The following is a 57,671-nucleotide window of genomic DNA, read 5'->3' as shown; positions in this document are numbered from 1 at the left end:
GCGAGGGACAGGAGACCGTCGGGGCGAAGTTCGCCGACTACTTCGACTTCGCCGAGCCGTACCCGAAGCTGCCCTCGCACCGGATCCTGGCCATGTTCCGGGGCGAGAAGGAGGGCGTACTCGACCTGACCATGGACCCGGAGGCCGACGGCGACGCCGACGCGGTCGTCACCGGCCCGACCCGGTACGAGGCCGCGATCGCCGGCCGGTTCGGGGTCACCGACCAGAGGCGGCCGGCCGACAAGTGGCTGACCGACACGGTGCGCTGGGCCTGGCGTACCCGCATCCTCATCCACCTCGGCGCGGACCTGCGGATGCGGCTGTGGCAGGCGGCCGAGGAGGAGGCCGTCCGGGTCTTCGCCACCAACCTGCGTGACCTGCTGCTCGCCGCCCCGGCCGGCGCCCGACCCACCATGGGGCTGGACCCGGGCCTGCGGACCGGGGTGAAGGTGGCAGTGGTGGACGCCACCGGCAAGGTGGTCGCCACCGACACCATCTACCCGCACGAGCCGCGTCGGCAGTGGGACGCCTCCCTGCACACCCTGGCGACCCTGGCCGCCGCGCACGGCGTCGAACTGATCGCCATCGGCAACGGCACCGCCAGCCGGGAGACCGACAAGCTGGCCGCCGACCTGATCAAGCGGCACCCCGAGCTGAAGCTGACCAAGCTGGTGGTCTCCGAGGCGGGCGCGTCGGTCTACTCCGCCTCCGCGTACGCCGCGCAGGAACTGCCCGGGCTGGACGTGTCGCTGCGCGGCGCGGTCTCCATCGCCCGCCGTCTCCAGGACCCCCTCGCCGAACTGGTCAAGATCGACCCGCGGTCCATCGGCGTCGGGCAGTACCAGCACGACCTGTCCGAGGTGAAGCTCTCCCGCTCGCTGGACGCCGTCGTGGAGGACTGCGTCAACGCCGTCGGGGTGGACGTCAACACCGCATCCGCGCCCCTGCTCACCCGGGTCTCCGGCATCGGCGCGGGCCTGGCCGAGAACATCGTGCTGCACCGGGACGCCAACGGCCCCTTCCGCACCCGCGCCGAGTTGAAGAAGGTGTCCCGCCTCGGCCCGAAGGCGTTCGAGCAGTGCGCCGGCTTCCTGCGCATCCCCGGCGGCGACGACCCGCTGGACTCCTCGAGCGTGCACCCGGAGGCGTACCCGGTGGTGCGCCGGATCCTCTCCTCCACCGGGCAGGACCTGCGCTCCATCATCGGCCGCAGCGCCATCCTGCGCGGGTTGCGCGCCACCGACTTCGTCGACGACACGTTCGGTCTGCCCACGGTCACCGACATCCTCGCCGAGTTGGAGAAGCCGGGCCGCGACCCACGCCCGGAGTTCAAGACGGCGACCTTCGCCGAGGGCGTGGAGAAGATCAGCGACCTGACCCCCGGCATGGTGCTGGAGGGTGTGGTCACCAACGTCGCCGCGTTCGGCGCGTTCGTCGACGTCGGGGTGCACCAGGACGGCCTGGTGCACGTGTCGGCGATGTCGCGCACCTTCGTCAAGGACCCGCACGAGGTGGTGAAGTCCGGCGACGTGGTCCGGGTCAAGGTGCTGGACGTGGACGTGCCGCGCAAGCGCATCTCGCTGACCCTGCGGCTGGACGAGGACTCCGCAGCCGGTCGGGGCGGCGCGGACGGCCGGCGGGAACGCGGCGACGACCGTGGCGGTCGGCGCGGCGACACCGGGCGCGGCGACCGGGGCAGCTCCGGTGTCCGGGGCGGCCAGGGCGGACGCGGCGGCCAGCCGCGGCAGGGTCGGGGCACGACCCCGGCTCCGGCCAACAGCGCGATCGCGGACGCGTTGCGCCGGGCCGGGCTCGCCTGAGAGCCCACCTACCCACCGGCGGCTGTCGCCGGGGGCTCGCGCGCGACAGGGTCCCGTCACCGTCGGTGACGGGACCCGAACGTCAGCCGGTCAGAGGCGCTCGACCGTCGGGCCGGGCCACGATTGCGGGCATCGATGACGTACGCGCGTGCCTCATCACCCCCCCACGACCTCGCAACGACGAGACGGTCCACCGCGACGCCGCAATGCCGGGGCGTACCGTCGGTGTCGTGCGTGCAGAGAACGGCCCGGACTGGCGTGAACAGCGACGGCGGGCGGTGGCGGCCCACGCGGCTGCCGACGAGCGCCGGCGGGCGAGCGAGCAAGTGGCGGCGGCGGAGCTGGTCGCGTGGTTCGTCACCGAGGCCCGCCGTCGCGGGATACCGCCCGAGCGCCTGACCGCGCGCTCGTATGACGGCCGAGGCCGCTACCGGACGCGGTTGCGCGGCTGGTACGTGGACCGGGCGCGCAGTCGGGCGATCGACGTCGACGGCCGATTCCACCTGCTGACCGTGCCGGGCAGCCTGCGCGCCCGACTGTTCGGAGCCGACCCGCAGCCCAGCCCGCCGCCGCTCGTTGTGGGCGCGGGTGGGCGGGACGGTGAATCGATGCCGCTGCGAACGATGCTCAGCCGGCGGCTCACCGACGACGGCCCAGATACCACCACAGTTGCTGCACCACCACCAGCGTGACGACCATCGCCCCACCATGCGGATCGGCTGGTCGAGCAGGACGCCGATGCCTGCGATCATGGCGCTGACCATGATCGGGACAAGGTAGGTCGCGGACAGCTCGACCTGTCCGCCGGTCCTTGGCGGACATCTCTTCCCAGACGATGGCGTACGCCCCGCCGCCCGGAGCCTCGTCGGCCGCCCGGTCTTCTGGGAGATGGCCGCCCCCGTGTCCTCATCACGAGTTCTGCGGTTGTTCCGGTGGGATCACTGCCGACTGTGTACCTTTGCACCTTATAAGCCTGTTTGGGCTTTATGTCGGTTAAACCGTTCTGTGCAACCTACTGTCGGAGGTAGAAGCCGTGCCGGTGGCAGGTGTGGTGACGTCTGAACAGGCTCCGCCGTCGGTCCGATCAGATGCGGGGAAGCGGGCGCTGGACGTCATGATCGCGGCCGCCCTGCTCGCGCTGCTCGCACCGGTGTTCGCTGCTGTCGCGCTGCTGGTCGCCGGTGGGCTCGGCCGCCCGGTCCTCTTTCGCCAGCGCCGCGTCGGCCGACACGGCGAGCTGTTCGAGGTGATCAAGTTCCGGAGCATGCTCCCACCCGACCCCCGACGTGGCTTGACCGGGGACGCCAACCGGCTCACACCGCTCGGTCGCTGGCTGCGATCCACCAGCCTGGATGAGCTGCCATCGCTATGGAACGTGCTGCGGGGGGACATGAGCCTCGTCGGTCCCCGCCCACTGCTGCCCGAATACCTGTCCCGATATTCACCCACCCAGGCCCGTCGGCACGAGGTGCGGCCAGGCATCACCGGGCTGGCCCAGGTTCGCGGACGCAACGGCCTGAGCTGGGAGGAGAAGTTCGACCTCGATGTGGAGTACGTCGACAGGCGCAGCCTCCTCATGGACCTGTCGATCCTTGGCGCGACCGTGCGTACCGTGCTGCGCCGGGACGGGATATCGGCGCCCGGCGTGGCCACCGCCCCGGAGTTCCTCGGCACACCGGCCGGTACGGCACCCACGGACGCGCCCGAGGTCACGCTGTCGACTAACCCTAGCGGGACCGTGACAGCCCAGCAGGGCAGACGGCAATGACGCACAGAGTGCACCTGTCGCCGCCCGACATCGGGCCGCTGGAGGAGTCGTACGTCATCGCCGCACTGCGGTCCGGTTGGGTCGCGCCCGCCGGCCCGGATCTGGACGCCTTCGAAAGCGAGGTCGCCGCCCGGGTCGGAACCCGCAGCGCCGTAGCGGTCAGTTCGGGGACTGCCGCGCTGCACCTTGCGCTGCTCGCTGTCGGCGTCTCTCCCGGCGACGCCGTCCTCGTACCCACACTGACCTTCGTGGCGACCGCCAACGCGGTCCGATACACCGGCGCCCGGCCGGTCTTCGTCGACTGTGATCCGCACACCGGAAACGTTGATGTCTCGCTGGTCGTCGAGTTGCTGAACCGGCTGCGGACACGTGGAGAGCGGGTCGGGGCGGTGGTGCCCGTCGACATGTTCGGTAGCTGCGTGGACTACGGCGAGCTACTGCCCGCCTGTGCCGCGTCAGGCGTACCGGTGGTGGAAGATGCCGCCGAGGCCCTTGGGGCAATGCACCGCGGCCGGGCAGCCGGCTCGTTCGGTCGAGTCGGTGCCCTGTCGTTCAATGGAAACAAGATCATGACTACCTCCGGTGGAGGCATGCTCGTCTCCGACGATCTGCCGCTGCTGGCCCGGGCCCGGCACCTGGCCAACCAGGCACGAGAGGCCACGGTGCACTACGAACACCGGGAGACCGGGTACAACTACCGGCTCAGTAACCTGCTGGCCGCCTTGGGTCGCGCCCAGCTGATACGGCTCGACGAGATGATCGGCCGCCGCCGCCAACTGCGGGACCGGTATGCAAAGCTCTTCGCCCCGGTACCCGGCGTCGAACTGCTCGGGGCGAACGACCCGGCGTCGAACTGCTGGCTCACCGTCATCCGGGTGCGGCCCGAGCTGTCCGGCTGGAAGGTCGCCGAGCTCGCGGCCCACCTCGCAGACCGAAACATCGAGACGCGCCCGGTTTGGAAGCCGATGCACCGACAGCCCGCGTACGCCGGCTCGGAATGCCTGCTCACCGGGGCATCGGACGACCTGTTCGCCGAGGGTCTCACATTGCCCAGCGGCAGCGCCCTCGCCGAGCGGCAGGTCGGCGCCGTGTTCGGCGCGATCGACGAGTTCCTGACCTCGCGGGCCGGAGCGTCGTCCGCCTGATACGGCGAGCAGGCTGTGGTGGCCACGCTCGGGCGGAGAACCTCATGCAGGTGTCCGAGTCGACCGGCACGTTCATCTCAACCAAGGCGGCGACGGTCGGCCACGACAATGCGCCCACCCGACCAGAAACGCCGCTGAATGCGGTGACAACACTAATAGGTGAAGCTTCTTACTTCCGGCCAACCCTATGAAACGCCACGAGCGAGGTTGGACCTCTGATAGAACAAATTCAGCTGTTACATTCAGACTCTAGTGCAGGGCAGGATCCGTGAATCCCGTCAGACAAGGCGACCCACATCGCCGCTTCACTTCCCCGGGTAGTGGTGCCCGGGCAAGCGGCAAGGTCCACCCGTCCGCGTCGGACATCGGGTCCGCGGCAGCCAGTCCGCTGTCGGGTGCTAAGCGTCCTCGGCTAACCTTTCTCGGTACCGGATACCTCGGCGCGACGTACGCAATCTGCTTCGCCGAGATGGGCTACCGGGTAATCGGATTCGACGTGGATGTCGACAAGATCGCAAGACTGGCGAATGGCACTCTACCATTTCATGAGCCCGGCCTGGAGAATCTACTCAGGCGCAACCTCGCCGCCGGTCGGCTTCAATTCTCGACCAACCTGGCGCAGATAGCCGAATTCGGGGACGTTCACTTTATCTGTGTCGGCACCCCTCAGCGGGCCGACGGGATGGGCGCGGACTTGTCGTACGTCGAAGCGGCGGTCACCGGACTATCTCAGAACCTGACCCGTAAGGCGCTGATCGTAGGCAAGTCGACGGTGCCGGTGGGCACCGTCGAGTGGGTCGAGCAACTGGTCTCCAAGAACGCGCCGGCCGATCTCGGCATCGAGGTGGCCTGGAGCCCCGAGTTCCTCCAGGAGGGCTTCGCGGTCGACGACGTGCTGCGACCCAACCGGATCGTGATCGGCGTCAAGACAGAGTGGGCGAAGGACATGCTCCACGCCACGCACAAGGGCGTGCTCGACCTCGCCGCCGCCGAGGGCCGTACGGTGCCGCTGATGGTCACCGACTTCGCCACCGCGGAGCTGGTCAAGGTCGCGGCGAACGCCTTTCTGGCCACCAAGATCTCCTTCATCAACGCGATGGCCGAGGTCTGCGAGGTCGCCGGCGGAGACGTGGTCCAGCTGGCTCAGGCCATCGGCTACGACCCCCGCATCGGTAATCGCTTCCTCCAGGCCGGGGTCGGCTTCGGCGGAGGATGTCTACCCAAGGACATTCGAGCCTTCCAGGCCCGGGCCCAGGAACTCGGTGTCGGTGATGCATTGCGCTTCCTCCATGAGGTCGATCTGATCAATCTGCGGTGCCGCCCCCGGGTTATGCGGCTCGCCGCTGAACTACTCGGCAGATCCGGGCCGGCTGGCCCGGATCTGTCCGGCACGCGGATCGCCGTACTCGGCGCGACCTTCAAACCCAACTCCGACGACGTACGCGACGCCCCGGCACTGGCGGTAGCGGCACTGCTGGCCAAGTCCGGGTCGGACGTACGGGTCTATGACCCGCAGGGCATGGAGAATGCCCGGGTAGTACAGCCGAAGCTGACCTACGCACCCACCTTGAACGACGCGGTCCGCAGCGCCGACCTCGTCTGCGTGCTCACCGAGTGGGCCGAATTCCGCGAGAGCGACCCCTACGTCCTCGGCACCCTCGTCGCAAGCCGACGTGTGGTCGACGGCCGCAACTGCCTCGACTCGGCCCGTTGGATGAAGGCAGGGTGGCAATACCGTGGCATGGGCCGCTCCTGACGCCGGCCCTCGACCCACCGGTCGTTCGCGCGGCTGATCGCCCGCAGACAAAACGTGAATCGTCGTGCGATGGCGGGCGGAAACGCTAATCCGGGGAAGAAGCGCTACCGCGCCGTATCCGACCCCGTTGCCAAATAGTTCATTCAACGGAACACCTACCGCCCGATTCGCCGAGCAAGTCGGTCGTAGAAGGAGTGCCAACGCGGTGACACAGCTGTCCAGGTTGGCCACCGCGGTGCGCCAGATACGCGACGACCGGGTCGTGCGCACTGCCGGCGGGCTGATCGGATCGCAGATCGTGATCGCGGTCGTCAGCTTCGCCATCAGTCTGCTGTCCGCCCGGGTGCTCGGCCCGACCGGCCGCGGCGAGCTGGCACTGTACGTCCTGCTGGCGCAGGTCGCCTGCGTGTTCTGCGTGCTCGGTGCCGAACAGGCGTATCCCGCGGCATTGACCGCCCGGCCCGGCGTACAGCAGGCCGGCAGGGAAGTGTGGCGGCTCGTTCGGTGGTCCACCCTGCTGGTGGTCACGGCGGTCGCCAGCGCCATCGTGATCAAGAACGGCGCGACCGGCAACGCCTGGCTCCTCTGCCTGGGATTCATGCTTTACGTGACGGGGCTGGTGCTGCTCCGGGTGCTGACCGCCGCCAGCGCTGCGGCGAGCAGCGCCCGCCGGCAACTCGCCGTGGTCGTGGTCTGGCAACTCGCGCTGCTTCCCGTCGGCGGGCTGTTGGCTCTGCTCGAAGTACAGTCACCCGGCCTCTGGCTATGCCTCTTCGGCGCTACCGGCGTGTTGCCGCTCGCCGTGGTCGTGTTCGGACGCCGAGCCGGACGGCCGCAGGAACAACCCGGCCCTGACCTGAGCCGGGCACGGGCCCTCGGGCTCCGACTGATTCCCGCGACGATCACCAACCTGCTCCTGCTGCGGGCCGAGCGATTCCTCATCCCCTGGCTGGCCTCGCTGGCAGAGTTGGGCATCTACGTCGTGGTCGCCACTCTGACCGAACTCATCGACCTACCGATGCGCTATCTGCTTCGAGCAATGGCCCCAGACCTGGCCGACCAGATTCGTACCGGCCGCCTGCGGCACCGCCGCATCCTGCTGATCGGACTCGCCTACGGCGTCGGCGGCGGATCGGCGGTCGGCGTCGTGGTCGGCATCGTGCTCGTACCGCTCTTCGGTGCCGAGTACGCGGGCGCCGTTAACCTGGCTCTCCCACTGGGCCTCGCCGCCGGCATCTACTCCTTCAGCCGGGTCGGCGCGACCATCTGCGTCGCCGCGCACATGCCGCATCTGAACACCATGATGGACCTCTTCGGCCTCGTGGCGAGCGTGGTCGGCTGTCTGCTCCTGATCCCCGGGCACGGCGCGACCGGTGCCACCATCGCCACGCTCGTCGCGTACTGCCTGGTGGCTGTTGTGAGTGTCTGGTGCGTGCGGGTGGTTGTTCGCCAGATCGAGGCGCGGGCCAACCACATCGACTCCCCCAAGGGCGGCCCTGATAGTGCCGCCGTTCGAGACAAAACATCGGTGAGCTCATGAAACGCGACACGCACAGGGTCACTCCGCGAGCCGTTCCGGCTGGGCCGCCGGTCATCACGGCCAGGCTGGCCGGAAACGGGCCGGCCGGGGGCCGGCCGCGGCCGAACTCGGCCCCGCGAGGAGCCAGTTGGGACCGATCGGGTTTCAACCCGCCGCCACAGGGCTCCTATGACAGTCCACCCACGAGGCAACACGCCATGCTCGCCCGACTCGCGTGGTCACTGCTGCTCGTCCTGCTCTTCGGCACCATGATCGCCGGCCGGCTCACCATGTCGCGTTGGGGGATTTCCGAGGCTGGCGACCTGGAGATCCGGCTCCCGTTGCTCGGGCTGCTACTCACCTGGTTCCTGCTCTGGCCCTGGGCAACCCGGCGAGAGCTCAGTGAAGGCTGGCCCACCGCGATGAAGCTGGTGGTGCTGCACCTCGGCGTCCTGATTCTCGCCGGAATGTGGGCCGACCCGCAGGCCCGGGTCTGGCGCTCGATCTTCGACCTGCTGGTCGTTCTCACGATGGTCGGTATAGCGATAGTGGCGACTCGGTGGGACCCCCGTCAGGCGGCGCTCCAGTTCGTCGTGATGCTCTACGCCACCGGCATCTTCTTCGCACTGGTCGGCTTGGCGACGGCCAGCTTCAGTGACCGCGGGCGGCTCGCCGCGCTCGGCGGTGGCCCGAACGTGTTCGTGCGCTTCATGGTGCTGGGCCTGCTGGCCGCCATCGTGCTGGCGGTGCACCGTAAGCGACTCTGGTATCTCGCTCCCGTGCCCCTGCTGGGCTACGCCGCACTCCTCTCCGGATCGCGTGGCGGGCTGATCTCGGCGCTGCTGATCGCGCTGGTCGCGTTGCTCTGGTACGCCCGGCGGATCAGGCCACGTTATGTCATCGGTGGGGCACTGCTGGCTCTGGTCGGACTACGCTTTCTCACCAACACGGATACCGATGGTCGGCTTGGCTGGATCTACCGGCGCTATTCCATCGAGAGCCTCACCGAGAACCAGTACGCGAGCCGGCCCGAGCTGTTGCGGCAGGCGCTGGACATCTTCAACCAGCATCCGATCGCCGGGGGCGGTATCGACTCGTTCGCCGCGACCTACGCGCCCGGCCAGTCCGGCGCGTACGCCCACAACTACTTCGCCTCGGTGGCGGCGGACACCGGCACCGTCGGTCTGTGCGTACTCGCGGCAGCCCTGCTAGCGATCCTGGTGTCCGCGGCGCGCAACCTCTCCCACGCCACCGCCCCGCAGGCCGGACTGGTGTTCGGCGCCCTGTTCATCCTGACGGCCAGCAACTTCAGCGGCGACTACTACGACAGCCGGATCGGCTGGGTTCTCCTCGCCGTCGCGTTGACCGGTCTCACGAGCAGGCATGCCCGTGACACCGCCGCTGCGGCGCACCGGGCCCGGCCTGCGCCATCGGCAACTGGCCATCGGGCCAGGCGGGACTTGCCCCCGTTGCGATGAAGGGAAGTGAGAGATGCACGTCGTACACGCCTTTGCCGACTCCCGGCTGGTCAGCGGGGTGAATCAGTCGGTCTGGCAACTTTCGGCAGCACAGGCCGCCATGTACCCCGACTCCCAGGTCACCGTTCTCACCTTCGATCCCCGCGCGACCGCACCGCCCGGCGTCCGAGTGGTGCTGGTCAGTCCGCACAGCGTGCCGGCCGTGCTCGCCCGGCTCCGGCCAGACGTACTACACCTGCACTCGGTGTTGCGGCCCACGCTGACGATCGCCACGCTGGCCGCGCGACGTCTCGGCGTGCCGGTCGTGGCATCGCCCCGTGGCGGATACGCGCCGCGTGCGATCGCCCGGCGCAACCTGCTCAAACGGTCGTATACCCGGTCCGTGGAACTACTTCGTATGCGGCACACCCAACTGTTCCTGGCCCTCACTGACAGGGAGGGCAGGGACATCCGGGCGCTCTACCCCGACGCGATCGTGCGGACGGTAGGCAACGGAATCGCGCCCCTCGTCGCAGCGCCGGTAGCCGGGCAGCATCCACCGCACCGACGACCATCCCTGATCTATCTCGGCCGACCCGACGTCGAGCACAAGGGTCTGGACAGACTGATGCGGCTCGCCGCAGAGCTTCCCGAGGCCGAGGTGCTGATGTACGGCGACGGACTGGAACGACTCCATCGGGACGGTCCTGTGCCGACGAACGTCCGCCTCATGGGCGTCGCCGCCGGTCCGGAGAAGGCCGCTGCGCTGATCGGGTCGTCCTGCTACGTGCACCTGAGCCGGTGGGAGGCTTACGGCCGGTCGATTGTCGAGGCGATGGGCCTGTCGGTGCCAGTGGCGATAAGCGCCGAGTGCGACCTGGCGGACGAGATCCGCCGGCTCGGACTCGGCCTGGTGCTGGCCGACGCCGACGATGCGGGCGGCTCAGCGCGAGCGCTGCGTCGTTACCTCGATAGTCCGCTCGCCGAGCAGTCAACGCGGCGTGCGCGCGAATGGGCTCTGACTGAGGCAACCCCGTCCGCAGTGGCACAGCGGATCGCTCAGGCGTACGCCGCAGTGATCCCCGACGCGGCGGAACCGTCGGACGTGGGTCCATCCGGCCGCAACTCGATCATCAACCACTAGCGCTCGGCAAGAACGATGAGTGACATTCGATTGGACAGCAAGATGAGCAGACTGCGCTCGGTGCTTCGGCATGCCTACTACCAGTCGGGCGTGCGGCGGGCACACATCGCGGCTCACCGGGCCGCCCTGCGCGCTCGATCTGGCGCGATACGCAACGGCGTCGGCGTGGTGCTGCACGCCGATCCGGCCGATGACCGCGGGACGTTGCTGGCGATGAAGCGCGGCATCCTTGACCGGAGGACAGTGGCCACGTGGCGCCGGCTGGTGGCCGAGGAGCGCCCGTCCGTGGCCATCGACGTCGGCGCCAACTACGGAGAGGTGGCCTTCAGCACTCGCTACCCAGGGTTGCGGGAGTTGCACCTGGTGGAGCCGAACCCCGCCGTGCTCCGCTGGCTGAAGGAGACGGTCCAGGGTGTCGACGGCGACTTCCCGGCTGTCGTCCTGCACACCGGGGCGGCCAGCGCGGCGGCCGGCCGGGCACGACTGAGCTTTGATGCTGCCTACTCCGGTACTGCATCACTGACTGATGCACGCCTGGGGATCGAGAGCAACCACCGGGCCGGCGGGCAGCGCAGCGACGCAGCGGGCGCGGGGTTCGAGGTGGAGTGCTTCCGCATCGACGAGCGGGTATCGCTCGCCGATGACGACACGCTGCTGTTCAAAGTCGACGTCGAGGGACACGAACTGGCGGTGCTGACCGGCATGTCCGGGCTGCTCGACGGCCGTCGTGCGGTCGGCATCTGCGAGGTGCAGCACGCCGACGAGGAACTCATCGGTTATCTCTGCGACACCTTCGACGTTCACCTGCTGCTGCGGGGAGAGGAGTCGCGGGTCGACGTCCGACAGTTGCGTACCGCGTTGGCCCGGGCCCGGGAAACGGGTTGGGGCGAGCTGGGCAAAGACGTCGTGCTCCGCTCGCGGTGAGCAGCGAAGCGGCCACTCGGTCACGTTGTTCCCATGGTTCTCATACCCAAGTCTGCGGCGACAGGGAAGCTCGAACATGAAGATCGTCTATCTGCATCAGTACTTCCGAACACCTACCATGGCCGGTGGAACCAGGTCGTACGAGTTCGCCCGGCGGATGGTGGAGCGCGGGCATCAGGTGCACGTGATCACCTCGGACACCGGCCTCAGCGACGCTGGACCGACCGGCAACCGCCCCGGGCCGACCTGGCGCACGTCGGTCGAGGGCGGCGCCGTCGTGCACTGGGCACGGGTGCCGTACGACAACTCGATGCGTTACCGCGACCGGTTGCGGGCGTTCGGCCGGTTCGCCTGGCTCGCCGCGCGGCGCGCCAGCGTGCTCGACCAGGACGTGGTGCTGGCGACCAGTACACCGCTGAGCATCGCGCTGCCGGCGGTCTATTCGGCCCGGCGGAAGCGGGTTCCGATGGTCCTGGAGATCCGAGACCTCTGGCCGGAGATACCGATCGCTCTCGGTGCCCTCCGGTCTCCGTTGACGCGGAGAGCCGCTTGGCTGTTGGAGAGCTGGGCGTACCGGAACGCACGGCACGTCATCGCGCTCTCCCCCGGCATGGCCGACAGCATCAGCACCCGACACCCTGACCGGCCCGTCACAGTGGTGCCGAACGGTTGCGACCGGGAGCTGTTCGCCGACGCGGAGCGCGCCGGACGAACCTTCCGCGCCAGCACCCCGTGGCTCGGCGACCGACCGCTGATCCTCTATGCCGGAACGCTGGGACTGGTCAACGATCTGGGCTATCTGGTTCGGATGGCCGCCGCGATGTCCGGCCGGCATCCGGAGATCCGGTTCGTGGTCGTCGGTCGAGGTGGCCAGCAGGAGCACGTACGGCGGCTCGCAGCCGAGTTGGGAGTGCTGGACCGCAACCTGTTCATGCTGGACCAGGTTCCAAAGTCCGAGGTGGTCGGATTGTTCGGTGCTGCCGACCTTGCCATCTCGACGGTCATCGACGATCCGACGCTGCACGCGAACTCGGCCAACAAGGTCTTCGATGCCTGGGCGGCAGGCTGTCCGGTCGCGCTCAATCAGGAGGGCTGGCTGGCCGATCGGGTACGTGCCAGTGGTGCGGGGGTGATCCTACCGCCCGGTGACCCGACCACGGGGGCGGCGCTGGCCGCGAGCTTCCTCGCGGAACCCGCCCGAACAGCGGCCGCGCGAGCTGCCGCCCTGCGTCTGGCTCGCGAGGAATTCGACCGAGACCTGCTCTTCCAGAGGCTGGAGGACGTCCTGTGTCAGGTGGTCGGTGCGGACCAGAGCTCACTTGTCGGGGCCTCCGGGGGCTTGCCCGCCTGATGCGCCACGGCAGCAACGCCGGCTCGCAGCCCCAGTAGCGGATCGAGCCGATCCTCCCCCGACCTGCGCGGGGGCGCCTTCGTCATCCGGCATGATCACCCCGACGCCACCCCAGCCGAGCCGCGACAGCTCACCGTCGGTCGCACCGTCGTGGCGCACCGGAGATGAAACGCATTGCTGAATTGCGCGGCCCCATCGAATCCCAGTACCGAATCAAACCGACAACCGGTCCCAGAAATGTGAAAACCGGACTAGCCGGGGCAAACTTCCGCTAAGCAGTTAGGGGACGTGCGTGGCCCCTGACCTGCCGTAGGTCACCGTCGGCCACGGACAGGACAGGACAGGGGAGTTTGTACATGCCGCCGGAAACCGAGCGTGTCCAGCCAACGTCATCCACGACCACCGGCCGAATCAGGGCGAACAGTCGTCGTACCGCCGTCTTTCTCGTCGCCGACGCGCTCGCCTGGGTCGGCGGATTCACGGTCGCCGGTTGGGCGAGGTACGAACAAAGCCTGACCATCGATCAGGCTGTCAACGCGGTGATACTCGGTAGTGCGGCCGCCATGCTGCATGTCGGTGTGAGTGCGATGCGCCGGGTCTACTCGGGCCGCCAGCCTCTCGGCAGCATCGAGGAGGTCCGTGGTCTCGCTGGCACCACCGCCGCCACGGCCACCGTCGTGCTGGTCGCCCTCCTGACCATCAGTGAACGCCCGGTGCCCGCCAGCACCCCGGTGGTCGGTGGTGCCCTGGCGCTCTTGCTGATGCTCAGCTTCCGTCTTTTGCATCGGCACCGACGGGACCGTGCCATGCGTCCGGACGCCCGTTCGGCGACCCCGGTTCTGCTCTTCGGCCTCGGCGAGGCCGGACAGGGACTCGTCCGCGCGATGCTCGGCGACCCGAAGGGCCGCTACCTGCCCGTCGGCGCCCTCGACGACGACCCGGACAAGCAGGACCTGCGCATCGCCGGCGTCCCGGTCCTGGGTGGCCGGGCCGAGATCGCCGAGGCCATCCGCCGTACCGGTGCGACCGCGCTGATCTTCTCCGTGGCGAACGCCGACGCCACGCTGATTCGTGGGGTCCGGGAGGCAACTCTGCGCACCGGCGCCGCGTTCAAGATCCTTCCGCCGGTACGCGAATTGGTGGATCACCGCATAACGGTCAGAGATGTGCGGGACGTCCAGATCAGTGACCTGCTCGGCCGGCGCCAGGTCACTGGCGAGCTGACCCTGGACGACAACGTGCTTACCGGCAGGCGTGTCCTGGTCACCGGTGCGGGTGGCTCGATCGGCTCCGAGTTGTGCCGACAGATCATGCGAGCCAACCCCGGTGAGCTGATGATGCTCGACCGTGACGAGTCGGCCTTACACAGCCTCCAGATGTCGCTCACCGGCCGGGCGCTGCTGGACGGCCCCGAGCTGATCCTCGCCGACCTGCGCGACGACGAGGGAATCCGACGCATCATGCAGGAGCGCCGCCCCGAGATCGTCTTTCACGCCGCGGCGCTGAAGCATCTGACGCTACTGGAGCGGCACCCGGGAGAGGCCGTCAAGACCAACGTCTGGGGCACCCTCACCGTGCTCGACGCATGCCGGGACGTGGCCCGGTTCGTGAACATCTCCACCGACAAGGCCGCCGACCCGATCAGCGTGCTCGGCTACTCGAAGCGCATCACCGAGATGCTGACCGCGCACGCCGCAGCGACCTACCCGGGCACCTTCCTCAGCGTCCGCTTCGGCAACGTACTCAGCAGCCGAGGCTCCGTGGTGACCGCCTTCCAGCGACAGATCGAGGCCGGGCAGCCGCTGACCGTCACCCACCCCGACGTCACCCGGTACCTGATGACGGTGCAGGAGGCGGTCCACCTCGTCCTCCAGGCAGCGAACATCGGCCGAGACGGTGAAGCCCTGGTCCTGGACATGGGCGAGCCGGTACGCATCGACGACATCGCGCGCCGGATGGTCGAACAGGCCGCCAGCACAGTCGAGATCGTCTACACCGGTCTGCGGCCGGGCGAGAAGCTGCACGAGGATCTGCTGGGTAGCGGCGAGTCCGACCACCGGCCGCTGCATCCGCTGATCTCGCACGTCAGAGTGCCTGTGCTGGATCCCCTGGAGGCCAGCGGACTGGATCCGTTCGACGAGCCGGACAAGGTCATCGACCAGCTCGCCCGGCTCTGCGGCGTCCTTCCCGGCGCGCTTCTCAACCAGAAGACCGGCATACCGCTCGCCCGCTGAGCCGAATCCGGATGCAGACGGCGGGGACCCTGTTGTTCAGGTCCCCGCCGCTCAGCCTGCCGCCTTCAGCACCTCGGTGACGAGGGCCTGGGCCTCCTGCTGGATCCGGGCCAGATGCTCCGGCCCCTGGAAGGACTCGGCGTATATCTTGTACACGTCCTCGGTGCCGGACGGGCGGGCCGCGAACCAGCCCGACTCGGTGGTCACCTTCAGACCACCGATCGGTGCCCCGTTGCCGGGTGCCGTGGTGAGCGTGGCGGTGATCGGCTCGCCGGCGAGCTCGGTGGCGTGTACCTGTTCAGGGGAGAGCTTGCCGAGCACGGCCTTCTGCTCCCGGGTGGCCGGGGCGTCGATCCGGGCGTACGCGGGCGCGCCGAAGCGTCCGGCCAACTCGGCCCAGTGCTCGCTCGGCGTACGGCCGGTCAACGCGATGATCTCGGAGGCGAGCAGGCAGAGCAGGATGCCGTCCTTGTCGGTGGTCCAGGTGCCGCCGTCGCGGCGCAGGAACGACGCCCCCGCGCTCTCCTCCCCACCGAAGCCGACCGTGCCGTCGAGCAGCCCGGGCACGAACCACTTGAAGCCGACCGGCACCTCCAGCAGCGGACGCCCGAGGTCGGCCGCCACCCGGTCGATCATCGAGGAGGAGACCAGGGTCTTGCCGACCGCCGCGGCCGGACCCCACTGCTCACGGGTGCCGAACAGGTGGGCGATCGCCACGGTCAGGTAATGGTTCGGGTTCATCAGCCCGGCGTCCGGCGTGACGATGCCGTGCCGGTCGGCGTCGGCGTCGTTGCCGGTGGCCACCTGGTAGTCCGCGCGCATGGCGATCAGCGACGCCATCGCGTTCGGTGAGGAGCAGTCCATCCGGATCTTGCCGTCGCCGTCGAGGGTCATGAACCGCCAGGTCGGATCGACGGTCGGGTTGACCACGCTCAGATCCAGGCGGTGCCGGTCGGCGATCTCACCCCAGTAGGCGACGCTGGCGCCGCCGAGCGGGTCGGCGCCGATGCGGACCCCGGCGGCACGGATCGCGTCCAGGTCGAGCACCGCCGGCAGGTCGTCGACGTACGCGCCGAGGAAGTCGTACGTGCCGGTGGTGTCGACGGCGCGGGCCCGCGCGTACGGAATGCGGCGCACCTCCTTGCCCCCGGCGGCCAGGATCGCGTTCGCCCGGTCCTGGATCCACTTCGTGGCGTCGGAGTCGGCCGGACCGCCATGGGTGGGGTTGTACTTGAACCCACCGTCGTCCGGCGGGTTGTGCGACGGGGTGATCACGATGCCGTCGGCGAGCCCGGCCGTGCGGCCCCGGTTGTGGGTTCCGATCGCGTGCGACACCGCCGGGGTGGGGGTGTAGCCGTCGCGGCTGTCCAGCAGCACCGTGACCTCGTTGGCGGCGAGCACCTCCAGCGCGTCGACGGCGGCCGGCGCGGACAACGCGTGGGTGTCCCGGCCGAGGAAGAGCGGCCCGTCGATGCCCTGGGCCTGGCGGTAGTCGCAGAGCGCCTGGGTGACGGCGAGGATGTGGTCGGAGTTGAAGGCGTTGCGCAGGCTCGACCCGCGGTGCCCCGACGTGCCGAAGGAGACCTGCTGGGCCGGGTCGGCGGGGTCCGGATGCTCGGCGTAGTAGGCAGTCACCAGCCGAGGCACATCGACCAGGTCGGCGGGCTGAGCCGGCTGCCCGGCACGAGGATGGGAACTCATGGCTCTACCTTCTGTCCCTTGCCGATGACGACGATGCCGTTGTCGGAGACGGTGTAGCGCTGCCTGTCGCGTTCCAGATCGACGCCGATCTCGGCACCCTCGGGAACGTGGACATTCTTGTCCAGGATGGCCCGACGCACCACCGCGTGCCGACCGATCTCGACACCTTCCATTAGCACCGAACCGTCCACGTGCGCCCAGGAGTGCACTTTCACCTTGGGCGAGACGATCGAGTTCTCCACAAGTGAGCCGGAGATCACCGCGCCGGGCGAGACCATCGAGGCGACCGCCCGGCCGACCCGCTCACCCCACTGGTGCACGAACTTGGCCGGCGGGTACGGCGGCTGCTCGGTATAGATCGGCCAGTCGAAGTTGTAGAGGTTGAACACCGGATGGACGTTGATCAGATCCATGTGCGCGTCGTAGAAGGAGTCCAGGGTTCCCACGTCACGCCAGTAGCCCCGGTCCCGGTCGGTGCTGCCGGGCACCTCGTTGTCGCGGAAGTCGTAGACGTTCGCCTCGCCCCGCTCGACAAGCATCGGGATGATGCTGCCGCCCATGTCGTGCTTGCTGGACCGGTCCTCGGCGTCCCGCTCGACCGCGTCGATGAGCGCCCGGGTGGTGAAGACGTAGTTGCCCATCGAGGCGTAGATCTCGTCGGGCGCGTCGGGCAGCCCCACCGCGTCGGTGGGCTTCTCCCGGAAGGCCCGGATCCGCCGGCCGTCCTCGGCCACCTCGATGACCCCGAACTGGTCGGCGGTGGACAGCGGCTGCCGGATGCCGGCCACGGTCACGGCTGCCCCGGAGGCGATGTGCTCCTCCACCATCTGCCGTGGGTCCATCCGGTAGATGTGGTCGGCACCGAAGACGATCACATAGTCGGGCTGCTCGTCGTAGATCAGGTTGAAGCTCTGGTAGATCGCGTCCGCCGAGCCGGAGAACCACCACGGGCCCCGGCGCTGCTGCGCGGGCACCGGCGTGACGTAGTTGCCGAGCAGGGTCGACATCCGCCAGGTCTTGGTGATGTGCCGGTCGAGGGAGTGGGATTTGTACTGGGTCAGCACGACGATCTTCAGGTACCCGGCGTTGGCCAGGTTGGAGAGGACGAAATCGACCATGCGGTACATCCCGCCGAACGGGACGGCCGGCTTGGCCCGATCCGTGGTGAGCGGCATCAGGCGCTTGCCCTCTCCGCCGGCCAGGACGATCGCGAGCACCTTCTCAGCCATGACCAGACGCTATCCATCCCGGTGCCGCTTCACCACTCGTACGGGCACACTTCTGCACTAGGGTGCCGGGCATGACCGACTCCACCGGACTGCGCGTCGACCTGCTCACCCGGGAGTACCCGCCGGAGGTCTACGGCGGCGCCGGGGTGCACGTCGAGTACCTGGCCCGGGAGCTGCGTCGGCTCGCCGAGGTCCGGGTGCACTGCTTCGGCGCGCCGCGCAGTGAGCCGGGCGTGCGGGCGTACCCGGACCCCCCCGGCCTGGCCGGCGCGAACCCGGCGCTGCGGACCATGGGGGTGGACCTGGAGATGGCCGCCGGGTGTGCCGGCGCGGACGTGGTGCACAGCCACACCTGGTACGCCAACCTGGCCGGGCACACCGCGAAGCTGCTGTACGGGGTGCCGCACGTGGTGACCGCGCACAGCCTGGAGCCGCTGCGACCGTGGAAGGCCGAGCAGCTCGGCGGCGGCTACGCCCTCTCCTCCTGGTGCGAACGCACCGCGTACGAGTCGGCCGACGCGATCGTGGCGGTCAGCGCGGGGATGCGCCGGGACGTGCTGACCGCGTACCCCTCGGTGGACCCGGACCGGGTGCACGTGATCTACAACGGCATCGACACCGCGCAGTACGCCCCCGACCCGGGCACGGACGTGCTGGCCCGACTCGGCATCGACCCGGCCCTGCCCAGCGTGGTCTACGTCGGGCGGATCACCCGGCAGAAGGGACTGCCGCACCTGCTGCGCGCCGCCCGCGCCCTGCCCCCGGAGGCCCAACTCGTGCTGCTGGCCGGGGCACCGGACACGCCGGAGATCGCCGCCGAGGTGGAGGGTCTGGTCGCCGAGCTGCGGGCGAGCCGGTCCGGGGTGATCTGGGTGGCCGAGATGCTGCCCAAGCCCGAGGTGATCCAGGTGCTCACCCACGCCACGATCTTCGTCTGCCCGTCGGTGTACGAGCCGATGGGCATCGTCAACCTGGAGGCGATGGCCTGCGAGACCGCGGTGGTCGCCACCGCCACCGGCGGCATCCCCGAGGTGGTCGCCGACGGCGAGACGGGACTGCTGGTCCCGATCGAGCAGGCCGGCCTGGACGGCACGCCCGCCGACCCGGCCCGCTTCGAGGCCGACCTGGCGGCACGGCTGAACGAGCTGCTGGCCTCCCCCGATCGCGCCGCCGCTCTCGGCCGGGCCGGACGTCGGCGCGCGGTCGAGCACTTCTCCTGGGACGCCATAGCCGCCCGCACCCTCGCGCTCTACGAGCAGGTGAGGAAGGGCCCCCTGCCAACGCCTACGGCATAGACGGGCCGCCCTCGGGCGCGATCAGCGTCAAGGTCGGGAAATACGTGCGGTAGCGGCTGCTGTCGCGGGTGAGTAGGCGGTAGCGGCAAACCGCCGCGTGTGCCCCGATGTAAAAGTCGGCAATCGGCGAACGCTTGGCGCCGCCCTGTCTGCGGTATCGCGCGTACGCCTTGCCGGCGAGGAAGCCTGCGGAGTACGGCAGCTCCTCGCGGAGGAAGTCCGAGGCGGGCAGGGCATCGTCGAGGTCCTCAACCCGCGCGAACCGCACGGACACCTCGGCGTACACGATGGGGTTGATCACCAGCACGCCGGCGTCGCGCGCGGCGGCCAGTGCCTCGGCCGACCAGTCGGCCCACTTCGGATCGTCGGTGAAGATGTCCAGCAGGACGTTGGTGTCGACCAGAGTCGCGATCGTGTCCGGTGCCCGGTTGGCCACGCCCCGGATCCGTTCAGTCGCCACGAAGCAGATCCATCAGGTCGTCTGTCGACATGCCCTCCACCTCCCGGGCACCGCCCCGGCCACGCATGTGCCGAACCAGGCGTCGCCCACGGGTCTCGGCATCCTCGACGCGCACGATGCGCAGGGCGCCACCTTCCTCGATCACGTCCACCTCGTCGCCCTCGTGCAAGTTGTACCGAACGCGCAGCTCGGCCGGGATGGTCACCTGCCCCTTGCTGTTCAACTTCATGACTGCCCCCCTGATACGTAATACACACGATACGTGTTACAGGCGGATGCCGACAGGTGACCCATCAGCATCAGCCCCGATTATTGACGCTTCCTGCCAAAAATGATTCACTGGTCGCATGGCCTCGGAACCCTCGCCCACCCCGCGCCGACGTGGTCGACCCACCGTGCTCGATCCCGAAGCGGTCGGCACCGCGGCCCTGAAGCTCTGGGCCGAGCGCGGCTACGGTGCCACCGGCTGGGACGACATCTCCGCGGCCACCGGGATCAGCGCCCGCACCCTGATGCGGCACTTCCCGTCCAAGGCCGCCCTCGCCTGGGTGGGGGTGCCCGCCGCCACCCGGCGGCTGACCGAGACGTTCCGCACGCTGCCCCTCGACATCCCGCTGTCGGACGCGCTGCGCGCCGCCGTGGTCGCCTCCGTCTCCGACGACGCGCTCGTGCTCAGCGCGGGCGGGTACTGGATGCGGGTCGTCGCCGAGGAACCCGAGCTGGCGGAAGCCTCCGCCCGCGCCTACGCGCCCTGGACCGAGGCCCTCGCCCGGGAGATCGCCCGGCGTCGACCGGGAGCGCCGAGCGCGATCTACCACGCCGTCGCCACCGCGTACCGCGAGGCGGCCCAGGCCGCGCTGTACGACTGGGCCCGCAGCCCCGACGGCTCGCCCGCCCTCGCCGTCGACGCCCTGCTGCGTCGGTTGGACATCCGCATCACCACACCCGAGGAAGCCCCGTGACCACCACCCGCCCGATTCCCGACCCGCTGGCCCCCGCCACCCTCGGCCCGGTACGCCTGCGCAACCGGGTCATCAAGTCCGCCACCTTCGAGGGGGCGACCCCGGACGCCCTGGTCACCGACCGCCTGATCGAGTACCACACCGCTGTGGGTCGCGGCGGCGTCGGCATGACGACTGTCGCCTACCTCGCCGTCGCGCCCGAGGGGCGCACCGAACGGGGCCAGGTCTACTGGCGGCCCGAGGCGTTGCCCGGGCTACGGCGGCTGACCGAGGCGGTGCACGCCACCGGCGCCAAGGTCAGCGCCCAGATCGGGCACGCCGGCCCGGTGGCCAACTCCCGCTCGAACGGGCTGCCCTCGCTCGCCGCATCGGCGCGGTTCAACCCCCTGTCGATGGGCTTCGACCGCGCCGCGACCCACGACGACATCCACCGCATCGTGGCCGCCCACGGCAGCGCCGCCGCGGCGGCGCGCGAGGTGGGCTTCGACGCCGTCGAGGTGCACCTGGGCCACACCTACCTCGCCGGATCGTTCCTGTCACCGAAGCTCAACCGACGCCGGGACGAGTTCGGCGGCGCGCTGGCCAACCGCGCCGAGTTCGCACGCCGGATCCTGGCCGCCGTCAAGGAGGCCGCCGGCGACGACGTGGCCGTCATCGCCAAGCTGAACATGAGCGACGGCGTGCCCGGCGGTTTCGACCTCGACGATTCGATCCCGTTCGCCCGGATGCTCCAGGCCGACGGGCACCTGGACGCCCTGGAGCTCACCGGCGGGTCCTCGCTGCTCAACCCGATGTTCCTGTTCCGGGGCGACATCCCGCTCGCGGCGATGGCCGCGCCCCAGCCGCCGCTGCTGCGGCTCGGGATGAAGATGTTCGGCCGGTTCCTGTTCCGCGACTACCCCTACCAGCCGCTCTACTTCCGCGACCTCGCGCTCCAGTTCCGCCGCGAGCTGTCCATGCCGCTGATTCTGCTCGGCGGCGTCACCGACCTCGACGGGATGCGCACGGCCATGAGCGACGGCTTCGAGTACGTCGCCATGGCCCGCGCCCTGCTCAGGGAGCCGGACCTGATCAACAAGATCCGCCGCGACGCCACCACCCGGTCGCGCTGCACCCACTGCAACCTCTGCGCCGCCAGCATCTTCACCGGCACCCACTGCCCCCTGGACACCGAGGGGACGACGGCGCTCGTCGCCGCCGGCACCCGGCCCGTCGTCGCCCCATAAGCAAGGAGTTCCCCGATGTCCGTACCCCGGCAGCCCCGGCCCACCTCGGTCGACCTCGTCGTGATCGGCTCCGGCACCGGCCTGGCCGCCGCGCTCAGCGCCCACGAGGCCGGCCTCTCCGTCGTGGTCGTGGAGAAGTCGCGCTGGGTCGGCGGCTCCACGGCACGCTCCGGCGGCGCCTTCTGGATCCCCGCCAATCCCGTGCTGACCGCCGAGGGCTCCGGGGACACGCCCGAGCGCGGTGCGGCGTACCTGGAGGCCGTCGTGGACGGCTCGGCGCCCGAACAGCGCTGGCGCAGCTTCCTCGAGCACGGCACCGCCACGATCGAGATGCTCACCCGGACCACCCCGATGCGCTTCCTCTGGGCCCGCGGCTACTCCGACTACCACCCGGAGTTGCCCGGCGGCACCGCCGACGGCCGGAGCTGCGAGTGCCGTCCGCTCGACCTGAAGGTCCTCGGTGCCGATCGGGCGCGGCTGCGTCCCGCCGTTCTCTCCGCGCCCGTGCCCATGCCGGTCACCGGCGCGGACTACAAGTGGCTCAACCTGATGGCGAAGACCCCGTTTCGCGCGCTGCCCCGCATCGTGACCCGCCTCGCCCAGGGCCTCGGCGGCCTCGCGCTCGGGCGCGAGTACGCCGCCGGCGGCCAGGCCATCGCCGCCGGCCTGTTCGCCGGCGTCCGCCGCGCCGGCATCCCGGTCTGGACCGAGACGGCGCTGGAGCGGCTCCTGGTCGAGGGGGACCGGGTCGTCGGGGCCGAGCTGCGCCACGGGGATACGACGTTCGCCGTACGGGCCGAGCGGGGTGTCGTGCTCGCCACCGGCGGCTTCGACCACGACCTGCCGCTGCGGCACACCCACCACCACCGCGACCTGGGCGACTGGAGCCTCGGCGCGGACAGCAACACCGGCGACGGGATCCGCGCCGCGCAGGAGGCGGGCGCCGGCACCGACCTGATGGAGCAGGCGTGGTGGTTCCCCGCCGTCGCGCCGGTCGGCGACGCCGCGCCGTCGGTGCTCCTCGCCGAGCGTTCCCTGCCCGGGTCGCTCATGGTGGACGGCACGGGCCGCCGGTTCGTCAACGAGTCCTGCGACTACATGACGTTCGGGCAGCGGGTGCTCGGCCTCGCCCGCGAAGGTGGGGCGTTGCCGGCCATGTGGCTGGTCTTCGACAAGCGGTACCGCAACAGCTACGTCTTCGCCGGCACGCAGTTCCCCCGCGCCCCGCTGCCGAAGTCCTGGTACGAGGCGGGCATCGCGCACCGCGCGGGCAACCCGGGTGACCTCGCCCGGTCGATGGGCGTGGACGCCGACGCGTTGAGCGCCACCCTGGCACGGTTCAACCAGCTCGCCGCCGCGGGCGTGGACGACGACTTCGCGCGGGGCGCCAGCGCGTACGACCGCTACTACGGCGATCCGACGGTGACGCCGAACCCGAACCTGCGGCCCCTGGCCGGCACCCTGTACGCCGTCCGGGTCGTCCTGTCCGACCTCGGGACCTGCGGTGGGATCCGGGCCGACGGCCTCGGCCGGGCGCTGTCCGACACGGGGACCCCGATCCCCGGGCTGTACGCCATCGGCAACGCCGCCGCCAACGCCTTCGGCCGCACCTACCCGGGGGCCGGGGCGACCATCGGGCAGGGCCTGGTCTACGGCTACATCGTCGGGCGGCACGCGGCGGGCAAGCTCCCCGCCGCCGACCGGGCCCCGAGCCGTCAGACGGCGGAATAGGCACGGTTTTGCCGCACCCGGGGCCGCCCGGCGTGCCAGCATCCGGCAGGACGCACGGGGCCGCCCCGGACCGACCGTCGGCGAAGCGGAGAGGAACCGAGATGGGTACGTACGCGGTGACCGGCGCGGCCTCGGGCATGGGCCGGGCGGCCGCCGAGCGGCTGCGGCGCGACGGGCACACCGTCGTCGGCGTGGACCTGCGGGACGTGGAGGTGATCGCCGACCTCTCCACGCCGACCGGGCGCGCGGCGGCGGCCACCGAGGTGCTGGAGCGCGCCGGAGGGCGGCTCGACGGGGCGGTCTGCGCCGCCGGGCTCGGCGGCATCCCCGGCCGGGACCGGCTCGTGCAGCAGGTCAACTTCTTCGGCGTGGTGGAGCTGCTCGAGGCGTGGCGACCGACGCTTGCCGCCGCCGGCAACAGCAAGGTCGTGGTGTTCGGCTCGAACTCCGTCACGCTCACCCCGATGGTGCCGGAGCGCGCCGTGCGGGCCCTGCTCGACCGCGACGCCGACCGGGCGCTGCGCGTGGTGGGACGCTTCGGCAAGCGCTCGGCGCCGTTCGCGTACGCGAGCTCGAAGCTGGCGGTGACGCGGTGGGCGCGCCACGCCGCGATCTCGCCGGAGTGGGCCGGCGCCGGCATCCGGGTGAACGTCCTGGCCCCCGGCATCATCGCCACCCCGCTGCTGGAGGAGCAGATGGCCCGGGGCGAGAGGGAGGCGGTCGAAGGGCTGCCGGTGCCGATCGGCGGGCGCGGCAAGCCGGCGGACGTCGGCGAGTGGGTGGCGTTCATGCTCTCGCCGGCCGCCGACTTCCTCTGCGGTTCGGTGATCTTCCTGGACGGCGGCTCGGACGCCTACTTCCGCACCGACGACTGGCCCGTCTCGACCGGCCCGGTCGGGGTGCTGCGCTACCTGCGGCGCGCCAAGGCGTGGCGGGCGCGGCGCTGACCGGCGTGGTGGAAGCAGCGCGCAATCGAGCGCGAAAGGATCTCGCGCAGTAGGTTGACGGGGTGACTGGACGGTTCCCGATCGAAGACGTCTCCCCCGTCGTCTCCTGCGGACGTTATCCGGCCCGCGCCGTCGTCGGGGAACTGGTGCCGGTGTCGGCGACCGCGTACCGCGAAGGGCACGACGCGCTCGGCTGCAACGTGGTCTGGCTCGGGCCGGACGGTCGGGCCCGTCCGTTCACCCGGATGCGGCCCGGGGAGCCCGGCCGGGACCGGTGGCACGCCACCATCACCCCCGACGCGGTCGGCGAGTGGATCTTCACGGTGGAGGCGTTCAGCGACCCGTACCTGACCTGGCATAACGCGGTGACCAAGAAGATCGCCGCCGGCCAGAGCGCGGAAGACCTGACCAACGACCTGGCCGAGGGCGTACGCGTGCTGACCGCCGCCGCCGACCTGGTGCCGGCGGCGCAGCGGGCCCGGATCGAGCAGGCTGTGGCCGCCCTGGCGGACTCGACGTTGCCCCTGCCGCAGCGCAGCGCCCCGGCGCTGACCCTGGCCGATCTGCTCTGGGCGCACCCGGTGCGGGAGTTGGTCACCACCGGCGAGGAGTACCGCATCTGGGTGGACCGGGAGCGGGCTCTGTACTCCGCCTGGTACGAGTTCTTCCCCCGCTCGGAGGGGGCGATCCTGGCCACGACCGAGACACCGGCCCGCTCCGGGACCTTCGCCACCGCCACCGAACGGCTACCCGGGGTGACGGCGATGGGCTTCGACGTGCTCTACCTGCCGCCGATCCACCCGATCGGCCGGGTCAACCGCAAGGGCCCGAACAACAGCCTGACCGCCGGGCCGGAGGACGTGGGTTCGCCGTGGGCGATCGGCGCGGCCGAGGGCGGCCACGACGCCATCCACCCCGACCTGGGTACGCCGCAGGACTTCCGCGACTTCGTGGCCGCCGCCGCCGAACACGGCCTGGAGGTGGCGATGGACCTGGCGTTGCAGTGCGCGCCGGATCACCCGTGGGTGACCGAGCACCCGGAATGGTTCACCACCCGCGCCGACGGCAGCATCGCGTACGCGGAGAACCCGCCGAAGAAGTACCAGGACATCTACCCGCTGAACTTCGACAACGACCCCGACGGCATCCGCACGGAGATCCTGCGGGTGGTACGGCACTGGGTCGGCGAGGGCGTGAAGATCTTCCGGGTGGACAACCCGCACACCAAGCCTGTCGACTTCTGGCACTGGCTGATCTGGGAGGTCAAGCGGACCGACCCGGACGTGCTCTTCCTCGCCGAGGCGTTCACCCGACCGGCGATGATGCACGGGCTGGCCAAGGTCGGCTTCACCCAGTCGTACACGTACTTCACCTGGCGGACCTCGCCCACCGAGATGCGCGAGTACTGCGCGGAGCTGGTGGCGGCGGCCGACTACATGCGACCGAACTTCTGGCCCAACACCCCTGACATCCTGCACGAGAGCCTGCAGCACGGCGGGCCGCCGATGTTCAAGATCCGGGCGGTGCTGGCCGCGCTGCTCTCCCCCTCCTGGGGCATGTACGCCGGCTTCGAGCTGTTCGAGCACGTCGCGCGTCCGGGCGCGGAGGAATACCTCGACAACGAGAAGTACGAGCTGCGGCCCCGGGACTGGGCGCAGGCCCAGGCGCAGGGGCGGTCGCTGGCGCCGTTCATCGCCACCCTGAACCGGGTGCGCCGGGAGAATCCGGCCCTGCACCGGCTGCGCAACCTGGTCTTCCACGACATCGACAACCCGGCGCTGCTGTGCTGGTCCAAACACGACCCGGTGACCGGCAACACGGTGCTGGTGGTCTGCTCGTTCGACTCGCACACGGTGCAGTGGGGCAACACCACGCTGGACATGCCGGCGCTGGGCCTGGACTGGCACGACCGGTTCACCGTGTACGACGAGTTGACCGGGGCCGGCTACGACTGGGGGCAGCGCAACGCGGTCCGGCTCGACCCGTACCTGCAACCCGCCCACGTGTTCACCCTGCGCCGCCCCGCCACCACCGTGCCCGCCACTGCCGCCGGTCCCCGTGGCGGCACCGCCTCCGCGACGAAGGACGACGCCCGATGGACCAGCTGATCTCCGGGGAGACCCACGACCCGCACGCCGTGCTCGGCGCCCACCCGGCGAACGGCCGTACGGTGATCCGCACCCTGCGGCGGGGCGCGACCGAACCGTGCCTGCTGGTGGGTGAGCAGCGGTACCCGATGACCCGGGTGCACGAGGTGGGCGTCTTCGAGGCGACCGTGCCCGGCGAGGTGCTCGACTACCGCATCGAGTGGAACGGGCAGCCGCACGACGACCCGTACCGGCATCCACCGACCCTGGGCGAGCTGGACCTGCACCTGATCAGCGAGGGCCGGCACGAGCGGCTCTGGGAGGCCCTCGGCGCCCGCGTCCTCGACGGCGGGGTGGCGTTCACCGTCTGGGCCCCCAACGCCCGGGGCGTGCGGGTGGTCGGCGACTTCACCGGCTGGGCGCCCGACGACGGCTGGCCGATGCGATCACTGGGCTCCACCGGCGTGTGGGAGATCTTCGTGCCCGGGGTGCAGGTGGGGGCCCGGTACAAGTACCGCATCCTCGGCGCCGACGGTCACTGGCGGGACAAGGCCGACCCCCTGGCGGGGTACGCGGAGGTGCCGCCGGCCACCGCCTCGGTGGTGCACCGCTCGACGTACGAGTGGGGCGACGCGGACTGGCTGGCGCGGCGGGCGAAGCAGCAGCCGCATCAGGAGCCGATGAGCGTGTACGAGGTGCACCTCGGCTCGTGGCGGCCCGGCCTGGGCTACCGGGAACTGGCCGAGCAGTTGGCCGCGTACGTGACGGAGCTGGGCTTCACCCACGTGGAGTTCCTGCCGGTGATGGAGCATCCGTTCGGCGGTTCCTGGGGCTACCAGGTCACCGGCTACTACGCCCCGACGTCCCGCTTCGGCGACCCGGACGACTTCCGTTACCTGGTGGACCGGCTGCACGCCGCCGGCATCGGGGTGATCCTGGACTGGGTGCCGGCGCACTTCCCCAAGGACGAGTGGGCCCTGGCCCGCTTCGACGGCACCCCGCTCTACGAGCACCCCGACCCGCGTCGCGGCGAGCACCCCGACTGGGGCACGTACGTCTTCGACTTCGGTCGCCGCGAGGTGCGCAACTTTCTGGTCGCCAACGCGCTCTACTGGCTGGAGGAGTTCCACGTCGACGGGCTGCGGGTCGACGCGGTCGCCTCGATGCTCTACCTGGACTACTCGCGCGCCGACGGGCAGTGGGTGCCCAACCAGTACGGCGGCCGGGAGAACCTGGAGGCCATCGCGTTCATGCAGGAAACCAACGCGACGGTCTACAAGCACCACCCCGGGGTGGTGATGATCGCCGAGGAGTCCACCGCCTGGCCGGGAGTGACCCGACCGACAAGCGACGGCGGGCTCGGGTTCGGCTTCAAGTGGAACATGGGCTGGATGCACGACACCCTGCTCTACACCTCGAAGGACCCGATCTACCGGCAGCACCACCACCATCAGCTCACCTTCTCCCTGGCGTACGCCTGGAGCGAGAACTACGTGCTGCCGATCAGCCACGACGAGGTGGTGCACGGCAAGGGCTCACTGCTGGGCAAGATGCCCGGCGACCAGTGGCAACGACTGGCCAACGTCCGCGTGCTGCTGGCGTACATGTGGGCGCACCCGGGCAAGCAACTGTTGTTCATGGGCTGCGAGCTGGCCGACGACCGGGAGTGGAGCGAGGAGCGCGGCCTCGACTGGTACCTGCTGCACGACCCGGCCCGGGCCGGCGTGCAACGCCTGGTCGGCGACCTCAATCGGGTCTACCGGGACACCCCCGCGCTGTGGGCGCAGGACACCTCCCCCGCCGGCTTCCGCTGGCTCGCCGGAGACGACGTCGCCAACAACACCATCTCGTTCGTCCGGATCGCCCCCGACGGGGCGACCCTGGTCTGCGTGGCCAACTTCTCCGCCCTGCCGCTGGAGGACTACCGCATCGGCCTACCAGCCGCCGGGGCGTGGGCCGAGCTGCTCAACACCGACGCCCACCACTACGGCGGTTCCGGCGTCGGCAACCTCGGCACTGTCCACGCCGAGCCCGTCCCCTGGCACGGCCAACCCGCCTCGGTGGCGCTGCGCGTCCCCCCACTCGGCGCCCTCTGGCTCCGCCCCGCGTAACCGGGCACGCAGGCGGACTCAGACCAGGCCGGCGCCGCGGAGCAGGGTCCACAGGCCGGCGCCGTCGGGGGCGGAGAGCCACTTCTGGCCTATCGGCCCCTCGGTCGGCTGGTCGTGCGGGACCGGCAGACTGCCGGCGAGCACCGACTGGGCAGGCGAGAGGCGGCGGATCGCCACGGCGGCCACGTTGTCCGGGTGGGCGGCGGCGAACTCCCGGTAGATCTCCGGGTCGTGCTGGCCGTCGTCGCCGACGAGCAGCCAGCGTACGTCGGGGAACTCCTTGGCCAGCCGGGCCAGGGTGGCCCGCTTGTGTTCCCGGCCGCTGCGGAACCAGCGGTCCTGGGTGGGACCCCAGTTGGTGAGCAGCAGCGGTCCCGCCGGGTAGAGATGCCGGGACAGGAAGCGGGTCAGGGTCGGGGCGACGTTCCACGCTCCGGTGGACAGGTAGAACACCGGTGCGCCGGGGTGGGCGGTGACCAGCCGCTCGTACAGCACGGCCATGCCGGGCACGGCGGCGCGGGCGTGCTCGTCGAGAACGAACGTGTTCCAGGCGGCGAGCAGCGGGCGCGGCAGCGCGGTCACCATCACCGTGTCGTCGATGTCGGAGAGGATGCCGAAGCGGACCTCCGGATCCAGGATGCGTACCGGTGCCTCGACCGGTTCGGCGTCGGGCATGCTGAGCCGCACCGAGCCCCAGCCGGGAGGCAGGTCCGCCTCGACGGTGGTGTCGATGAAGCCGCTGCGGTCGGCCTGCGCCTCGTGCACCACCCCACCGGTCTCGATGGTCACCGTGACGTGCTTGGCCGGCAGGGTGGTGAAGCTGCGCCAGCCTCGGACCTTCTCCAGCCGCCCCCGCTGCCGGGTGTCCGGCCGGCCCAGCAGCACCCGGCACATCACCCGCGCCCAACCGGGCGCGCCGTAGCCGGTGTAGGCGATGATGTTGGTCCGCCAGCCCGTCCGCCGGAGTCGGCGTTCGACCAGGTTGTGCACGGCGTCCTCGATCCGCGCGGCCCGATGCAGGTTCGGTATGGCCAACTGGCCTGCGGGTGTGGATGGCACGTCTGCAACCCTGCCACACCCCGCCGACCTCGGCCACGCGAGACCCGGGCTTCTTGATCGTCTCCGCTCGGGCCGGCCCGCGGGCACGGCGGCGGGAATGAAGACGATCAAGGGCAACCGCGCCCGGGGCGACTGCCGAGCGTGAAACACTCCGGTCGGGACGACGACGGGGGCGATAGTCGTGCCACAGGCAGAGTCGCGGGCAGAGCGACGGCGCGGGCGGTGGCAGCCACGGCTGGACCGACCCGCCCTCGTCGCGCTGATCCTCGGCGTGCTCGGGGTCGGCTACCGGTTGTATCTGGTGCTGCACACCGTGCCGGTGGCCAACAGTGACGAGGCGACCTTCGGGCTGGCCGCCCTGCACATCGCCCAGGGCCGGGAACATCCGGTCTTCCTGTACGGCCAGCGCTACATGGGCATGCTGCAGTCCTACCTGGCGGCGCCCCTGCTCGCGGTGACCGGGCCGAGTTGGCCGGCGCTGCGGCTGCCGGTGCTCGCGCTCTACGCGCTGTTCCTCTGGCTGATCCACCGACTGACCCGGCGGATCGGCTCACCATGGTTCGCCACCACGATCGTCGGTCTGCTGGCGCTCGGCTCCGAGCGGGTCATCCGCGACCAGGTGACGACGGTCGGCGGCCGGCCGGAGGTCAAGGTCGCCGTGCTGGTGATGCTGCTGATCGTGGTGGGGCTGGCCCGCGGCACGGTGCGGCACCGCCGGTGGGCCGTCGGCGGCTTCGGGTTGCTCGCCGGGCTCGCCCTGTGGTCGGACTGGCTGATCGCGCCGTACCTGGCGGTGGCCGGGGCGGCCCTGCTCTGGGTGCTGCGCCGGGAACTGCTCGGTGGGGCCGGTCTGCTGCTGCTCGTCGGGTTCGGCGTCGGGATCGCCCCGATGATCCGCGACAACCTGGTGGCCCCGGCCGGGCAGGATTCCCTGTCGGTGCTGGGCCGCATCAGCGGCGCGCAGGGGCCGTCCCCGACGTGGGGGCAACGGCTCGACGGCGGGCTGCTGGAGGGGGTGCCACTGGCCGCCGGGCTGTGCCCGATGACCGGCTGTGCCGGCTGGCAGGAGTGGTTCGGCCTGCTCTACCCGGTGCTGCTGGTCGTCGCCGCGGTGCTCGCCGGGCTCGCGTACCGCCGCCGGGTCGGACAGGGTGAGCGGGTGGTGGCAGTGGTGCATCTCGCCCTGCTCGTCGGCGCGGCGGCGACCCTGCTGGCGTACGTGCGCAGTTCGCTCGCCGCGACGGATCCGCTGGGCAACGCCCGCTACCTGTCGGTGCTGCAACTGTCGCTACCGGCGGTGCTGTGGCCGCTGTGGGTGGCGGCGGTGGCGTGCGCGCGCGGCACGGTCGGGGCTGCCGGTCGGCTCGTCGGCGCGCTGGCGACCGCGCTGCTGGCCGCGTTGGCGGCGACGTCGCTGGTGGTCACCGTGCTGTTCGCCACCGTCGGCGCGGCACCGGGCCGGGTGCAGGAACGGCAGTCCCGCCAACTCGCGGACACGGTCCGTGCGGCCGGGCTGCGTGAGGTGTACGGCGAGTACTGGACGTGCAACCGGCTGGTCTTCAACACCGGCGAGCAGGTGGTCTGTGGCGTGCTCGACGGTGACCTGCATCCCGGGCAGAACCGCTACCCGGCGTACTGGTGGCGGCTGGCCCGCGCGACACGGCCCGGCTACGTGCTGGAGGCCGGCGGGTCGGCGGACCGACGCCTGCGGGAGTTGCTCGGCGACGGGGCGGACGCCGCGTTGCTGGCCGAGGTCGGCGGCTTTCGCGTCTACCACCCGCCGACGCCGCTGCGGCCGTGGCGGTGAGCCGGGTCGTACGCTGGCCGGACCCCCGGCGCGGATGGTGCGGTCCGGGACGTCGAGGAGTCTGTCGATGCTCATCCTGCTGCCGCCCTCGGAGGGCAAGGCCGAGGCCGGCGCCGGTCGCCGCCTGGACCTGACCCGGCTCTCGCTGCCGGAGCTGAACCCCGTCCGCGAACAGGTGCTGGCCGCGTTGCTGACGCTCAGCGCGGGGCCGGCGGAGGCGGCGTTGACCGCGCTCGGGCTCGGCAGCGGCCAGCAGGGCGAGCTTCGTCGCAACGCCCGCCTGGAACGGGCGGCCACCGCACCGGCAGGCCGGATCTACACCGGGGTGCTCTACGAGGCGCTGGACCTGGCCACCCTCCCGGCGGCGGCACAGCGCGCGGCGGCCCGGCAGGTGTTGATCTCCTCCGGCCTGTGGGGGGCGGTCCGGTTGACCGACCGCATTCCGCCGTACCGCTGCCCGATCGGGGCCCGGCTGCCCGGCCTCGGCGCGCTGCCCGCGCTCTGGCGGCCGGTGTTGGGGCCGGCGTTGACCTCGGCGGCGGGTGCCGCACCGGTGCTCGACCTGCGCTCCGGTGCCTACGCCGCCGCCTGGACGCCCCGTGGCGAGCTGGCGGAACGCACCGTCACCGTCCGGGTGCTGCACGAACGGGAGGTCGACGGGACAGCGGTGCGTTCGGTGGTGAGCCACTTCAACAAGGCCACCAAGGGTCGGCTGGTGCGTGATCTGCTGCTGCACGGCGTCCGGGCGCGCAGCGCCGACGCGCTGGTGGGCGCGCTGCGCGATCTGAAATACACGGTGTGCGATCAGCCGTCGGCACCGGGACGGTCACGGCAGATCGACGTTGTCGTGTCGGCGCTGTAACCAGCCGCAAGATTTCCTCAAGGCTGGGCCTGATCGGTACCACGGCAGGGCGTCTCGGGTCACCGTTATGACACCCGACACCACGAGGAGGCCCTCCGGGTGGTTGCCGAACCGATTCTGCTCGACCGACCCCGCTCGCCGTCGACCCTGCCGCCGCTGGACTGGACGACCCTGGCCGACGCCTTCGAAGCAGCCTGCCTGCTGCGCTGCATGCCGCCGCCGGCCAGGCCCGGTCCACGCCACGCCGGGCAGCGTCCCAGCCTGCCCACCGCGATCGAGTTCAACCGGGAGGAGGCGGCCCGGCGTACGCGACAACTGCTGGACCGGCTCGGTATCCCGGTACAGCACGAGTTGGCCGTCGGTGGCCTGCGTCGCCGCTACGAGTTGCACCGGCTGCACGTGGCCCGTGACGCGCGATCCGACTACACGGCGCTGATGGAGAACGGCTGGCACCGGGGCCGACGGGAACTGCTCGGCGGCCCGGCGCCGGGCGCCTCGACGGCCCGCCGTCAGTGGCGCACCCGGTTGGCCTCCGCCGCCTGGCGGGCCGCGCTGCTGGCCGGTGGACGGCACGTGCGCCGGCACATCCTCGGGGTACGGATCACCGATCGGGAACTCGCCGCCGTGCTGGTCCGTGGCGCCGCCCTGCTCGACGTACCGGCGCTGCTGCGCGCCGGCACCGGCTGTTACCTGGTCAGCGTCGCCCACGGCCCGGACCGCGACCGGATTCTGCACCATGCCGGTGAGGAGGTGGCCCACCGCCCGGTCGCCTGAGTAAACGACCCGGTCAGGGGAAACTGCACCGCGGTTGGGACGAACTCCGCCAGCCTGGGGTTGCGCCACAGGGGTCCGGCGGCGCACAGTGCTGCCCGTGACCCGTACCCGGTTTGCTGCCCGAGACCGGCGGCCCGTCGCCAGCGCCGTCGTCCTGGTCGCCGTGCTGCTGGTCCTGCCCAGCAGCCTCAGCGCCTGCCGGGACGATCCTGACGACACGGTACGCATCCGCATCGCCACCGGCAGCCCGACCGCCGTCTACCACGCCTTCGGCACGTCGCTGGCCACCATCCTGAACCGGGAACTGCCAAACGTACACGCTGAAGTGTTGGTCACCGCCGCCTCGGTGGAGAACGTCCGGCTGCTCAAGGCCGGCGAGGTCGAGCTCGGGTTCACCCAGGCCGACGTGCTGCCGGCCTATCCGGGGCCGGACCCGCCGGTGGTGGCGGTCGCCCGCGTCTACGACGACCTGTTGCACCTGGTCACCACCGCCGCCAGCCCGATCCGCAAGCTGACCGACCTGGCGGGTCGGCGGGTGTCCATCGGCGCGGCCGGCTCCGGCACGGAGATCACGGTCAACCGGCTGCTCACCGTGGCCGGGCTGGACGACGCCGGGCTGCACCGGGTGCAGCTCGGTCTGGACGACTCGGTGAGCGCGCTGCGCCGTGGTGAGATCGACGCCTTCTTCTTCTCCGGCGGTCTGCCGGTGCGGGCCGTGGCCCAGTTCGTCGAGGACACTCCCGCCCGCATCGTCGACCTCGGCGAGTGGACGGTGCCGCTGCGCCGGGGCAACCGGGAGGTGTACGTGCCCCGGGACATCCCCCGGTCGGTGTACGGCATGGACCCGGTCACCGCCGTGGCCAACCCCAACTACCTGCTGGTCCGGGCCGACCTGCCGGAGGACCTGGTCCGTCAGGTGACCCGGCTGCTGATGGAACGCCGCGCCGAGCTGGCCGAGGCGCACCCGGCGGCCGGGCGGATCAGTGCCCGATCGGCGATCGCCACCCCGCCGCTGCCGCTGCATCCGGGTGCCGCCGAGTACTACCGCGACAGCAAACCCTGACCGGGCCGGTCAGCCGGATCGCACAGCCGACTCCAGTTCGGCGGGCGGGCCGTCGGCAGCGGGTGGCACGTCGAGGTCCGACGACTCGGCCGAGGTGGACGGCTCGTCGGGGGCGGGGAACCACAGCGCGGCGACCAGCCCACGGGGCGCGTTCGGGTGCATGGTGAGGCGACCGTCGGAGGCGTCGACAAGCACCGCGGCGATGGTCAACCCCAGCCCGGCCCCGTCGACGTTCTGCACCTCCGGGGCCCGCCAGAACCGCTCGGTCGCCTGGCCGAGCTGACTGGGGGTCATGCCGGGGCCGGTGTCGCGTACCTCCAGCGCGCAGCCTCCGTCGCGGGCCGTGACGGTCACCGTCACCTCGCCGCCCGCGCCACTGAACTTCACCGCGTTGTCGATCAGCGCGTCGAGTGCCTGGTCGATCGCGGTCGGCACGGTCTGGGCGTAGACCGGGGCCGAGCCGGTGGTCAGCCGCAGCGACACCGACCGGTACCGGGCCAGCGGCTCCCACGCCGCCACCCGGGACTCGGCCACCTCCACCGCGTCCACGGTCACCCGCTGGTTCTCCCGGCGCTCGGCCCGGGCCAGGGTGAGCAGCCCGTCCAGCAGCAGGGTGAGCCGGTCGGTCTCCTCCAACGCGAGCTGGTGTTCGGCGCGGCCATCCTCGTCGGTCAGGCTCGGCCCGAGTTCCTCCACCCGCAGCCGCAGCGCGGTCAGCGGGTTGCGCAGCTGATGGCTGGCATGGGCGACGAACGCCCGCTGCCGGTCCATCACGTCGGACACCACGTCGGCCATGTGGTTGAAGCTCGCCGCCAGCCGACGCAGCTCCGGCGGGCCGAGCCGGTGCTGTACACGGGCGCCCCGGTCCCCCTCGGCGATCTCGTGGGTCACCGCGTCGAGTTCGGTGATCGGACGCAGCACCCAGCCGGCCAGCCCGAACGCGGTAAGTACGCAGGCCAGCACGGCGACCAGGCCGCTGCCGGTCAGCAGCAGCCACCAGGTCGTCACCGTACGACGAACTCCGTCGGACGGACTGGCGGTGATCACCGCCCCGAGGACCTCGCCCCCGTCGTTGATCGGCACCGCCACCACGATCGGATCGTCCACCCACGGCCAGACCGAGTCGGGCCGGCTGGTCTGCTGCCCGGACAGCGCGACGTCCAGCGCCTCCCGGGTGCCCAGGGTCCACTGCCAGCCCGGCGACGGGATCACCGCCGCGCCGTCCCGATCGACCACCGCCGCGTTGATGCTGTACAGCCCCTCGTAGCTGGTCAGTTCGCTGGACAGCGGGCCGGTCGTGCCGTCGCGCAACGCCGGCCCGGCCAGCGAGGCGAACCGGGTGGCGTCGGCGATCCGGTCGGCCCGGATCCGGTCGGTCTCCCGGGTGGCCAGCGTCATCGCCAGCGGCGTCCCCAACGCCACCAGCACCAGCACCATCAGCAGCAGATAGCTGATCACCAGGCGGCGTCGCACACCCGGCCCCTCACTCGGCCCGTAGCCGGTAACCGACGCCGCGGACGGTCTCCACCAGGCGTGGGTCGCCCAGCTTGCCGCGCAGCGAGCCGACGTGCACCTCGACGGTGTGCCGGTCGGCGAAGGTGGTGCCCCAGGCGTCGAGCAGGATCCGGTCCCGGGGTACGGCGACGCCGGGTTGCCGGGCCAACGAGAGCAGGACGTCGAATTCCTTGCGGGTCAGCGACACCGGCTCGCCGGCCACGGCGACCGTACGCGCCGACACGTCGACGCGGATCCTGCCGACCTCGATCAGGCTGCGGTGCGGCGTGGCGTGCGAGGCCCGCCGCAGCACCGCCTCGATCCGGGCCTGCAACTCCACCATGGAGAAGGGTTTGACGACGTAGTCGTCGGCACCGATCCGCAGGCCGAGCACCCGGTCGCGTTCCTCACCCCGGGCGGTCACCGCGATGATGCCGAGTTGGCTGCTGCGCCGACGCAGTTCCCGGCACAGGTCGGTGCCGTCCCCGTCGGGCAAAGTCAGATCGAGCAACACGAGGTCGCACGGAGCGGCGGAGAGGGCGGCGGCGACGGTGGCGGCGTGCTCCACGTCGTACCCGCGCCGGTGCAGGGCCGACGACAGGGCACCGGCCACCCGGCGGTCGTCCTCGACCAACAGGATCCGCACCTGGCCTCCCATCAGGTCTGCTCCGCGCCGGAACGGTTCCGGTTGATGGTGGCAGAAGACCGGCCGGGGTGACAGGCCTGGGGGCGGTTGACCCGTGCTCAGAGACCGAAGACCTCGTCGGAGGTGGCGTCGCGTACCCCGTCGACGAAGCCCTTGAAGGCGGGGTCGTCGTGGCTGGCGGGCACCGTGGTGACGATCTCGCCGGTGGCCTGGGTGACCGCGTCGACCAGCGGCGGGAAGTCGATCTCGGCGTCGGCCAGGGTGTCGTCGTCGGCCTCGCCGAGATTGATCACGTGCTGCACGTCCTCGGCGGGCGTGGCCGGGTCGTCGGCCCAGTCGGTTCCGCAGCGGTAGCACTCGTCGTAGAGCGCGCGTTGACTGTCGGTCCAGTCCTCGTGGTAGCTCTCCATGCTTATCTCCTGTGTGCGGCGGCCTGCCCTGTGAGCATGCCCGCCCCGGCGACGGATCGGGCGGGTACGGCCCAAGCCGCCGCCGGCCACGCGAAATTCGGTCCGGCTCAGCCTGGCGACGGGCTCGGCCGGAGCTGGTCACTGCCGGACCATGCAGGTCACCGCGTTGGGGTGCACGGGCGGCTCGGCGGGCCGCTCGGCGATCATGGTGTAGCCGGCCCGCTCACCGGTACGCAGGGCGTAGCGGTTCTGGCTGTAGAAGCAGATCGTCCCCACGTCCAGCCGTTGCAGCGCGGCGATCACGTCGTCACGTTCCGGCCGCTCCACCCTCGGGCCCCCGTTGGCGAACGTGGTCAGCAGCAGCCGGTCCTGCGAGAACTGCGAGTTGATGTCGTACTCGACCAGGAAGAAGTCGCGGGGCAGCACCACCCGGGGTGCGCTGCTCATCACCGGAATGGTCCGCATGATGCTCGCCGGGGCGAGCACCAGGCCGTCCGGACGGTCGAGGTCGATGATGAACTGCGCGATGGCCTGCCGCTGCGGCCGAATCTTCCAGGTGGGCTCCTCGTGCACCAGCACGCCGCTGCGTTCGTCCCACATCGGCACGGCGTAGACGGCGAACGAGGTCACCATCGCGGCGGCCAGCACCACACCGACCACGGCCCGCACCACCCGCAGCCGGGTGGGCAGCCAGACGGTGCAGAGCAGGCCGATCAACGCCGGGACGGCCAGCAGCCAGGGAACCCGCCAGAGCACCACCGAGATGCCGGTGACCGCGCTGAGCCACTCCAGCACCCCGGGAACCAGCAGGACGCTCAGCGTCAGCGCACCGCCGGCCGCGAGCAACGCCGGGGTACGACGGCGGGCCAGCAACGGACCGCACCACAACGCGAGCCCGCCGATCACGCCCACGATGCCGATCTCGAAGGTCCGCCGGTAGGTGTGCGCGGCGTTGTAGAAGTTGACGTCCGCCGCCGCCTCGTTGGCGGACGTGCCGATCAGCAACTGGGTGACGACCACCGCCCCGACCGGGTAGGCCAACGCGGCGACCCCGGCGACCAGCGCCGAGGACCAGCGCCCCACCAGCAGCATCATCAGGGCCGCCCCACCGACCAGCATCGGCAGGATGATCGCCGCGGTGGTGGTGAGCCCGATCGCGGTGATCGACAGGGCGACGATGAGCACCAGGTTCCGCTTGGCGCGGTCGTCGAACCAGCGGGTCAGGTAGAGCCACATCAACGGCACGACCGCGGAGACGAACATGCCCTTGCCCTGGTAGAGGCGGGGCAGGTGGAAGGTGCCCAGCGCCGCGTCCGGGCCGCAGACCAGCGCCAGGAAGGTGATGGCCACGGTGAAGGCGAGCACCGGGCGGCGCGGCGCCCACCGCTGCACCAGCCGCCACAGCGCCAGTACCGCCAGGACGGCCAGGACGGGCAGCAGCAGGTACCAGGTGGCCGAGGCGGCCGGGATGCCGAAGAAGCGGGCGAGTGCTCCGGCGAAGACCTCGATGCTGGCGACCGGGGGCTGCGAGGCCATCGCCGGGAGCACGTTCTCGCTGAACAGGAAGTCGTTGAGGGGGACGATGTCGCGCTCGGCCACCCAGACCGAGCGGCCCACGTAGTAGATGTCGTCGGGGGTGCTGCGGGCCAGGTAGAGCGAGGCGACCGCAGCCACCCCGGCGATCAGCAGCGCGTACACCGACTGCCAGGCCTTCGGCGCGGGGGCGTCCGCCCGGGTCGGCGGGGTGGTCCGCCAGGTCTGCCAGGTCAGCAGCACCACACCGACTGCCGCGACGAGCCCGGCGGAGCCCGGAACCCACCAGGAGATGTCGGCACCGGCCGGGGTCCCGGCCAAGCCGGCCGTGATCGCCGCGACGGTGCCGACCAGCAGGGTCAGCACCGTCCCCCACCGCTGCGCCACGCTCATCCGTCCGGCCCGGTCGACGGCCGACGACGCCGGCACCGACGACTCGGCCGCGCGGGAGGCGGGTTCAGGATCGGAGGCGGCTTCGGCCGCGGCTTCCGGGTCGGAGTCGGAACCCGGGGCCGGGACGGAGTCGGCGTGCGCGGGCTCGGGCGTGGGTTGCGGCATCGGTGCCGGTTCCGCCGTCTCGGCCGGCCCCGGGGTCGCGCGTCGGCGTCGCCGGCGCAGGCCGAGCCGGAGCAGGACGGCGAGCACGGCCAGCACCGATCCGGCGACGAGCCAGATGCGCAGTGTCAGCGACGGGGCGAGGCCCAACGGGAGGGCCGCGTGGTAGAGCAGCGTCCAGAGCGCGAAGGCCAGCACGGCGCAGTCGGTCAGCAGCGCGGGTATCGCCGCGATGCCGTCACGGACCCCACCGAGCACGACCCGGATCCGGCTGCGGTGGACCGGAGCGGGTTCGGCCGGTTCGTCAGCCGTGCTGATTGCGGCGACAGCGACCGAGTGGTCGGTCATCGACACGAGCGTCCTTGTCGTCGTACGGGCAGGTGCGGCTCAGGCGGACGGCTGTCGCTGCGGCAGCCACCGCGCCGAGCGGATCCACCGAGGGTAGTAGCCGGCTCCCCGGGACCGGTGGTGGCGGTGGCGGTCCGTGCCCGGGTCGCGGTGCCGGCCCGAGCCAGCCATACCCCGGGCCCGCCCAGCTCAACCCGATGCCGGCGATGCACGCTGACGGGGCAGGGGGTCCACCCCGCCCAGCGCCCGCAGCACCGAGTCCACCAGGGTTTCCAGGTAGCTGTCGGTGACCGGGGTACGGGCGATGGCCAGCCGCCAGTACAGCGGCCCCACGATCAGGTCCACCGCCGCGTCCGGATCGGTCGTGGCCGGCAACTCGCCCCGGTCCACGGCACGGGTGATCAGCCGACCGGCGACCTCCTGCTGCCGGGCCCGCAGTACCTGCTGGAGCGTCTCGTCGATGGTCGGGTTGCGGGCGGCCTCGGCGAGCAGGTCCGGGATGATCTGCGCGGCCAGCGGGTGCCCGAGCGCGTGCGCCACCACCTGGAACAGCAGGGCAAGGTCGCCGCGCAGGCTGCCGGTGTCCAGGGCGGGCAGTCGCGCGCCGGCGGCGGCGGTGACCACCTCCAGGACCAGGTCGAGCTTCGAGTTCCAGCGGCGATAGATTGCCGTCTTGCTGACTCCGGCGCGGCGGGCCACCGCCTCGATGGAGAGTCGGCCGTAGCCGACCGCGGCGAGTTCCTGCATCAGGGCGCGGCGGATGGCCGTGGTGATTTCTCCACGAAGCACCGCCGCACCGGCCGGCGCCCGCCTCTTCCCGGTCGTCACCTGGGACTCTTCTCGGCTGTCACGCAGGACAATGTACCGCAACGACGGTACGGTTGCGTCCCGACGTATTTCGGACTAATGTCCACGCAGCGGCGAGGCGGCGCTCCGGGTACGAACACGCTAGATTCCATCGTCGCGAACGCACCCGCCGGCTCGACAAGATCGGAGCGCCCATCCCTATGGCCAACAGCACGCTGGCCGATCCCGACTCCGGCCTTCCCCCTGCGCAGCTGGCCGCCCGGCACGGGCTGCGCATGGCCGGTCAACGCCCCTCCCTGGGCACCTACAGCCGTCAGCTCTGGCGCTACCGGCACTTCATCACCGCGTACGCCAATGCGAAGCTGGCGGCTTCGTTCAGCAACGCCCGCCTCGGGCAGCTCTGGCAGGTGCTCACCCCGCTGAGCAACGCGGCGGTCTACTACCTGATCTTCGGTCTGGTGCTCCAGCAGAGCCGGGGGATGGACAACTTCATCGCCTACCTGACCGCCGGGCTGTTCATCTTCAACTTCACCCAGACCAGCGTGCAGCAGGGCACCCAGGCGATCAGCGGCAACCTGGGGCTGATCCGCGCCCTGCACTTCCCCCGGGCCAGCCTGCCGCTGGCCATCACCATCACCCAGTTCCAGCAGCTGCTCGGCTCGATGGTGGTGCTGATCGCCATCGTGCTGGTCACCGGTGAGCCGATCACCCTGATGTGGCTGATGCTGGTGCCGGCGGTGCTGCTCCAGACGGTGTTCAACGCCGGGCTGACCATGACGGTGGCACGGCTGGGTGCCAAGGCCACCGACCTCAAGCAGGTGATGCCCTTCATCCTGCGGACCTGGATGTACGGCTCCGGCGTGCTCTACAGCGTCGAGCTGTTCGCCGAGAACCTGCCGGGTTGGGCCACCGCCATCGTGCAGTTCAACCCGATGCTCGTCTACATCGAGCTGGCCCGCGTGGCGCTGCTGGAGAACACTCCCCTGCTCAACGACTCCCTGCCGCTGACCTGGCTGGTCGCGATCGGCTGGTCGCTCGTGATGGGCCTCGGGGGCTACCTTTACTTCTGGCGCGGCGAACAGGAGTACGGCCGTGGTTGATCACCTCGCGATGTCCAACGACGTGACGGTGACCCTGCCCCGGATCCAGGATCGGATCCCGACGGTGGTGGTGGACGACGCGCACGTCGTCTACCGGGTGCACAAGGGTGCCGCCGGCAGCCACAGTCCGGTGGCCGCGCTGCGGCGGCTGGTGACCCGCACCTCGACACCGAACGTGCGGGAGGTGCACGCGGTGCGGGGTGTCACCTTCACCGCGTACCGGGGCGAGGCGATCGGGCTGATCGGCACCAACGGCTCCGGCAAGTCGACCCTGCTGCGGGCCATCGCCGGGTTGCTGCCGGTGGAGCGGGGCGCGGTCTACACCGAGGGCCAGCCGTCCCTGCTCGGGGTGAACGCCGCACTGCTCAACGACCTGTCCGGCGAGCGCAACGTCACACTCGGCTGCCTGGCCATGGGCATGTCCCCGGCCGAGGTGCAGCGCCAACTCCCGGAGATCATCGAGTTCTCCGGGATCAACCAGCGGGGTGACTTCGCCTCGCTGCCGATGCGCACCTACTCCTCCGGCATGTCGGCCCGGCTGCGGTTCTCCATCGCCGCCGCCAAGCAGCACGACGTGCTGCTGATCGACGAGGCCCTGGCCACCGGCGACAAGCGGTTCCGCAAGCGCAGCGAGGCCCGGGTGCGGCAGCTGCGGGAGAACGCCGGAACGGTGTTCCTGGTCAGCCACCAGCTCTCCTCGGTACGCGACACGTGTGAGCGGACAATCTGGCTGGAATCCGGAGTAATCAAGATGGATGGCCCGACCGATGAGGTATTGAAGGCATACGAGGCGTTCACCAGCGGGAAGTAGAGTTTCGGTGAATGTCCGGCATCGTTCGGGCGACAGCGCCGCGTCCGAACGATGCCCACCCGCGTTATCGTTCATCCCGTCGTCCCGTCGACAACACCTTCCGTTCACACAACCCCCCACCGCCATGTACCGAGAGTGAGGACCGGCAATGACGCAGGACCAGACCACCGATTCGGGCACCACGCCGCAGAACGCGGCGCCGTGGCGACCCTCACGGACGGTGGCCGTGGTGCTGGCCGGCGGCACCGGTACCCGGCTCGGCCTCGGCATCCCCAAGCAGCTGCTGAAGATCGCCGGTAAGCCGATCATCGAGCACACCCTGGCCGTCTTCGAGGCCGCACCGGAGATCGACGAGATCATCGTGCTGATGGCCAGCGGTCACGTCGCCGAGGCGCAGCAGATCGTGACCAAGGCCGGCTTCCGCAAGGTCACCAAGGTCATCGAGGGTGGCGACACCCGCAACGCCACCACCCGCATCGCCCTGGACGCGGTCGGCGAGCAGGACTGCAACATCCTCTTTCACGACGCGGTACGGCCCCTGCTCAGCGGCCGGATCGTGCGGGAGTGTGTGAACGCCCTCTGGACGTACTCGGCGGTCGACGTGGCCATTCCGTCGGCCGACACGATCATCCAGGTCGACGAGAACGAGTGCATCACCGACATCCCGGTGCGCTCCACGCTGCGCCGGGGGCAGACCCCGCAGGCGTTCCGGTCCAGCACGATCCGGGAGGCGTACCGGCGGGCCGCCGGTGACCCGAACTTCGCCGCCACCGACGACTGCGGTGTGGTGCTGCGCTACCTGCCCGAGGTGCCGATCAAGGTGATCGACGGCTCGGACGAGAACATCAAGGTCACCCACCCGGTCGACGTGCACCTGGCGGACAAGCTCTTCCAGTTGGCCGCCGCCAAGGTGCCCCGCCTGGCCGACCAGCGCACCTACAGTGACGAGGTCGCGGGCCGCACGATCGTCGTGTTCGGCGGCAGCTACGGCATCGGCCACGACCTGACCGAGCTGGCCCGCCGCTACGGCGCCCAGGTCTTCCCGTTCAGCCGCTCCAGCACCGGCACCCACGTCGAGCGCCCGGCCGACGTCGAGGCCGCGCTGAAGACGGCCTTCGAGGCCACCGGGCGGATCGACTACGTGGTGGTCACCGCCGGCATCCTGGAGAAGGGCGCGCTGGCCGAGATGGATCAGGAGACCATCGACCGGGTGCTCCAGGTCAACTTCGTCGGCCCGGTCACGGTCGCCCGGCAGTCGCTGCCCTACCTGCAGCACACCAAGGGTCAGCTGCTGCTGTACACCTCCAGCTCGTACACCCGGGGTCGGGCGGACTACGCGCTCTACTCGGCGACCAAGGCCGCCCTGGTCAACCTCACCCAGGCGCTCTCGGACGAGTGGGCCGAGCTGGGCGTACGCGTCAACGTCATCAACCCCGAGCGGACCGCCACCCCGATGCGGACCAAGGCGTTCGGCACCGAGCCCGAGCACACGCTGCTCGCCGCCGAGATCGTCGCCCAGGCCTCGTTGGACGTGCTCGTCTCGGAGCTCACCGGCCAGGTGATCGACGTGCGCCGCTCCCCGGGCGAGACGCCGACCCCTGTCGTGCCGGCCCAGGGCAGCCGGTCGACCAGCACCACCCCCGTCGGCTGACCGACGCACGACGACCGCGGAAGGCAGCACCGAGATGCGTGGTGACCTGGTCAGGAAGCTGGCCGCCCGGGGCCTGGCCACCGGTGCGGCAGTCCTGGCGTTCATCGTGGTCGCGCTCACCGGCGCGACCACCTGGGGGCTCGCGCTCTCGGTGCTCGCCCTCGCCGCCACGGTCTGGGAACGTCGCGTCCGCCCCGGAGCGGACAGCGGTGCGGAAACCACACTGATCGCGGCCGGGGTGCTTGTCGGTTACGCCCGGCAGCTCGACGCCGGCTTCGACCCGGCCCTGGCCGGTACCGCGCTGATCCTGCTGGGGCTGATGGTGCTCACCGGCCCGCTGCGCGACGCGGGGCACCTGGAACTGCGCGCCGCCAACCTGCCGGTACGCACCTGGGTGCCGCAGGTCACCGCCCGCCTCGGTGACCTGGTGGCCGCCCTGCTCGCGGTATTGGCGCTGGCCGCACTGGCGGCGCTGCCCGCCGTCGTCGCCCTGGCCGCGAGCCTGCTGGCCGGTGGGGCCGTCGGCGCGGTCGCCGTCAAACTGGTCCAGCGACGGATGCGTCCCGCCTCCGGTGGCTCCCCGGTGACCCGGGAGCTCCGCCGGCACCAGCCGGAGTTCCTGCTCTACTTCTCCGCCCCGCCCGGCTCCGAGTACCAGGTCACCATGTGGCTGCCGTACCTGGAGCGGATCGGACGGCCGTTCGTGGTGATGCTGCGGGAGCCGGACGCGCTGCCGGTCATCGCGGCGGCGACCACCGCTCCCGTGCTCTACTGCCCCACCCTGCGCAACATGGACGAGGTGCTGGTGCCGAGCCTGCGCGCGGCGTTCTACGTCAACCACGGCGCCAAGAACAGCCACTGCCTGCGCTTCACCCAGCTCACCCACATCCAGTTGCACCACGGCGACAGCGACAAGGCCTCCAGCGCCAACCCGGTGTCGGCGATCTTCGACCGGATCTTCGTCGCGGGCGAGGCGGCCATCGACCGGTACGCCCGGGCCGGGGTGGACATCCCGGCCGACAAGTTCGTGGTGGTCGGCCGCCCCCAGGTCGAGGCGATCGAGGTGGGTACCGGCCCGACCGGCCCCCGGCCGAACCCGACGGTCCTCTACACCCCGACCTGGACCGGGCACCACGCCGACGCCGACTACTGTTCGCTGGGCGTGGCCGAAGGACTGTTGTCGCGGCTGCTGGACCGGGGTGCCACGGTGATCCTGCGGCCGCACCCCTACACCACGCAGAATCCGACCTCGGCCCGCCAGTTGGCGCGGCTGCACGACCTGCTCGCCGCCGACCGGGCACGTACCGGCCGTCAGCACCTGTTCGGTGCCGCCGCGAGCGGGCTGACCCTGGCCGAGTCGGTGAACCGCGCGGACGCCCTGATCTCCGACGTCTCCGGGGTGGTGTCGGACTGGTTGTACTCGGGCAAGCCGTACGCGGTCACCGACACCGGCGCCGACGGTGACCGGTTCCTCGAACGGTTCCCGCTGGCCGCTTCCGGTTACGTGTTGCGCCGGGACATGGTCAACCTCGACGAGGTGCTGACGCAGCTGCTCCAGACCGATCCGCTCGCCGGGGTCCGGTGGGCCACCCGTCGCCGATACCTCGGCGACTTCCCGGCCGAGACGTACGCCGAGGCGTTCCTGGCGGCGGCCCGGCGCGAGCTCGACCCGTCCTGGTCCGCCCCGACTCCCCGCACCGCCAGCGACTCGCCGCTGTCCCCCGCCACCTGAGCACCGCCAGCGCCCTGACCGGACGCCTCCGTGACGGCAGCCCGGTCAGCGTACGGCGTCGAGCAGAGCCAGCACGGCCGCCGGGTCCTCCACGTGGGCGTTGTGGCCGAGCCCGGGCAGCGTCACCACCGGTACGCCGTACTCCTTGAGCTGCGCGTCGGTGACCATCGGGTCGTGCTCGCCACGGGCCAGCAGGACCGGCGCGTCGATCGTGGCCAGCAGCGCACCCAGGTTGGGCTCGCCGACAGCGAAGGCGCTCGGGTCCATTGCCAACCGCCACCGGCCGTTTTCCTGCCGTAATCCGGCCGCCACGGCGGGATCCTCCGGGCTGAGCAGGTCGGCCAGCCCGGCGACCCGCAGGTAGCGGCGTGCCGCCTCGTCGCGGCTGTCGAACCAGGTGACCGGGCGGGCGGCCAGATCCGTGGCACGGGACAACTCCGCCGGGGACCACACCGCCTTGATGCCGAGCCCGACCACCGCGTCGACGGTGACCGCCCGGCTCACCGCGGCGAGCGCCAGCCCGACCACCCCGCCGAGCGAGTGGCCCAGCACGATCACCCGGTCGCCGGGGTGCAGGCTCGCGGCGACCTGATCGGCGAGGGCGGCGAACGAGTACGCCGGCAGCGGGGGTGACGCGCCGTGACCGGCCAGATCGGGGGCCATCCACCGTCCCGGCCACCGCTGGTGCAGCAGCGGTGCGCAGGGCAGCCACCCGTCGCCGGTGGCACCCATCCCGTGCAGCAGCAACAACACCGGCGCGCTGCCCCGCTCACCCGACTCCGTGATCATGTCGGGCAGTCTGCCACCGCCCGGGCCGGTCGGCGAGAGCCGCGACCGGGATACGACACCGGGCGCCGACCCCGAAGGGTCGGCGCCCGGCACGAACAGCAGGAGTCAGGACGAATAGCCCCGGGTGGCAGCCCAGTTGGCCAGGTCGATGGTGCTCAACCAGTACGAGTAGTACGACGCGTCGGCCGAGTCGGCGATCTTCACCATCCGGCCCTCGTCCTCGTAGCCGACCACGGCGACGTAGTGGCCGCCGGGGAAGGAGTGCCAGCCACCGGCGGTGTCCACGACGCTGCCGGCGACGTTCACCACGACGCCACGCCCGTCGGAGATGGCCGCCACGACATCGGCCTGGAGCTGGTCCATCTGGGCCGGGGTCGCCGAGCCACCGGGGATCATCGTGGTCTTGTACGGCTCGCCCTTGACCGCGGCGTTGAGCGCCCGAGTGGTGTCGTACGCCGAGTTGGTGCCGGCGAAGGTGGTGCCGAGCTGGGCGGCGAGGGTCTCCTGGCCGCGCTCGATGCCGGCGGCGCTCAGCGCGTTGCGCACCGCGGCCGGGCCGCAGTAGTAACCGTTGATCTGGGCCTGGTAGTCGTACGACAGCACCTTTTCCGCCGGCGGCTTCGGGGCGGCCTTCTTACTGGCCACGTCCGGGTCCGCCGTGGCGGCCCGCGCCGACGGCGAGGCGGCGGCGCTGCTCGGCGCGGCACTGCTGGGGGCGGCGCTGCTCGGCGCGGCACTGCTGGGAGCGGCGCTGCTGGGGGCGGTGGCGACCCGCGCCAGGGAACGGGAGGCCGCACTGTCGTCGCGCAGCTCGGCCACGGCGGCCGCGGTGGGCGCGTCGACCAGGTTGTCGTCGGTCCGGGCGACCAGGGCACCGGCGCCGGTGGCCAGCACGAGGGCCGCCGCCGACGTGGCGAGAAGCTGATAGGGGCGTTCGGTGGCCAGCTTACGGAGCTGACGCTTGAGGGTGTGCTTCACGAGATCCTCCACGGGCTGAGGGGTGGACGGGTGGGCCTGGCTCAGGCTGCGGAGAGCGGACCGGCGAGCGCAGGCACCACGGTGCCGTGGAGGCGGGGGAATATCGGGGGGATCGAATTGTGCTGCACGAGGACAGGAACTCCTTCCGACACCGCCGACCGGGTTAGCTGACGGATTCGGGCGGGAAGATCGCCCTACCGCGAGCCGTGGCTCACGGATTCACCCCAAGTGGTGCAGTGGTTCCCCGGTTCGTGTGATCACGATTGAGCGGGTCGGCGCGGCGTCGCCACTTGCGATCATTTACCGCACCGGACAGGGCGACACTACTGGTCGGTATCGCTCCTGCCAAGCCTGCCCTGACCTGCTTAAACCTGGTCCGGTGCGATTATTTTCGGGTATCGCGGAACTGTCGTCGCTCAATGGGACAGCGCTCGCGGACATCCCTGTCGGGGCGGTAACCGGACCGGACGTTCACAATGTCCCCGCACATTGCGCCCCACCTTCGACGTCTGACCCACGTTGACCGATTCGGCAATTACTGTGACCGGGGTCACCGAATTTCGGCCCACCTGTTGTTGAACCGGCGTGGTCGCGACGGCTCATCCCACCCGGGCCGGCCGCCAGCGCAGGGTCGCTGCGGGCCGACCGACGACCACCCGGCGCGGCACCGGCAGCGGGTTCGGCCGTAGCCGCTGCGCTGCGGCGTACGCCTCGGTGGAGAGCGCGCGGGCGGCGTCGGCGGCGAGTTCCGCGGCCCGCCAGGCGTCGCGTTCCTGCTGCGCGGCCGCCTGGTAGGCCGCGAGGCGGCCGTCACGTACCACCCGGGCCAGGAAGATCTCCTGCTCGGCGGGGTGCCGTCGGGGATCCCAGCCGGCCCGGTGGGCCAGCGCGTCGGCGAGTTGCCGCCCGGTCAGGTCGCCGCGCCAGTATGCGGCCATCGCGGCGTGGTGCAGCCAGCGCTCCCGAGCCGCGTACTCGGCGGGGGTCCGGGGCGTACCGGGGCTGGGCCAGGCGGTGGCGGCGGCGAGCCGTCGGGCGGCGGCCTCCGCCTCGTCGTACGCGGCCCAGGCGCGGTCGAGTTCCGTCTGCGCGCGGTGCCATGCGGCCCGGCGGCGGCCGGCGTTCTGCGCGGCGCCCGCCGCGGCGACGGCGACCTCACCGGCGTAGCGACGCTGGTCCGCGACATCGTCGTGGTCCGGGAGGTCCGGGGTCCGGTCGGTCGGCGGGACCGGCTCGGGCCGGGCGACAAGCGCGGTGAGCACGCCCAGCGCGAGCACCAGCAACACCGACCAGATGGCGGCGGCCCGAGGCGCGTCGATCAGGAACTGGTAGAGAACGGTCTTCTCCATGTCGATACCTCACGGAAGCGGATGTGGCGGCCCGGGGTGCCGCCGGTGGCGGGTCGCCGGGTCGCGGCGGATCGTCAGGGTGGTGGAGCGCGGCAGGACACCCACGGTGGGGGCCCGATCGCAGAGGGCCGTCCGGGTCAACCGACGGTACGGGCGGGGATCAGGCGCCGGGCGGGGCGCGGCCGCACCGCAGACCCGAGGTGTCCACCGCAGGAGGCTGATCGTCGGCAGCCGCGCCAGCCAGGTCGACGCCCTGGTCGGTCCGCGCCGACGGCACTGGTGCCGTCGCGGCGCCAGCGCCGGGGCGGTCGTCGTCGCCACTCGCCAGTCCATCGGCTGTCGGCGGGATCGCGGCGCACCGGTCGGATGCCAACGCCTCGGTCGGCGGGGCGAAGCTGACCATGCTGGGCTGCCCGGCAGGGCCCGCCGCTGGGCCGAGATCACCGGGATGGGCGGCGGGTGCGGGCATCGTCCAGGCGCCGACGGCGAACGCGGCGGCGACAGCGAATCCGGTCAGCAGCCGTGCCACCCGACGCGCCAACCACCACAGAGAAGGACGAGTGGGGACGATCGGGAGCACGCTGCCACGCTACCGTCAGGTCCCGCGGGCCGCACTGCCGCCGGGCGTGTCGCAGCGAAGAACCTGATTCGGGTCACCCGGAGCGCCGCGCGTCAGCGGAGTGAGCTCACCGTCCAGGCTGGACAGCGGGAGGGGACCGGCGCGGGGCCAGGCGACGCATCATCGGTTGTTCGACGAAGCGGTGCACCAGTGCGGCGAGCCCCAGCGTGAGCGCCAGGAAGCCGATCACGGCGGCCGGGCCCCACCAGCCGGGCAGGCCGGTCCCCCAGTCCCCGGTGATCCGGAGAATCGTCATGATCACGAACACGTGCACCAGGTAGAAGGCGAACGAGACCTCGCCGAGCCAGACCATCGGGCGCGACCGCAGCGGGGAGCGCCGCCCCCGCACGTCGGCGTCCGCCGCCGCGGCGATGACCAGGACGTACGCCGCCGCCAGCAGCGCCGCCCAGAACTCGGCCCGGATCCACTCGGCGGCGGCCACCCAGGTGCCCACGAAGATCAGGCTCGCCAGGGGCAGGCCGGGACCCCGCCACCGCCCGCGCAGCATGAGTTCGGCGGCGGCCACGCCCATCCAGAACTCCAGCGAGCGGACCAGGGGGAACACCTGGGTGAACCACCATCGGCTCTGCTCCGGCACCAGGGTCTGGGCGGGCCACAACGCCAGAATCAGCAGCGGTACGGCGATCACCACGGCCCACAGCTGCCAGGGCCGGGCCCGGCGTACCAGTGGCAGGACCAGCGGCAGGCACAGGTAGAAGAACAGCTCGCAGGAGAGCGACCAGCTCACGTTGTTGACGCTGTAGAAGTACCCGGGACGGGGATCCCAGGCCTGGATCAGGAACAGGTTCTCCAGCGCCGCGACGGGGTTGATCGGATCGGCGAACCAGACGGCGGCCCCCATGGCCAACGCCCAGAGCAGGACGTGGTTCGGATAGATCTTGGCGAACCGGCGCCGCCAGAACCGCCGCCGGGAGTCGCCGGGTCGGGCCGACCAGACCAGCACGAAGCCGCTGAGAATGAAGAAGAACTGCACTCCGGACAGGCCCAGAGTGAAGACCTTGCCGACGACCGCCTGGTAATCCGGCTCGGCGATGATCCGCATGGTGCCGGCGTGAAAGCCGAAGACCAGCAGCGCGGCTATCCACCGCAGCCCGGTCAACGACGGTAGCCGGCTGGCCAGGGCTCGGTCGGTCGCGGAGCCCGGCGGTGCCGCCACCGGTGCGCTGGTCATGCGGGCACCTCCGGCGTCGGCGGCACGCGTCTCTCCTTCCCAGGGCCGGTTGGCCCGTTCCGATCGGCTGCCGGGGCCACCCGGCGTCGCCCGTCGGGCACCCTACCCGCTGACTGATCGATCCACTCGTCGGGTGATCGGTGACCGTACGCTGTCACGCTGTTCAATCGCTTCACCGCTGCCGGCCATGTCTGGTTCCCGTCCTGTCCATCCGGGCGGTCGAGGGTGTCGGCGTGGTCAATCAGCCGACGCAAGCGCCGCTGCTGAGCATCGTCGTGCCGGTCTACGGCGTCGAGGCGTACCTGCGTCAGTGCCTCGACTCGATTCGCGAGGACGTGCCCGCGAACGAGACGGCGGCGGTGGAGCTGATCGCGGTCGACGACGCCTCGCCGGACGGGTGTGGACAACTGCTGCGCGAGTACGCCGCCGAGCACCCCGGCTTGCGGGTGCTGCACCTGGAGAGGAACGTCGGTCTCGGGCCGGCGCGCAACGCGGGCCTGGACGTGGCCACCGGCGAGTACGTCTGGTTCGTCGACAGTGACGACTGGCTGCCGCCGGGCACCATCGCAGCCATGCTCGACCGGCTGCGTACGGACCGGCCCGACGTGATGATGATCGACCATCTCCGGGTGCACGAGTGCGGACGTCGCGACATCGACGCCAGCAGTCACCTGCTGCGCGGGACACCCGGCGTGGTGCGGCTGGTCGACCGGCCGCAACTGCTGCGGGTGCAACACACCGCCTGGAACAAGGTGGTACGCCGGGCGTTCATGGCTGAGCTGGGGCTGCGCTTCCACCCCGGCTGGTACGAGGACATTCCGTTCAGCCATCCACTGCTGATCGGCGCGGATCGGATCTCGGTGCTGGACCGGATCTGTTACCTGTACCGGCAGGGCCGCCAGGGCGCGATCACCTCGACCCGCAGCGGCCGACACTTCGACGCCTTCGACCAGTACGACCGGCTCTTCGCCTGGCTGCGGCAGCACCACCCCGACGGGCGTTGGCATGCGGAACTGTTCGACCTCATGGTCAACCACTTCCTGGTGGTGGTCGGCAACGACGACCGGCTGCACCCGCACCTGCGACGACGCTTCTTCCGCCGGGTCGCCGCGCACTACCGCCGGCACCTACCCGGCGGCGGCTACCCCCGGCCCGGCGGGGTGGCCGGGCTCAAGCACCGGCTGGTCGACCGGAACAACTACCTGGCCTACGTGGCACTGCGCCGCGCCCACCGGCTGGCCGACAGGCTACGCAGCCCGTCGGCCCCACCGCCCGCGACGACCAGCCCCGACGCCGACCACGACGCGGGGTCCGACCCCACCCGACCTCGCACACTGGTGCGGACACATGGAAACGGAACGCGATGACCACGCTCAAGATCGGGCCACATCTGGTCGGCACCGGCGAACGTCCCTTCGTGGTGGCGGAGATGTCCGGCAACCACAACGGTGACCTGGACCGGGCACTGGCCATCGTGGACGCCGTCGCCGCCAGCGGTGCGCACGCGTTGAAGCTCCAGACGTACCGGCCGGACACCATCACCATCGACGTCGACGCCCCGGCCTTCCGCATCTCCGGCGGCCACGAGTTGTGGGGCGGGCAGAACCTGTACCGGCTCTACGAGCGGGCCCACACCCCGTACGAGTGGCACGGTCCGATCTTCGAGCGGGGCCGCGAGCGGGGCCTGACGGTCTTCTCCTCCCCCTTCGACGCCACGGCTGTCGAGTTGCTGGAGAGGTTGGACGCGCCCGCGTACAAGATCGCCTCCTCGGAGTTGGTCGACCTGCCGTTGATCCGGCTCGTCGCCGCCACCGGCAAACCCGTGATCATCTCCACCGGAATGGCCACCCTGGCCGAGATCGACGCGGCGGTCCGTACGGCCCGGTCCGCCGGTGCGAGCGGGATCGTGCTGCTGGCCTGCACCGCCGCCTACCCGGCACCACCCGCCGACAGCAACCTGCGCCGCATCCCGGTGCTCGCCGAGGCGTTCGGCGTACCGGTCGGCCTCTCCGACCACACCCCCGGCATCGGCGTGCCCGTCGCGTCGGTGGCCCTCGGCGCCTGCTTCATCGAGAAGCACATCACGCTGGACCGGGCCGACGGTGGCGTGGACTCCGACTTCTCCCTGAACCCCGCGGAACTGTCGGCCCTGGTGGTCGAGGCGGAACGGGCCCACGCGGCACTCGGCGGCACCGCCATCGGCCCGACCCCGGCCGAACGGGAAGGGCTACGCTTCCGCCGCTCGCTCTACGTGGTCGCGGACGTCCGCGCCGGCGACGAGGTCACCCCCGCCAACGTCCGCTCGATCCGACCGGCCGGCGGACTGTCCCCAGTGGAGATCGACCGCGTCCTGGGCCGCCACTTCACCGCCGACGTCACACGCGGCACCCCGCTCAGCTGGGACCTGATCTGACGATCAGGCGAGCCACCGGGCCGCCGACCTCAAGCTGGCCAACGGGGTCCTGACCGTCACTGACACGACTCGGTGAACAGCCACCGAGACGACACGCAACCTCACCGCCACAACTTCCCTGCTCACGAGCTACTGCGTGGGTTGAAGCAGAGCAAAGGGCGGGTAGGGGACATGGGTGGGTGGTGGATCGTTGTCGCGGACGGTGACTGTGGTGGAAGAAATCGATTGTTACTTGCGGTAGTGGGCTGCGGCTGCTGGGTGGTCCGCGTCGCCACGCGGGCGTCGCGACCCGGGGTCGCCGTCAGGTAGGGGTACGTCCGCGGTGTCGCGGGGCCGGTCGGTGGCGACGAAGGCGACGGTGACGACCAGGTCGGCGAGGGTCAGCGTGCGCCACAGCCAGTCGATGCGGGGCGGCACCTCGAGTCCGTGCCGCTGCCACCAGATGGCCATCGGGACGTCGGTGAGCTTGGCCAGGCATTCGGCGCGGGTCCAGCGGGCCCAGAACTCGCCGGTGCCGAAGCGCCGCGCGAGCGCCGTCGGCACCGGTGCGCCGACTCGCTCGGCGTCGATCGCCACCCGCCATCGCGGCACCGGCGGGGCGTACCAGCCGAGGCAGCGACCGTCGTCCAGATAACTGCGGGTGGTCGCGTCGGCCGACTCGGCCGGGGTGGCGAGGCGCAGGTGTCGGTGGGCGACCGCGAGCAGCGATACCACCGACGGCACCGCAGAGACCGGAGACATCCCGGCCCGCGTGCCCACCGACGGCGTGACAGCCGCGGGCGCGGATGAGCCTGCGTCGGCGGTGGGCGGGGCGGAAGGCAGGAGACCGCCGGTGTGGCCGTGGCGGTGGGCGGGGTCAGATCGAGGCAGCACCGTCGACCACGAGGACCTGGCCGTTGATGTTGGTCTGCTCGCGCAGCAGCATCCGTACCACCGGGAGCACCTCGTCCGGCTCGGTCAGGTGGCCGGTCGGGGTGCGGCGGACGATCTGGTCCAGTTGGGTCCGGCCCAGCACCGCCGACATCTCCGAGGCGAAGAAGCCGGGTGCGACGGCGTTGACCAGGACCCGTCCGCCCAACTCCCGGGCCAGGGAGCGGGTGGCCGCGTCCATGCCGCCCTTGGTGGCCGAGTACGCGACCAGGCCGGGGAAGCCGCGCTGCCCGCAGATCGAGGTGATGTTGACGATCCGGCCGCGTCGGCCCTGCGCCAGCATTCGGCGTACGACCAGGCGGGTCAGTTGCAGCGGCGCGGTCAGGTTCGTCTCGACGATCCCCGCCAGGTCGGCGGTGGCGGTGTGTACGTGCAGCGAGTCCTGCCCGACGGCGGCATTGTTGACCAGGCCGTCGATCGGGCCGAGGTGTTGCTCGGCGGCCCGGACGAACGCCTGCACGGCGGCGAGGTCGGTGACGTCGACCGAGCCGACGTGCGTCCGACCCGGATGGGTGTCGGCGAGCTTCGCCAACTCCGGAGTGACGGTACGGGCGAAGGCGGCCACCCGCAGACCGGCATCGAGCAGGTCGGTGACGATGGCGAGGCCGAGCCCGCGCGAACCACCGGAGACGAGCACCACGGTGGACGGCGGGACCGCCGGGGCGGACATGGTGGGGTCAGACATCGCTTTTCAGGGTCTCCTTGACAGGGATCTCGGGCAGCAGACGGATCCGGCGGGGCACCGCGTACTCCGGTAGCCGGTCGGCGCACCAGCGCACCAGCGCCGCCTCGTCGGGCGGCCCGACAGTGGCGGTGGGTACCACCTCGGCGACGACGAGGTGGCCGAGCAGTGGCGCGCGCCGGGCACCGACCCGGGCCCAGGCCACCTGCGGATGGGCGGTCAGCACGTCCCGTACCGCGCCGGCGGAGACCTTGCTGCCGCCCACGTTGATCTCGTCGGAGTCGAGTCGACCGGTGATCAGGACCCGGCCGTCGACGACCTGCACCCGATCGCCGGTACGGATCGGGCCGGCCAGGCCGACGCCGTGATACGGCGAGGTGACCACCAGTTCCCCGTCGCGGACGCCGAGAGTGGGGCGTCCCGGCGCCGGCCGGTCCAGCCACTCGACCGGGAACCCGGCCCGACCGTCGTGCACCACGATCGCCGCGCCGACCTCGGAGGAGGCGTAGATCCAGGAGATCCGGGTGGTGGGGAAGACTTCGCGGAGCCGGTCCAGGATCGCCTGGTCGACCGGTTCACCACCGAGGGTGAGCTGGCGCAGCGGCACCCGGGCGAGGGCGGCGGGGTCGCGGTGCAGGGCCCGACGCCAGAAGGTCGGGGTGCCGGAGGCCGCGTCCACCCCGTGCGTCGCGGCCAGCGCCGGCCAGTCGTCGAGCTGCTCCGGCTCCACCACCACCAGGTGCTGCCCCGGCTGGGTCAGTGACAGCGTCACCACCTGCCACCAGGCGTAGCTGCCCGGCGCGTACGGGCACAGCCAGGTGCGGTCGGGTTGGCGGCCACGGACGGTGGTCAGTGACTCCAGGGTGTGCCCGACCCGCTTGGGGCGGCCGGTGGTGCCGGAGGTCAGCAGCCACAGTCGGCCGGCTTCGCCGGCACGCGGGCGCGACGGCGTGAGGTCCGCGCCGCCGGTGTCGGTGACGGTGAACCCGGCCTCGGACAGTTCGGTGCGCAGCACGCTGTCGGCCCGGCTGGCCGTGGTGATCAGCAGTTCGGTGCCGTGCACCGCGTGGTGGCGGGCGGCGGCGAGGGCGTACCGGGCACGGTGCGCGAGCAGCGCCACCGGGGCGGGCAGGCGCAGCTCCGGCAGGCCCCGCCAGGACAACGCGGTGCCGTCGACCACGACCCGGTTGTCCAGACCGGCCGGGAGCGGTGCGGCCGGGCGCGCGGTGTCGACGCTCACGGCCGCGCCAGGTCGGCGAGGAAGTCCAGGACGTCGCCGACGGTGGCGATCCGGCGCAGTCCCGCCGCGTCGAAGTTCAACTCCTCGTCGGTCTCGTCCTCCACCCGCAAGGCCAACTCGGAGAAGTCCAACGACCGGAAGCCGATCTCCCGCAGATCCGCGCCGTCGTCATCGGGCAGCACCTTGCCCTGATTGGCCAGCACCTGTCCCATGAGGTCGCGAATTCGCGCACGACTCAATTCCGTCATGCGGCGGAGTGTACAGCCAGATCGTTGGCGACTAGGGTTCCCGGGGGCCCGGAAATGGATCAGAAAGCGAGCGGGACATGCTGCGTGACGCCACCGAGGAAGACGTTAACCTGATGTTGTCCTGGCGTAATCAGGAAATCAACCGACTGGCCAGCAAGACGCACCATGTCATCAGCGCCGACGAGCACGCCCGCTGGTGGGCCGCCGCCCGGACCGACCCCACCCGACGGGTGCTGATCTACCTGCGCGACGGGCTTCCCTGCGGGGTGGTGAACTTCTTCGACCTGCGGTTCGACCCCCCGCGTACCGGCTCCTGGGGCTTCTACCTGGATGCTGACGCGCTGGCCGAGCGGGGTGAGACGCTGCCCGCCTGGATCGACGTCATGCGCGCGGCGGTGGACCACGCCTTCGATGTGCTGAATCTGGACCGGCTCGACGGCGAGGTGCTCGCGCACAACACCGCCGTACGACAGATGAACCGACGGTTTCGATTCGTCGAAGGCACCGGACGGATCGAGATTCACGACGGTCGGGAAATCACCGTCATTCCCATTTCTCTCGATCGCGCCGCTCGCCGCAGGCGCTGATTTACCGTACCGTCCATCAACTGTTCACGAACCGTTTTCCCTCGGGGGGCCATTCACCGGTTGAGTGGGTCCGGTTAACCGCAGGACGCACCCGCGTTAACCGAACACCCCTAGCGTCCCACCCGGCCGACGGGGCCCGCCGCCCCACGGATCACCGACGAACACGGGAGCACCACATTGAGCGAGCTGAGTGGATCGTCCATCCTCGTCACCGGGGGTACGGGTTCCTTCGGCAGGACCTTCCTACGGCATCTCCTCACCGAGGCCGACCCGGCGCGGGTGGTGGTCTTCTCCCGCGACGAGCTCAAGCAGTACGAGCTGCGCCAGCAGCTCGGTGACGACCCCCGACTGCGCTGGTTCATCGGCGACATCCGGGACCGGCACCGGCTGACCCGGGCGATGCACGGCGTCGACCATGTGGTGCACGCCGCCGCCCTCAAGCAGGTCGACACGGCCGAGTACAACCCGTCGGAGTTCATCGCCACAAACATCACCGGTTCCCAGCACGTCGTGGACGCGGCGATCGAGGCCGGGGTACGCAAGGTCATCGCGCTCTCCACCGACAAGGCGTCCAGCCCGATCAACCTGTACGGCGCGACCAAGCTGGTCGGCGACAAGCTGTTCATCTCCGCCAACCACTACGCCGCGCACCACCCGACCCGGTTCGCCGTGGTGCGTTACGGCAACGTGGTGGGCAGCCGGGGTTCGGTGGTGCCGCTGTTCCGCCGGCTCGCCGCCGAGGGCAGGAGCCTGCCGATCACGGACAAGCGGATGACCCGCTTCTGGATCACGCTGGACCAGGCCGTGCAGTTCGTCATGGACTCGTTCGACCAGATGCAGGGCGGCGAGCTGTTCGTGCCGCGCATCCCTAGCATGCGCATCCTCGACCTGGTCGAGGCGGTCGCCCCGGACGCCACCACCCACGAGATCGGCATCCGGCCCGGCGAGAAGCTGCACGAGGAGATGATCGCGCCGGACGACAGCCGCCGGACGCTGATCGCCAAGGACCGGTTCATCGTCCAGCCGACCATCGCCACCTGGGGCTACCAGCCGCCGGTCGAGTGTGAGCCGGTGCCGGACGGTTTCGCGTACCAGTCGGACACCAACGACGAGTGGCTCAGCGTG

The 57,671-nt window shown here is 70.9% G+C and carries 48 protein-coding genes, 1 pseudogene and 1 riboswitch (2 of these 50 cut by a window edge); of the genes and pseudogenes, 30 read left to right on the top strand and 19 right to left on the bottom strand.

The genetic code is table 11. From position 1 onward, the window contains the following. From VAB18032_RS09460 to VAB18032_RS09410, 11 genes and pseudogenes are all read left to right on the top strand, one after another. Window positions 1-1,820, top strand: a pseudogene (locus tag VAB18032_RS09460) (Tex family protein); it begins 644 nt to the left of the window's first position. Between the two features lie 206 nt (window positions 1,821-2,026). After that, window positions 2,027-2,512, top strand: coding sequence for a hypothetical protein (locus tag VAB18032_RS09455; protein ID WP_013732579.1), 486 nt, complete (start codon window positions 2,027-2,029; stop codon window positions 2,510-2,512). Between the two features lie 359 nt (window positions 2,513-2,871). Then, window positions 2,872-3,588, top strand: coding sequence for a sugar transferase (locus tag VAB18032_RS09450; RefSeq protein WP_269764245.1), 717 nt, complete (start codon window positions 2,872-2,874; stop codon window positions 3,586-3,588). Then, window positions 3,585-4,733: a DegT/DnrJ/EryC1/StrS family aminotransferase gene (locus tag VAB18032_RS09445; RefSeq protein ID WP_043720208.1), complete on the top strand. Its 1,149-nt coding sequence runs from the start codon at window positions 3,585-3,587 to the stop codon at window positions 4,731-4,733. Before VAB18032_RS09450 ends, VAB18032_RS09445 begins: the two co-directional genes overlap by 4 nt. Window positions 4,734-5,097: 364 nt before the next feature. After that, the gene (locus VAB18032_RS09440) at window positions 5,098-6,489 is read left to right on the top strand and encodes a UDP-glucose dehydrogenase family protein (protein WP_043723607.1); all 1,392 of its coding nucleotides are present in this window, start codon (window positions 5,098-5,100) and stop codon (window positions 6,487-6,489) included. Window positions 6,490-6,694: 205 nt separating this feature from the next. After that, the gene (locus VAB18032_RS09435) at window positions 6,695-8,029 is read left to right on the top strand and encodes a lipopolysaccharide biosynthesis protein (protein WP_013732575.1); all 1,335 of its coding nucleotides are present in this window, start codon (window positions 6,695-6,697) and stop codon (window positions 8,027-8,029) included. Between the two features lie 197 nt (window positions 8,030-8,226). After that, window positions 8,227-9,486 (top strand): O-antigen ligase family protein, encoded by a 1,260-nt coding sequence (locus VAB18032_RS09430; protein WP_013732574.1) that lies wholly within the window; start codon window positions 8,227-8,229, stop codon window positions 9,484-9,486. Window positions 9,487-9,499: 13 nt separating this feature from the next. Then, entirely contained in the window at window positions 9,500-10,609 is a 1,110-nt protein-coding gene (locus VAB18032_RS09425) for a glycosyltransferase family 4 protein (RefSeq protein ID WP_013732573.1), read from the top strand. Window positions 10,610-10,774: 165 nt separating this feature from the next. Then, window positions 10,775-11,533, top strand: coding sequence for an FkbM family methyltransferase (locus VAB18032_RS09420; protein WP_158309491.1), 759 nt, complete (start codon window positions 10,775-10,777; stop codon window positions 11,531-11,533). 76 nt (window positions 11,534-11,609) lie between these two features. Then, window positions 11,610-12,884, top strand: a complete 1,275-nt coding sequence (locus tag VAB18032_RS09415) for a glycosyltransferase family 4 protein (protein WP_013732571.1) — start codon at window positions 11,610-11,612, stop codon at window positions 12,882-12,884. Window positions 12,885-13,240: 356 nt separating this feature from the next. Next, window positions 13,241-15,118, top strand: a complete 1,878-nt coding sequence (locus tag VAB18032_RS09410; RefSeq protein WP_013732570.1) for a nucleoside-diphosphate sugar epimerase/dehydratase — start codon at window positions 13,241-13,243, stop codon at window positions 15,116-15,118. A 51-nt stretch (window positions 15,119-15,169) separates the two neighbouring features. Here VAB18032_RS09410 and pgm read toward each other — a convergent pair whose 3' ends face one another. Both pgm and glgC read right to left on the bottom strand, forming a co-directional pair. Then, on the bottom strand, window positions 15,170-16,819 hold the full coding sequence (gene pgm, locus VAB18032_RS09405) for a phosphoglucomutase (alpha-D-glucose-1,6-bisphosphate-dependent) (RefSeq protein ID WP_013732569.1): 1,650 nt from the start codon (window positions 16,817-16,819) through the stop codon (window positions 15,170-15,172). Beyond that, on the bottom strand, window positions 16,816-18,048 hold the full coding sequence (gene glgC, locus VAB18032_RS09400) for a glucose-1-phosphate adenylyltransferase (RefSeq protein WP_013732568.1): 1,233 nt from the start codon (window positions 18,046-18,048) through the stop codon (window positions 16,816-16,818). Before glgC ends, pgm begins: the two co-directional genes overlap by 4 nt. A 71-nt stretch (window positions 18,049-18,119) precedes the next feature. Here glgC and glgA point away from each other — a divergent pair, with 71 nt between their 5' ends. Next, entirely contained in the window at window positions 18,120-19,343 is a 1,224-nt protein-coding gene (glgA, locus tag VAB18032_RS09395; RefSeq protein WP_013732567.1) for a glycogen synthase, read from the top strand. On the opposite strand, the gene VAB18032_RS09390 is transcribed toward glgA, so the two are convergent. After that, window positions 19,333-19,779: a type II toxin-antitoxin system VapC family toxin gene (locus tag VAB18032_RS09390; protein WP_043723602.1), complete on the bottom strand. Its 447-nt coding sequence runs from the start codon at window positions 19,777-19,779 to the stop codon at window positions 19,333-19,335. The genes glgA and VAB18032_RS09390 overlap by 11 nt on opposite strands. A 13-nt stretch (window positions 19,780-19,792) precedes the next feature. Next, complete coding sequence (locus tag VAB18032_RS09385) at window positions 19,793-20,032, bottom strand: AbrB/MazE/SpoVT family DNA-binding domain-containing protein (RefSeq protein WP_013732565.1); 240 nt, start codon at window positions 20,030-20,032, stop codon at window positions 19,793-19,795. Between the two features lie 118 nt (window positions 20,033-20,150). On the opposite strand from VAB18032_RS09385, the gene VAB18032_RS09380 reads away from it, so the two are divergent. From VAB18032_RS09380 to glgB, 6 genes are all read left to right on the top strand, one after another. Further along, the gene (locus tag VAB18032_RS09380) at window positions 20,151-20,765 is read left to right on the top strand and encodes a TetR/AcrR family transcriptional regulator (protein WP_013732564.1); all 615 of its coding nucleotides are present in this window, start codon (window positions 20,151-20,153) and stop codon (window positions 20,763-20,765) included. Then, window positions 20,762-21,991, top strand: coding sequence for an NADH:flavin oxidoreductase (locus tag VAB18032_RS09375; RefSeq protein WP_013732563.1), 1,230 nt, complete (start codon window positions 20,762-20,764; stop codon window positions 21,989-21,991). The genes VAB18032_RS09380 and VAB18032_RS09375 overlap by 4 nt, the downstream gene beginning before the upstream one ends. Window positions 21,992-22,006: 15 nt before the next feature. Further along, the gene (locus VAB18032_RS09370; protein WP_013732562.1) at window positions 22,007-23,722 is read left to right on the top strand and encodes a 3-ketosteroid-delta-1-dehydrogenase; all 1,716 of its coding nucleotides are present in this window, start codon (window positions 22,007-22,009) and stop codon (window positions 23,720-23,722) included. Between the two features lie 101 nt (window positions 23,723-23,823). Beyond that, window positions 23,824-24,669: an SDR family oxidoreductase gene (locus tag VAB18032_RS09365; protein WP_013732561.1), complete on the top strand. Its 846-nt coding sequence runs from the start codon at window positions 23,824-23,826 to the stop codon at window positions 24,667-24,669. A gap of 62 nt (window positions 24,670-24,731) precedes the next feature. Then, complete coding sequence (locus VAB18032_RS09360) at window positions 24,732-26,777, top strand: alpha-1,4-glucan--maltose-1-phosphate maltosyltransferase (protein WP_013732560.1); 2,046 nt, start codon at window positions 24,732-24,734, stop codon at window positions 26,775-26,777. Next, window positions 26,765-28,867 (top strand): 1,4-alpha-glucan branching protein GlgB, encoded by a 2,103-nt coding sequence (glgB, locus tag VAB18032_RS09355; RefSeq protein WP_013732559.1) that lies wholly within the window; start codon window positions 26,765-26,767, stop codon window positions 28,865-28,867. The genes VAB18032_RS09360 and glgB overlap by 13 nt, the downstream gene beginning before the upstream one ends. Before the next feature lie 18 nt (window positions 28,868-28,885). Here the strand turns inward: glgB and VAB18032_RS09350 are convergent, their stop codons facing one another. Further along, window positions 28,886-29,926, bottom strand: a complete 1,041-nt coding sequence (locus VAB18032_RS09350; RefSeq protein WP_043720199.1) for an App1 family protein phosphatidate phosphatase — start codon at window positions 29,924-29,926, stop codon at window positions 28,886-28,888. Between the two features lie 181 nt (window positions 29,927-30,107). Between VAB18032_RS09350 and VAB18032_RS09345 the strand changes: the two genes are divergently transcribed. The 4 genes from VAB18032_RS09345 to VAB18032_RS09330 all read left to right on the top strand — a co-directional run bounded on the left by VAB18032_RS09345 (window position 30,108) and on the right by VAB18032_RS09330 (window position 34,432). Then, window positions 30,108-31,733 carry an ArnT family glycosyltransferase gene (locus VAB18032_RS09345; RefSeq protein WP_013732557.1) on the top strand — a complete coding sequence of 542 codons (1,626 nt, stop codon included), beginning with the start codon at window positions 30,108-30,110 and terminating at the stop codon, window positions 31,731-31,733. 67 nt (window positions 31,734-31,800) lie between these two features. Then, window positions 31,801-32,595, top strand: a complete 795-nt coding sequence (yaaA, locus tag VAB18032_RS09340) for a peroxide stress protein YaaA (protein WP_013732556.1) — start codon at window positions 31,801-31,803, stop codon at window positions 32,593-32,595. 99 nt (window positions 32,596-32,694) lie between these two features. Then, complete coding sequence (locus tag VAB18032_RS09335) at window positions 32,695-33,369, top strand: hypothetical protein (RefSeq protein WP_013732555.1); 675 nt, start codon at window positions 32,695-32,697, stop codon at window positions 33,367-33,369. An 88-nt stretch (window positions 33,370-33,457) separates the two neighbouring features. After that, window positions 33,458-34,432, top strand: coding sequence for a TAXI family TRAP transporter solute-binding subunit (locus tag VAB18032_RS09330; RefSeq protein ID WP_013732554.1), 975 nt, complete (start codon window positions 33,458-33,460; stop codon window positions 34,430-34,432). Window positions 34,433-34,441: 9 nt separating this feature from the next. On the opposite strand, the gene VAB18032_RS09325 is transcribed toward VAB18032_RS09330, so the two are convergent. The 5 genes from VAB18032_RS09325 to VAB18032_RS09305 all read right to left on the bottom strand — a co-directional run bounded on the left by VAB18032_RS09325 (window position 34,442) and on the right by VAB18032_RS09305 (window position 40,207). After that, on the bottom strand, window positions 34,442-35,905 hold the full coding sequence (locus VAB18032_RS09325; protein ID WP_013732553.1) for a sensor histidine kinase: 1,464 nt from the start codon (window positions 35,903-35,905) through the stop codon (window positions 34,442-34,444). A 10-nt stretch (window positions 35,906-35,915) separates the two neighbouring features. Further along, entirely contained in the window at window positions 35,916-36,572 is a 657-nt protein-coding gene (locus VAB18032_RS09320; RefSeq protein WP_043723595.1) for a response regulator transcription factor, read from the bottom strand. A gap of 98 nt (window positions 36,573-36,670) precedes the next feature. Continuing rightward, window positions 36,671-36,982 (bottom strand): hypothetical protein, encoded by a 312-nt coding sequence (locus VAB18032_RS09315; protein ID WP_013732551.1) that lies wholly within the window; start codon window positions 36,980-36,982, stop codon window positions 36,671-36,673. Between the two features lie 138 nt (window positions 36,983-37,120). Next, window positions 37,121-39,418, bottom strand: a complete 2,298-nt coding sequence (locus VAB18032_RS09310) for a DUF6077 domain-containing protein (RefSeq protein ID WP_148272227.1) — start codon at window positions 39,416-39,418, stop codon at window positions 37,121-37,123. A 189-nt stretch (window positions 39,419-39,607) separates the two neighbouring features. Beyond that, entirely contained in the window at window positions 39,608-40,207 is a 600-nt protein-coding gene (locus VAB18032_RS09305) for a TetR/AcrR family transcriptional regulator (protein WP_043720192.1), read from the bottom strand. Between the two features lie 218 nt (window positions 40,208-40,425). Between VAB18032_RS09305 and VAB18032_RS09300 the strand changes: the two genes are divergently transcribed. The 4 genes from VAB18032_RS09300 to VAB18032_RS09285 all read left to right on the top strand — a co-directional run bounded on the left by VAB18032_RS09300 (window position 40,426) and on the right by VAB18032_RS09285 (window position 45,519). Further along, on the top strand, window positions 40,426-41,325 hold the full coding sequence (locus tag VAB18032_RS09300; protein WP_013732548.1) for an ABC transporter permease: 900 nt from the start codon (window positions 40,426-40,428) through the stop codon (window positions 41,323-41,325). 10 nt (window positions 41,326-41,335) lie between these two features. Continuing rightward, complete coding sequence (locus VAB18032_RS09295) at window positions 41,336-42,136, top strand: ABC transporter ATP-binding protein (protein ID WP_043720190.1); 801 nt, start codon at window positions 41,336-41,338, stop codon at window positions 42,134-42,136. A 148-nt stretch (window positions 42,137-42,284) separates the two neighbouring features. Next, entirely contained in the window at window positions 42,285-43,787 is a 1,503-nt protein-coding gene (locus VAB18032_RS09290) for a bifunctional cytidylyltransferase/SDR family oxidoreductase (RefSeq protein WP_013732546.1), read from the top strand. Window positions 43,788-43,821: 34 nt separating this feature from the next. Next, window positions 43,822-45,519, top strand: a complete 1,698-nt coding sequence (locus VAB18032_RS09285) for a CDP-glycerol glycerophosphotransferase family protein (RefSeq protein ID WP_013732545.1) — start codon at window positions 43,822-43,824, stop codon at window positions 45,517-45,519. 45 nt (window positions 45,520-45,564) lie between these two features. Here the strand turns inward: VAB18032_RS09285 and VAB18032_RS09280 are convergent, their stop codons facing one another. From VAB18032_RS09280 to VAB18032_RS09260, 5 genes are all read right to left on the bottom strand, one after another. After that, window positions 45,565-46,308 (bottom strand): alpha/beta fold hydrolase, encoded by a 744-nt coding sequence (locus tag VAB18032_RS09280; protein ID WP_013732544.1) that lies wholly within the window; start codon window positions 46,306-46,308, stop codon window positions 45,565-45,567. A 105-nt stretch (window positions 46,309-46,413) separates the two neighbouring features. Beyond that, window positions 46,414-47,298, bottom strand: a complete 885-nt coding sequence (locus VAB18032_RS09275; protein ID WP_193386296.1) for a C39 family peptidase — start codon at window positions 47,296-47,298, stop codon at window positions 46,414-46,416. A gap of 125 nt (window positions 47,299-47,423) precedes the next feature. Then, a riboswitch (cyclic di-AMP (ydaO/yuaA leader) is annotated at window positions 47,424-47,566 on the bottom strand. 319 nt (window positions 47,567-47,885) lie between these two features. Further along, the gene (locus VAB18032_RS09270) at window positions 47,886-48,635 is read right to left on the bottom strand and encodes a hypothetical protein (RefSeq protein WP_013732542.1); all 750 of its coding nucleotides are present in this window, start codon (window positions 48,633-48,635) and stop codon (window positions 47,886-47,888) included. Between the two features lie 160 nt (window positions 48,636-48,795). Further along, window positions 48,796-49,215 carry a hypothetical protein gene (locus VAB18032_RS32780; RefSeq protein WP_232510721.1) on the bottom strand — a complete coding sequence of 140 codons (420 nt, stop codon included), beginning with the start codon at window positions 49,213-49,215 and terminating at the stop codon, window positions 48,796-48,798. A gap of 106 nt (window positions 49,216-49,321) precedes the next feature. Then, complete coding sequence (locus VAB18032_RS09260) at window positions 49,322-50,446, bottom strand: acyltransferase family protein (RefSeq protein WP_013732540.1); 1,125 nt, start codon at window positions 50,444-50,446, stop codon at window positions 49,322-49,324. 233 nt (window positions 50,447-50,679) lie between these two features. On the opposite strand from VAB18032_RS09260, the gene VAB18032_RS09255 reads away from it, so the two are divergent. Next, entirely contained in the window at window positions 50,680-51,813 is a 1,134-nt protein-coding gene (locus VAB18032_RS09255) for a glycosyltransferase family 2 protein (protein WP_013732539.1), read from the top strand. Then, window positions 51,810-52,859 carry a pseudaminic acid synthase gene (gene pseI / locus VAB18032_RS09250; RefSeq protein WP_013732538.1) on the top strand — a complete coding sequence of 350 codons (1,050 nt, stop codon included), beginning with the start codon at window positions 51,810-51,812 and terminating at the stop codon, window positions 52,857-52,859. Before VAB18032_RS09255 ends, pseI begins: the two co-directional genes overlap by 4 nt. Window positions 52,860-53,087: 228 nt before the next feature. Here pseI and VAB18032_RS09245 read toward each other — a convergent pair whose 3' ends face one another. From VAB18032_RS09245 to VAB18032_RS09230, 4 genes are all read right to left on the bottom strand, one after another. Beyond that, a complete protein-coding gene (locus tag VAB18032_RS09245; RefSeq protein WP_013732537.1) occupies window positions 53,088-53,582 on the bottom strand; it encodes a hypothetical protein in 495 nt (164 codons plus the stop codon). Window positions 53,583-53,715: 133 nt separating this feature from the next. After that, a complete protein-coding gene (locus tag VAB18032_RS09240; protein WP_043720187.1) occupies window positions 53,716-54,474 on the bottom strand; it encodes an SDR family NAD(P)-dependent oxidoreductase in 759 nt (252 codons plus the stop codon). After that, complete coding sequence (locus tag VAB18032_RS09235; RefSeq protein WP_013732535.1) at window positions 54,467-55,711, bottom strand: AMP-binding protein; 1,245 nt, start codon at window positions 55,709-55,711, stop codon at window positions 54,467-54,469. Before VAB18032_RS09235 ends, VAB18032_RS09240 begins: the two co-directional genes overlap by 8 nt. After that, entirely contained in the window at window positions 55,708-55,959 is a 252-nt protein-coding gene (locus VAB18032_RS09230; protein WP_043720184.1) for a phosphopantetheine-binding protein, read from the bottom strand. The genes VAB18032_RS09235 and VAB18032_RS09230 overlap by 4 nt, the downstream gene beginning before the upstream one ends. A 77-nt stretch (window positions 55,960-56,036) precedes the next feature. Between VAB18032_RS09230 and VAB18032_RS09225 the strand changes: the two genes are divergently transcribed. Beyond that, window positions 56,037-56,546 carry a GNAT family N-acetyltransferase gene (locus tag VAB18032_RS09225; RefSeq protein WP_013732533.1) on the top strand — a complete coding sequence of 170 codons (510 nt, stop codon included), beginning with the start codon at window positions 56,037-56,039 and terminating at the stop codon, window positions 56,544-56,546. 177 nt (window positions 56,547-56,723) lie between these two features. Next, window positions 56,724-57,671, top strand: the 5' portion of a protein-coding gene (gene pseB, locus VAB18032_RS09220; protein WP_013732532.1) for a UDP-N-acetylglucosamine 4,6-dehydratase (inverting). Its footprint extends 63 nt past the window's final position; 948 of the gene's 1,011 nt are visible here — the first part of the coding sequence; the start codon lies at window positions 56,724-56,726; the stop codon falls past the right edge of the window.

The organism is Micromonospora maris AB-18-032 (assembly GCF_000204155.1).
Lineage (GTDB): Bacteria > Actinomycetota > Actinomycetes > Mycobacteriales > Micromonosporaceae > Micromonospora > Micromonospora gifhornensis.
This window is presented reverse-complemented; position numbering and strand designations above follow the sequence as displayed.

Excerpts from the sequence above, each read along its gene's own strand:
- pseI (WP_013732538.1), top strand. The coding sequence starts at position 51,810 with ATGACCACGCTCAAGATCGGGCCACATCTGGTCGGCACCGGCGAACGT.
- VAB18032_RS09425 (WP_013732573.1), top strand. The coding sequence starts at position 9,500 with ATGCACGTCGTACACGCCTTTGCCGACTCCCGGCTGGTCAGCGGGGTG.
- VAB18032_RS09315 (WP_013732551.1), bottom strand. The coding sequence starts at position 36,982 with ATGGAGAGCTACCACGAGGACTGGACCGACAGTCAACGCGCGCTCTAC.
- VAB18032_RS09415 (WP_013732571.1), top strand. The coding sequence starts at position 11,610 with ATGAAGATCGTCTATCTGCATCAGTACTTCCGAACACCTACCATGGCC.
- VAB18032_RS09270 (WP_013732542.1), bottom strand. The coding sequence starts at position 48,635 with ATGGAGAAGACCGTTCTCTACCAGTTCCTGATCGACGCGCCTCGGGCC.
- VAB18032_RS09290 (WP_013732546.1), top strand. The coding sequence starts at position 42,285 with ATGACGCAGGACCAGACCACCGATTCGGGCACCACGCCGCAGAACGCG.
- glgA (WP_013732567.1), top strand. The coding sequence starts at position 18,120 with ATGACCGACTCCACCGGACTGCGCGTCGACCTGCTCACCCGGGAGTAC.
- VAB18032_RS09310 (WP_148272227.1), bottom strand. The coding sequence starts at position 39,418 with ATGACCGACCACTCGGTCGCTGTCGCCGCAATCAGCACGGCTGACGAA.
- yaaA (WP_013732556.1), top strand. The coding sequence starts at position 31,801 with ATGCTCATCCTGCTGCCGCCCTCGGAGGGCAAGGCCGAGGCCGGCGCC.
- VAB18032_RS09295 (WP_043720190.1), top strand. The coding sequence starts at position 41,336 with ATGTCCAACGACGTGACGGTGACCCTGCCCCGGATCCAGGATCGGATC.
- VAB18032_RS09430 (WP_013732574.1), top strand. The coding sequence starts at position 8,227 with ATGCTCGCCCGACTCGCGTGGTCACTGCTGCTCGTCCTGCTCTTCGGC.
- glgC (WP_013732568.1), bottom strand. The coding sequence starts at position 18,048 with ATGGCTGAGAAGGTGCTCGCGATCGTCCTGGCCGGCGGAGAGGGCAAG.
- VAB18032_RS09380 (WP_013732564.1), top strand. The coding sequence starts at position 20,151 with ATGGCCTCGGAACCCTCGCCCACCCCGCGCCGACGTGGTCGACCCACC.
- VAB18032_RS09370 (WP_013732562.1), top strand. The coding sequence starts at position 22,007 with ATGTCCGTACCCCGGCAGCCCCGGCCCACCTCGGTCGACCTCGTCGTG.
- VAB18032_RS09300 (WP_013732548.1), top strand. The coding sequence starts at position 40,426 with ATGGCCAACAGCACGCTGGCCGATCCCGACTCCGGCCTTCCCCCTGCG.
- VAB18032_RS09285 (WP_013732545.1), top strand. The coding sequence starts at position 43,822 with ATGCGTGGTGACCTGGTCAGGAAGCTGGCCGCCCGGGGCCTGGCCACC.
- pgm (WP_013732569.1), bottom strand. The coding sequence starts at position 16,819 with ATGAGTTCCCATCCTCGTGCCGGGCAGCCGGCTCAGCCCGCCGACCTG.
- VAB18032_RS09410 (WP_013732570.1), top strand. The coding sequence starts at position 13,241 with ATGCCGCCGGAAACCGAGCGTGTCCAGCCAACGTCATCCACGACCACC.
- VAB18032_RS09280 (WP_013732544.1), bottom strand. The coding sequence starts at position 46,308 with ATGATCACGGAGTCGGGTGAGCGGGGCAGCGCGCCGGTGTTGTTGCTG.
- VAB18032_RS09260 (WP_013732540.1), bottom strand. The coding sequence starts at position 50,446 with ATGACCAGCGCACCGGTGGCGGCACCGCCGGGCTCCGCGACCGACCGA.
- VAB18032_RS09225 (WP_013732533.1), top strand. The coding sequence starts at position 56,037 with ATGCTGCGTGACGCCACCGAGGAAGACGTTAACCTGATGTTGTCCTGG.
- VAB18032_RS09445 (WP_043720208.1), top strand. The coding sequence starts at position 3,585 with ATGACGCACAGAGTGCACCTGTCGCCGCCCGACATCGGGCCGCTGGAG.
- glgB (WP_013732559.1), top strand. The coding sequence starts at position 26,765 with ATGGACCAGCTGATCTCCGGGGAGACCCACGACCCGCACGCCGTGCTC.
- VAB18032_RS09385 (WP_013732565.1), bottom strand. The coding sequence starts at position 20,032 with ATGAAGTTGAACAGCAAGGGGCAGGTGACCATCCCGGCCGAGCTGCGC.
- VAB18032_RS09230 (WP_043720184.1), bottom strand. The coding sequence starts at position 55,959 with ATGACGGAATTGAGTCGTGCGCGAATTCGCGACCTCATGGGACAGGTG.
- VAB18032_RS09455 (WP_013732579.1), top strand. The coding sequence starts at position 2,027 with ATGCCGGGGCGTACCGTCGGTGTCGTGCGTGCAGAGAACGGCCCGGAC.
- VAB18032_RS09365 (WP_013732561.1), top strand. The coding sequence starts at position 23,824 with ATGGGTACGTACGCGGTGACCGGCGCGGCCTCGGGCATGGGCCGGGCG.
- VAB18032_RS09240 (WP_043720187.1), bottom strand. The coding sequence starts at position 54,474 with ATGTCTGACCCCACCATGTCCGCCCCGGCGGTCCCGCCGTCCACCGTG.